The following is a 57183-nucleotide window of genomic DNA, read 5'->3' on the forward strand; positions in this document are numbered from 1 at the left end:
TCGCGTCCACCGGTGTCGTGTAAGCGGCGTACGCGCCCCAGAGCGCGAGCGCGAATCCGGCCGCGATCACGGCGAGTCGATGGCGAATCGAGAGTGCGATCAGACGTTCGATCATGCGCCCGCATTTCGTCGAGGGGCCGGCCGCCGGTCTCAGCGGGGTTGCTTCCCTGGAAGATACTTCTCGGGAGACGCCCTCAACCGGGCCTCGCAGCCCTTGCAGCAGAGCGGGACGGTCTGTCCGTCGATCGTGACCGAGACGGGTGGGCCCATCGAGCCGAGCGGCTTCCCCGAGACGGGGCAGACGCCCGGATCGGCGGCCTTCCGCGACTCGCCCGCTTTGCCTGCCGGGTCGTCGCGGGCGCCCCGGCTGGCGCCGAAGTAGCCTGCGGCGAGGCCGGGATTCAATCGGGTCTCGGCATCCAGCAGGAAGGCGCCCCGAGTCGCCACGCGTTGGCCCGGCTCGAGGCCGCTCGCCACCGGGTAGACGTCGCCGCAGCGCGGGCCGGCCACGATCTCGACGCTGTCGAACATGCCGGGCATCCCCTCGACGAACACGACCGCGCGATTGCCCGTATCGACCACGGCCGACTCGGGCACGGTGAGCACCTCGCCCCGCGGCCGGTAGGTGATGATCCGGGGGATCAGCGTCATGCCGCCGCAGGCCTCGCACGAGGCCCCGGACTTCTCGGCAGTGATGTTCGGATGCATCGGACACCACCAGCGGACGCGCTGATTGGCGAGCAGTGGCCGGCGCTGCAGCTCGTCGTTGCGATCGACGGGGCAACGTCCCCGATCGCTCGCCAGAACCTCAGCGTGCCGGGGGCAGGCGTAGACCGCCAGCAACTCCCCCTTGACGAGAGGCGGCAGGTCGGACGGCAGCGATCGGAACGGCTCGAGCTCGGCGACGGGCCGGCGCACCGTGGCGACGACTCGCGTGCCGGACGCAGGCATGCGGCCGGGCTCGTCCAGCCGGATCTCGGCGTTGGTGCGCGACTCGCGCGGGTCGACCGCCACCGCGATCACCTTGCCCTTCGCGGCCGGCTGCCGCGCACCGTCGTCGACCGTCACCTCCGCGGCCTGGCCGGCGACGACGAACGGCCGGTCGGATTCGAGCACGCGGCACCGGACCAGACCCTCGTCCCGGACGATTCCGCTCAGCGCGACTTCACGCGCCACCGGCCGGTACTCGACGAGGGCCGTCTGGATGCCGGCGAGCTGGATGCGGTAGGGGGAGAGCTGCATCCTCGCGAGGACGCCGGAGGGGAGGGGGGCCGCGTCGCCGACCTTGCGACGCACCAGCGCCATGTTGCAGATGTCGCACTTGCCTGGCCACGTCGAGACGACGGCCGGATCCATCGGGCAGAAATACTCCGAGTTCGGCGGCGCCGATCGGCTTGCGTCCCCGCCCCCGACGAGCCCGCTCATCCAGCGGTCGACGTAGTTGCGCAGGGTGTCCCACCGCCCGACCACGGCGAACGCGGCGGCCAGGATCAGGATGAAGCGAAGGCGTACCTGAAGCGTACGGACCGCCAGCAGGATCACCCTCGTGAATCGCTTCAGCCGCGAGGGCGATTCCATCATGGGGCTTTCGGTGATCGTTGCGGGGTCGTGGGTCATGGCTTCCCGGCGGCCTCGCCGGCGCGGTCCGCCGGCTTCATCCGCTCGTCGTGCTTCCAGATGTTGTCGTAGTCCTCACGGCGAAAGATCCACATCGGGTCGACGCCGACGGCGAGGAACCGGAGGATTTCCGGCTCGTCCGTGCCCTGATACGTCACGCGCACGGCGAACGCGCGGGCGTTGTCCGCGGGCACCTCGCCGAGGATCTCGTATCGGGCGAGCTTCTGGTCCGCCCGGCGCGTCTGGTCGACGACGTGGACCTCCGGCTTCGAGCTACCGGACTCCCTCGCCGAAAGCCCGTTGAGCCAACCGTCCATCACGCGGACGAGGTTCGCCCGCGCGGCTTCGGCCGAAGGGACGTAGCGCTCGTAGGGGTTCTTCGGCTCCCGATGGCAACCGGCGAGAAGGGCTACGAGGGCGACGCCGAGCAGGACGGCGCGAAGGCGTCCGCGAACGCGCGGGCCCCCGTCGACTACAAGCTCTCGCGGACGAGGCGGGCACGAAGCCCGCCCCGCGAGATCCAGGCCGTAAGCCTCAACGCCCGCGGGCCGGAGAACGCTTGACATTGGCTTTTGCCCTCGGCTCCTCGCCCATGCCCCCCTGCTTCACGTAGTCCTCGTCGCGGAAGATCCACATGGGCGAGCGTCCCACCGCGACGTACTCGAGCCGCTTCTCGGCCGGCGGCTTCTTCATCTTGAGGACGACACCGTATCGTTTTTCGGTCTCGGACGGAGAGGGGGCTTCCTCGAGAATCTGGTAGCTTTCGAGCTCCAGGCCGGACTCCCACTGGGAATCGACGAAATTGATGGGGCGTTCGCCCTTCATGAGCTGCGCCGGCTTACCTCCTTTTTGCCAGGCGGCGAGGGCGGCGTCGAGGTCGTCTCGCGCCGTGGCGGCGTTCGGAATATAGGCGCTCGTCGAGCTGCCGCAGCCGGGCGACAGGAGGAGCGAGAGGGCGGCCGCGACGGCCGCCCCGAGTTCGCGTCGAGAGATCATGAGGCCGCTCCCTTGATCAATACGCATCGGCGGAGATGACCTCGCCGCCGTTGCGCGTCCCGAGGGCCCTCCAGGTGTCCAGGCTCACCGAGTTCTTGACGAACTTGACCGAGCCGTCGCCGAGGAGCATGTTCACGCCGCCGGGATGGCGGCTCGACGGCGGTACCTGCATCGACATGTTCTGCATGCCGCTGTTGGGGAACCCCGCGCACGAATTCGTGTTCGGAGTCGAGACGTGGTTGTACGTGGTGCAGCACATGTCCGCCAGCGACCAGGAGATCCCCTGGACGCTGGTGAGCGGTGGCGAGCCCTTGGGCAACGCCGTGCAGACCTGGTAGGTATCCAGCATCGTCGGCTGGTTCGGCGAGATCAGCAGGTCCGTCTGGAAGTTCGGCGTCCCCTGGCCGCGGATCTTCTCGGCGCAGAAGGCCGTGTTGCTCGTACCGTCGGTCACGGCGGCGAGGCCCACCTTGCTGCCGTAGTAGAAAATCCCCTTCGGAACGGGGCTGTCGGTGCAGACCGAGCACGGGTTCGAGTCGCCGAGGTCGCACACGTAGGTCCCGATGTTGCCCAGGTAATTGATGCCGCCGTTCCAGCCGGCCACCGGCGGCTCGTCCGAAGGGCACAGGAACGCGTTGATCTGGATCTGGCAGCCCGTCAGGTTCTCACCGTTCGGTCCGGAATAGGCCGGCATGAAGGTCGAGACCACTCCATTCATGGCCGGCGTGGCCGGCGGCAAGGCGAAGTTGAGCGCGTTGAAGACGTTGCCTTGCTCAAGGAACTGCAAAAGTGAGGACTGAGGCGACCAGCGGGCATACGTCGCCGCGCCCGGAACGTTGAAATAGGCGGGCACCTTCCCCGAAGGAAGGACCTGGTAGCTGCTGAGGTAGTTGTGGCAGGCGAGCCCGATCTGCTTCATGTTGTTGATGCACTGGGCCCTGCGGGCCGCCTCGCGGGCCGACTGGACGGCCGGGAGTAAGAGGGCGATCAGGACCGCGATGATGGCGATCACCACGAGCAGCTCGATCAGGGTAAATCCTGAACGTCGCGCGTTCATTTGAGTTCGGTCTCCTGGCTAGGAAGAAGCGGAAGATGTCAAGGAATGGACGGAGCATGGCGGCCAGCCGAAACCGGCGCCGGCGCATGCCGGAATCACGGACCTGGGGCGCAAGCGGGGGGGACGAATTCGCGGGCATCAACCCGGTCGACCGCCGGGATCCGCGCAAGGATGTCAGGACGCCGCATCTACCGCGGCGCGGGACGACACGGCATGGAAAGGCGCGCCGGGGCGCATTGGGGAGGCGGGATCAGCGAGGCGGGCGCTCGATCGAAGGTCCTTCCCGCACGCCGCGGACGATTTCCTCCGCGGACGCGAGAAGCTGCCCGGGTCCGTTCGCGGCGGGCAGGGCGGGCCGCCGAGGAACCACGGCGTCTCCCGGACGGGACGGCACGATCGGCGCGGACATCGGCACGGGAACGGCGGGCTTGCCCGAACAGAAGGCCCCCGAACAGGGCTTCGGGCGAGCGGGGACCTGGCTGGGCAAGTCAACCACGCCCGCGAGGTCGAAGAGGTCCGCTCGGAGCGAGATCGGCCCCGGATCGGCATTCGCGACCACGTAATGAGAGCAGCCGGCCCTGGCGTGCGAGGTCCAGGCGCAGAGCACCAGCGCCAGGGCCATGGATGGACCCGCGGGACTACGGTAACCGCGCCGGGCGGGCCGCACGCTCATCCCGTTGGTGCCTCGCGACGGATTGGGAGACCAGGAAAGGAAGGCTGTTGCGAGACCTCGCTCCAGCTTCAACCAAAGAACTGTATCCGCATGCCGTCCTCCGTGCAAGGGATGAAAACCGGGCGGATCGTCCTCATCCCCGTCCTCCCGAGGGCCGATGAGTCTCCGCAATCGGCGGATCAGGGCGCGGTGCGGGCCTTCGAGTCTCCGACATGGTGGACACGCGAGGAGGCCGTCTGTACGATTTGGTTTAACGTTTTTTCAACATTCCGCCACCGCGGAGGCCGGCCCGAGGGAGGCCCTGAGATGTCCGGATGGCTCGCCCTCGCCGGCATGATCGTCGCCGCGGCCCCGCCGGCCGGGACGGATGAGACGTTCGAGCGTTCGGTCCGGCCCCTCCTGGTCGAGCGCTGCATCCGTTGCCACGGGGCCGAGAAGGCCTCCGGAGGGCTGCGGCTGGACTCACGCGCGGCGATCCTCAGGGGGGGCGACAGCGGGCCGGCCGCCGTCGAGGGGAAGCCCGAGGAGAGCCTGATCGTTCGGGCGGTCGAGCAGAAGGACGAGCTCCGAATGCCGCCGAAGGGGGCCCTCGCGGCCGCCGAGGTCGCGACGATCCGGGGGTGGATCGCCCGGGGCCTGGACTGGCCCAGCACCGGCGGCGAGGCGATGGCCAGGGCCGCAGAGCCCGCGACCTCCGGCGCGACGGCGGCCCGTGATTGGTGGTCGTTCCGGCCCGTCCAGGATCCGCCGCCGCCGGCCGTTAGGGACGCAGCCTGGCCGCGGTCCGAGATCGATCGCTTCCTGCTGGCGAAGCTCGAGAGCCGCGACCTGAGGCCGGCGCCCGCGACGGACCGGCGTACCCTGATCCGGAGGGCGACGTACGACCTCACGGGGTTGCCGCCGACCCCCGAGGAGGTGGACGCGTTCGTCCGCGACGACGCGCCCGACGCCTTCGCGCGGCTCGTCGATCGGCTGCTCGCATCGCCCGCCTACGGCGAGCGCTGGGGCCGGCACTGGCTCGACCTGGTCCGCTACGCCGACACCGCGGGCGAGAACTCGGATCACCCGACGCCCCACGCATGGCGGTATCGCAACTGGGTCATCGACGCCTTCAACCGCGACCTGCCCTACGACGAGTTCGTCCGCCTGCAGGTGGCCGGCGACCTGGTTGCCGCCGAGGGCCCGGCCGAACGGCATGCCGAGGGGGTCGTGGCCACCGGGTTCCTGGCGATCGCCCGCCGCTTCGGCCACGACATCGACCAGGACGTGCACCTGACGCACGAGGACGTGATCGACACGATGGGGAAGACCTTCCTCGGCCTGACGATCGCCTGCGCCCGCTGTCACGATCACAAGTATGATCCGATCGGTACGCGCGACTACTACGCCCTCTCCGGCATCCTCCAGAGCACCCGGTTCAGCTTCCCCGGCTGCGAGCCGAAGCAGCAGCCGCGGGACCTCGTGCCGATGCAGTCGGCCTCGGATTGGGACCGGACGATCCGGCCGCATCGCGAGGCGCTCGCCGCGGTCGAGGCGGACATGAAGCGCGTCGCCGATCGGGTCGCGGCCGCGTCCCGGGCGCTCTTCCCGCCCGGCGTGAGCGAGGCTGACCTCGTGGCCCGGGGCTCGATCCCGGATGGAGGAAGCCAGGCGTTCGGGGACTCGTCGGCCATCAAGATCGATCCGGTCGAGGTGGAGCCCGGGACGGTCCTCCGCCTGGTCGTCGCGCCAATCGGGAACCACGGGGCCGACTCGACGCGGGTCGAGCTCGAGGTCGCGCAGGCGGACGGCCCCGGACGATGGAGCCTCGCCGCGGACGTGCTCGACGACCTGCTCGCCGGCAACCCGCATGCGGACCGTCTCGGGCACGCGGGGGTCTGGTGGTTCCTCGACGGCCGGCCCGGTCGCGGGCCGCTGCCGGAGCCCGTCCGCGACCTCGACGGCAAGCTCGGCCTCAACGTCTGGCGGGACGGAGAGACGCCGTCGGTCTTCGTCAACGCCCGCGAGCTGCCGCTGCCGGTCTGGACGACCTTGCCGCCGCGATCCGTCTTCGTCCACCCCGCGCCCGATGGCCCGGTCGCGGTGGCCTGGGTCAGCCCGATCCGGGGACGCGTGCAGATCCGCGGCCGGATCGCCGACGCTCATCCCGGCGGCCCGGACGGCGTGGCCTGGTCGATCGATCGACTCGATGGCGACCGCCGCGAGGCCCTTCAATGCCTGGCCGGGCTCGCCAGTCGGCGAACCGAGCTGGCCCGGGCGAAGGCCGACCTGGAAGCCCGGGCGCCGAAGCCGCAGGTGGCCTATGCCGTGGCCGAGGGGACCGAGACGGACTCGCCGATCCACCTCCGCGGCGATCCCGAGAAGCGCGGGCCGGTCGTCGCCCGGCGATGGCTGGAGATCCTGGGCGGCCAGGCCGTGACGCCGGGCAAGGGGAGCGGACGCCGCGAGCTGGCCGGCTGGTTGGCCTCGGCGAGCAACCCGCTGGCGGCGCGGGTCATGGTCAACCGGATCTGGCAGCAGCACTTCGGCCGCGGGATCGTCGGGACGCCCAGCGACTTCGGCACCCGCGGCATGCCGCCCACGCATCCGGAGCTGCTCGACTGGCTGGCCTCGCGGTTCATCCGCGACGGCTGGTCCGTCAAGGCGATGCACCGGCGGATCATGCTCTCCTCGGCCTATCGGCAATCGAGCCTCGCGAGCCGGCCCGCCCTGGAGCTCGACCCGGAGAATCGGCTCTGGGGCCGCTTCAGCCGCCGCCGGCTCAGCGCCGAGGAGATCCGCGACAGCCTCCTGGTCGCGGGAGGCTCGCTCGACCTCACGCCCGGCGGGCCGCACCCGTTCCCGCCGGAAAGCTCGTGGTCGTTCACCCAGCACAACCCGTTCAACACCGATTACGACACCGACCGGCGGAGCGTCTACATGGTGTCACTGCGGAACCGTCGGCAGCCGTTCCTCGGCCTCTTCGACGGCGCCGATCCGAACGCGACGACCCCGGAGCGGCAGCGGACGACGGTCCCGACCCAGGCCCTCTTCTTCCTCAACGACCCGTTCTTCCACCGGCAGGCCGGCCGGCTCGCCGATCGGGCGATCGCCGCCGGGCCCGACGACGCGGGCCGGCTCGATGCGCTCTGCCGGATCGCTCTCCAGCGTGTCCCAGGTGATCGGGATCGCGCGACGGCCTCCGCCTTCCTGGCCCGCTATGCGGCCGAGCTGAAGGACCTCCCGCCGGCCGAGCGGACGAGGGAAGCGTGGTCGGCGCTGGCGCGGGCGGTGCTGGCCTCGAACGAATTCCTCTACCTGGACTAGACCGATGATGGATCCCTCGCCTCGCACTCATCGACGCGGCTTCGTCCGGTCCGCGGTGGCCGGGACGATCCTGATGCCGGGCCTGCTCCACGAGCTCCTCGCCGCCGAGGCCGCCGGCGACCCGCTGGCGCCGCGGCCGTCGCACTTCCCGGTGAAGGCGAAGGCGGTGATCTTCCTGTTCATGAGCGGGGGCGTCTCGCACGTCGATTCGTTCGACCCCAAGCCCCGGCTGGCGGCCGACCACGGCAAGAAGGTCACCTTCGACCACCCGGAGACCCGCAACCGGGCCGGGTACGAGTCGCTCTACCTGAAGCGGCCCGGCTGGGCCGGCTCGCCGCGGGGCAAGAGCGGGATCGAGGTGACGGACCTGTTTCCTTGCATCGGGGAGCAGGTCGACGACATCGCCCTGATCCGGTCGATGCACACGAGCCACTCGAACCACTACAACGCCACGCTCGGCATGCACACCGGCTCGTTCGCCTTCGCCCGGCCCAGCATCGGCTCGTGGCTGAGCTACGGGCTGGGGACGACGAACCGGAACCTGCCGTCGTTCCTGGTCCTCGCCCCCCAGATGCCCTACGCGGGGACCCAGGTCTGGGCCTCCGACTTCCTGCCGGCCGTCCACCAGGGGACGCGCGTGGTCCCCGGCGCGGAGCCGATCGCGGACCTCGCCCGCCGCGTGCCGACGAGCCGGCGGCAGGAGCTGGAGCTGGACGCGCTGCGAGCCCTCAACGAGGACCACCTCCGCGACCGGGCCGACGACTCGAACCTGTCGGCGCGGATCCGCTCGTTCGAGACCGCGTTCGGCATGCAGGCCGAGGTCCCCGGGGCGCTCGACCTGGCCGCGGAGTCGGACGCCACGCTCGATCTCTACGGCCTGAGGCGCGGCCAGACCGACGGCTTCGGCTGGCAGTGCCTGGCGGCTCGCCGCCTGGTGGAGCGGGGCGTCCGGTTCGTCGAGCTGATCCACACGGGCTCGAGCGGCAACTGGGACTCGCACGGGGACATGGCCGATCACGGCAAGCTCGCCCCGCAGGTGGACCGGCCGATCGCGGGCCTGATCCGGGACCTCAAGGCGCGGGGGCTGCTCGACTCCACGCTCGTCGTCTGGACCACGGAGTTCGGCCGCACGCCGTTCAACAACACCCCGTACAACCGCGGCCGTGAGCACCACAACTGGGCCTTCAGCTCCTGGCTGGCCGGCGCCGGCGTGAAGCGGGGGATCGTCCACGGCGCCACCGACGAGCACGGCATCCGCGTGGCCGAGAACCCGGTCCACGTCCACGACTTCCACGCCACGATCCTCCACCTGATGGGCCTGGATCACACCCGGCTCACCTACCGCCACGGCGGCCGCGATTATCGCCTGACGGACGTGCATGGGAACGTCGTGAAGGAGCTGCTCGCGTGACCGGGCGATGTATTCGCTCGTTGCGGCCGTTGCGGTTCCAGTTAGAATGGAGGAGTCAAGCCGGGGAGGATCGCATGTCATCGGTTCCTGAAACGACGACGCTCACGGCGGAGGAGATCCGGATCGCCAGAGAGTCCCTGAGCCGGCTCGACGGGATGCTCGAGGCCGGGCCGGGCGAGCTCAGGGTGTGCGATTCGGGCGTCCGGGGCGCAGGCGTGGAAGCTCCACTTCCGGCAAGGGCGGCCCGTGCGCTCCGAGAAATCCTGGCGGAGATGGCCCAGGGGCGGCCCGTCACGATGGTGCCGGTGCAGGAGGAAGTGACCACCCAGCAGGCGGCCACGCTGCTGAACGTTTCTCGGCCGTATGTCATCGGCCTGCTCGAGGCGGGGCAGATTCCCTATCGGCTGGTCGGCCAGCATCGGCACGTGCGGCTCGACGACCTGCTGGAGTATCGCCGCAAAGACGACGAGGCCCGCCGCCGCATCGCCGATGAGCTCGCGGCGGACGCCCAGGAGCTGGGCATGGGATACTGATGGTGATCGAGCCCGTCCCGACGGCCGTCATCGACGCCTGCGTCCTGTATTCCGCGCCGGTCCGCGACCTCATCGTGAGACTTGCACAGGCCGGGACGATCCACGCTCGCTGGACCGCGGAGATCCACGACGACCTGACACTCCCCGATCCGAACGATCGGCACGTGCTGGCCGCGGCCATCCGCGCCGGCGCCTCGAGGATCCTCACCTTCAACCTCGCGGACTTCCCATCCGGGGTCCTCGATGCATACGGCGTCAAGGCCCTCCATCCCGACCCCTTCCTGGCTCAACTCCTGGATGCAGTCCCCGACGAGTTCCTCGAGGCGATCCGGCTTCAGAGAGAAGCCCTGAAGAATCCACCGATGACCGAGGAGGAGTTCCTGGCCCGACTGGAGACGGCTGGCCTGCCTCGAACGGTGGCCCGACTTCGGCTCCATGGCCAGAAGCCGATCGGGTCATCCTGATCCACCAGCTATGGATGGGAAACCGGAAGAACGAACCGAGGCCCGACGACGGGAGGCCGCAAGCCACAAGCGAGTCCGATCCACTCGCCTCACTGCGCCGCCGACACCGACCCCATCGGGCTGCCCCGGATCGTCATGCCTTCGGGCAAGGGGCGGGCGGCGACGCTGAAGCCGCGGTCGGTGAGCTCGGCGCGGAGGGCGCGGTAGAGCGGGAAGCTGTCGGGGTACACCCAGAAGGTGACGACGGAGCGGCCCGGGCTGAGCCGGTTGACGGCCTGGCCATACGCGGAGATCGGGTTCCGGGTCGCCTCGTAGCTCTCGCCGCGATTCTCGTGGTCCGGGACGACCTCCCAGCCTTTGAGGTCGAACCGGATGCTCTGGCGCTCGATCAGCTCGTCGAGTCCCACGCCCGCCCGGCCCAGGACATAGGCCAGGGAGAAGGCGCCGACCGGGCCGACCTGCGACTGGATCAGGCCCGTCCGATCGGCCATCCGGATCCGGACCTGGGCGTCGGACTTGGCCAGCTCGAGGAGCCGCTCCAGGTTGATGAAGCTGATCCGATTGCGCCTCAGCTCGAAGTGGAACTCGTCGCCGGCGGCGGGCCGCGACACCGGGCTCTTGGTCAGGATCGACGTCGCCTTGGGACGCGGCAGCGAGCGCAAGGCCGTGACTTCCTTCTTGATCTTCTCGACGTCCGAGCGGATGAAGCCGCCGCGGGCGGCGACCTGGGTGATCCGGGTAGACGGATCCTTGATCCGGAGCGCGAGCTTCCGCGCATTCGCCGCGTCGAGCGCCGCCCGATTCACGGCCGACTCGAGCTGGCTCGCCGCGGCTTTCTCGCGGGCCTCGGCCCGGTCGCGGTCGCGGCCGGCGGCGTCGAGCGCGGCCTCCGCTCGGGCCACGGCGGCGATGTCCAGCTTCGGCGGCTCCGGCGGGGCAGGGGGGGCCGGCGCCGGCGGCATCGGCGGGGCCTCGGACTTCGCCGGCTCCTCCGCGACGGGCGGCACCACGACCACCTGCGGCGGGGGCTCCGCCGGGTCCGGCGTGGCGGCCTGGACGGGCACGCTCGCCGCGGGGTGGAAGCGGTCCCGCAGCCGAAGGTAGCCGGTCAGGCCCGCGACGACCGCGAGCAGGCTGGCCACGGTCGCCACGGGGCGGAGGCGGTCGTATCGCGACGGGACCATCGACGCCATCCTCTCCTCTCCCTCCGTCGTCTCATCTCAACCCATCGGGCCGGGATCACCAGGCCTGCGGTTCCATCAGCCTCGGGCCCTGGTCGCCTGTCACCTGGAGCGACATCGGCCAGCCCAGCCCGGAGAACAGGATCTGCTTCCGGGCCGACCAGAAGGTCTCCGAGCCTCCCCCCTCCACCAGGAACTTGACGCGAGGCAGCGGGCGGATCGTCGGGTCCGCGGCCGCCCGCTGGTTGGCGACGGCCAGGAGCTGCCGGACCAGCAGGCTGTCCTTCTTCCGATCCCGGAGCGAGCTCGCCGTGATCCGGTAGCCGCCGGGATGGATCAGGAGCCCGGTCGGCTCACAGGCCACCGTGATCTCGAACGGCACCTCGATCGTCTTCGACGGCCCGTCCGGGATCCGGCTCTTGATCGGCGGCATGAACTCGGGCGAGCCGTCCCCCTTCGCATCGCCGGGCGAGGAAGCCGGAGAACCCTGTTGCCCCGAATCCGAGCCGAAGACCAGCCCGCCGATCGACGGCGCCGCCGCGCCGCTCGTCGATGAGGGCGACGACGGCGAGGGGGAGCCGGAGCCCGTCAGCGAACCGAGCGAGACCCCCAGGCCCGATGGGGCCGAAGTTGGCCCGGCGCTTCCGCCCGGGCCTTTCGCCTTGGCGGACGCGGCGGCCAGTGCCCTGGCCAGCTCCGCGGCTCCGCCGTTCCCCGCCGCCGGTTGGCCCTGGTTCGCCAACGCCCCGGCCGCCCCGGCCGCGCCGGCCGACCCGCTCGCGGCCGGCGGCTTCCCGGATCCCGCCTGCCATTCGAGGCCCCCCGGTTCCTCGCCGGCCGCGGACGATCCGGCCGTCGGCGAACCCGCGATGGCCTCGCCGGTCGTCCGGCCTCGTCCCCGCCCCGCCAGGCTGCCCGCCCCGGTTCCGCCGGTCGGGCCGTCCAGGACCAGCGGCTCCGGCGCCGGGATCGGCGAGGACCCGGAAGGGGGAGCCACGCCAGGAGCCGCGGTGCCGCCGCTCGCCGCCCCGGACTCGTCCGCGGCCTCGAGGTCGGGCACGACCTTCCACCCCTTGGCGCGGAGATCCTCCTCGGAGCCGGTTCCGGTCCCGCCACCGAGCCGCGGGTCGATCCGGCCCTTCGAGCTTGACCCCCGTGACGCCGCGGTCCATTCCTTGACGGCGCCGCCGAGTCCCGGACGGCTGCCGTCCTCGGAGCCCTTGCCCGTGCCCTTCGTGCCGGTGCCGCCTCCCTTGCCGCCTCCGCCCACCTTCGGCCGCGGTCCCGGGAGCCCGGCGCCGGCGCCGGAGCCGGGGCCAGGACCTTCGCCCAGGCCCAATCCGCCGCCGTCGTTCTCGTTCGCGTCGGTCGGGTTCGATCCGGCTGAGGGCCGCGAGCCGCGTCCGCCCGGTCTCGGCCAGACGAAAGCCTCCGGCGAGTCATCCTCGGCGGCCCCGGCCTTTCCGCCGCGGCCGGCGATCCCTTCACGTCCGGCTCCCGCGCCGCCGTCGGGCCAGTTCAGGCCGCCGTCCTCCCCCGCGCTTGCGGAGCGTCCCCCCGCATCGGCCTGGGCCAGGCCGTTGCCGGCGGAGCCCGATCCCTTGCCCGAACCCTTGCGGTCCTTGCCGTCGGGCGCGGAGACGATGGGTTCGTCGAGGGGGATGGTGCCGTCCCAGGTCCGGAGGTCGTCGAAGTCGGGGACGTCGACCTTGAGGTCCTGATCGACGAGCTCGTAGCCGAAGGCCATCCCGAGCGGCTCGAGCCGGGCCCGGATCTCGTAGTACGGGCGGATGCCGTCGGGCCGGACCAGGAAGACGAAGTAGGGGACGACGGGCGCCCCGTCGGGCGAGTCCGAGCCCTGGACGCGGAGCAGCTCCCGGGCGATGGCCAGGATGACCGGGCTCGACCGGGGGGTGCCCATCGAGGCCAGGTCCAGCATCGAGAAGACCGGGCCGTTGGGCCGCACGGCCACCGTGCCGTTGACGCACTCCAGGACGATCGGCCGCCGCCAGCTCCCGTTTGGCCCCTTGTACGGGAGCACGGCGTAGGACCCCTTGCCGCTCTGCTTGGCGACCGCCGCCTTGAGCGCGTCGCGCTCGCGGGCCAGGACGTCGCGCTCGAAGGCCAGGTCGTCGACCTGCTGGTCGATCTTCTTGACCCGGTCGGCGATCGTCGACACCTGCTGGGTGACCAGCATCTCCCGCCGCTTCCAGCGGTCCGATTCCGCCAGGGCCCGCGCGCGGGCCTGCTCGGCGGCCTCCGCCTTGCGGTCGGCCTCCTTCGCCGCGGCCATCTCCCGGGCGGTTGCGCTCGCCAGCGCCGCGAGCTTCACCTTGGTGGGATCCTCGGGCAAAGGCGCGGGCGCCGGGCTCGGCGGCCGGACCGTGGGCCGATCCTCGGGCCTTGGCTTCGCCGCGACCGCCGGGGGAGGGCTCGCCGCCGGCGGCGTGACGATCGGGGCGGCCTTCGCGGTCTGGGCCACCCGCTCCGCCTCGATCCGCGCCCGCTCCCGGGCATTCCTGGCCGCGTCCCGATGGATCATCACCACCAGGTTGAGCGTCCCGGCCAGGCTCGCCAGGAAAAGCGCCACCAGCGCCCGCTCGGCCCAGACTGATCCTCCCGGCTGCCGCATGAACCCCGGCCTCCGCCTGGACTTTCCCCAGAACCCCTACATCACCGGAATGATGGGGATGCTGCGGGCGCAGCACCGCGCGTCATGCGCGGCGTGCCACTACCATCGGTCATGCGGGATGCAAGTCTTGAATCGGAGCGATGGATTGTCGGAGGATTGTCGTTGCAGTGCGATGACGCCCTGTCCAGATGGCTCAAGGACAAAGCGCCAAGAACCGAGCGATGAGGCCTTTCGGTCGGAGGTGGGGAATTGTTGTCCGCCCAGGACGTCGAATCAGAATTGAGCTATGCATATCTGCACATGGTCGCAAGCCGTGCGGGGTTCGGATGCGAAGTCTCCAACCGTCATCTGGATAATGCGGCCGCGGATGCCGTGGTTCGCGAAGATGGGCGGCGCCTCGATCCGGGCTCGTTACTCACCTCGTTCGATCTACATGTGCAGCTCAAGGCCACCGCAAGGCCGCCCATCTTCCAAGCAGGCTATTTTCCTCACAGGCTACCGCTCAAACAGTACAATAGGTTGAGGAGCATAAGAGTCTATTCGCCTCGCCTGCTCGTTGTCCTCCATCTGCACCCGGATCCGGCCCGATGGCTGGAGCACGGGGAGGAATCCGTCTCGCTGTGGGGAGTCGCGTACTGGATGAGCTTGAAGGGGGCGTCTGCGAGTGCGAATCGATCGTCGCAGACCGTCTATCTGCCCAGCCATCAGGTCCTTTCCGTCGATAGCCTCACGCGGCTGATGACGCGAGTGTCCCGGAGAGAGGAGATTGTCCATGAATCCCGCACCACTGGCGTCCGGCCGGGCGAGTCACGTCAGAGCGGACGCGATTGAGGGTTATGCCGAGAGCCTGGGATGGATCCGCGTCCTGGATGTGAACGGGCCGATCGCCGTCTATCATCGGCCGGGCTCTCCCCTACATCAGTTGATCATCCCGCTCGACGAGAGCTACGACGACTATGGTGAGACGGTCGCCGAAGCCGTTCGAAAGCTCGCGGCGTTCGAAGAGAGATCCCCCGCGGAGGTGCTGGAGCTCCTCCTCGATCGCTCGGCGAGTCGACGGCGGCTCGTGACACCCGGACTTCCATCGGTCCCGAATCGTGGGAGTTGACGTCCTGGACGCTCGAACAGTCGCCCCCATCGAATCCTCCCTGGCGTGGAGTTTCACTCGGGAGGCGGATTCATCGTCCGAAACTCGTTTGTCTCGAACCTTTCCGCCCCCGCGGCGTCTTCATGGATAGAGGTAACCGGTCTTGTCTCGCCAACCTCGGTTGTCGGGCGGGCGGGACTGCCTTATGATGGTGACTGTGCTCGTGGCGGGCACGATGATCGCCGGGGCGCCGGGGTCCTGTCGTGCGAGAGGGCGAGCGATCGCCCGATCGTGAAGGAGGGCCCGGGGACGTGCCCCGGAGGAAAGTCCGGACTCCACAGGGTGCGGTGGTGGGTAACGCCCACCGTCGGGGAGGCGTCATCGGCGCCGAGCCGATAGGGAAAGTGCCACAGAGAATAGACCGCCGGGGGCTCGTCGCGGCCGGCTCGTCCGGCCCGTGAGGGGGCCTCGGTAAGGGTGAAACGGTGAGGTAAGAGCTCACCAGCAGGGTGGGTGACCGCCCTGGCTTGGCAAACCCCACCAGGAGCAAGACCAAATAAGGGGGCAACGCGAATCGGCGAATTCGATGCGGCAGACCCGGGCGACCGGGCGAGCCAGGGCGGCTTCGCCTCTTGCGTACGGATCGACCCGATCCGTCATCGACTCCCGGGTAGGTCGCTCGAGGCGTCGGGAGACCGGCGTCCCAGAGAAATGATCATCCCCGGCAGGGCCCGAGCGGCTAGCCCGTGAAAGCCCGGCCGGGACAGAATCCGGCTTACGAATCCCGCCACGTGCCTCTCGTCAAACGAAAGAAGGCGGACGTCCTCACCGACGCCCGCCTTCTTTCGTTTCCACCCACTCGCGGGTACGATGCGAGGATGACCTACGATGTCGTCCTCGAATCGGTGGAGCCCGGTTTCCACGGCCCGGTCGTGGCGGCCCTGATGACCGCGAGCGTCCCGAGCCGGACGGTCTGGCGCGAGTCCGGGGGCTTCCGCAATGCCTCCAACGTCGGCCTCAAGCTGTCCCCCGCGAAGGCCGAGCGGCTGGCCACGTCCTGCCCGTCGGTCGTGGCCCGGGGCGTCACCGCGGAGGACGCTGAGCACCTCAAGGCCTACCTGGAGGCCGGCCACTATCCCGAGAAGGCCGGCTGGCCGCGCCCGGATCCGGGCCGGACCTGCTGCCTGGTCGCGATCCGCCCCGGGGAGGGCTAACCACAGAGGCACGGAGGCACCGAGAAGAGAAGACAAAGCAGGCCGACGTACGGACGGAAGGACGGAAAGTAGGGAAGGCTCGCACGGGGCGTGCTCCACGCATCCGCGATACGCTCGAGACGCCCGACCGCACTCATTTCGAGCGATGCGGCTCGCCGCGGGCCTCCGCGAGGTCGCGGCGGAGTTGCTCCACGAGGTCGGGATGCTCGGCCGCGACATTCCGGGTCTCGCCCGGATCGGCGTCGAGGTCGTAGAGCTGCGGCGCGGGGGCGTTCCCCGTCTCGGTCGCCGTGTTGGCGAGGATCCGGGCCCCGGAGGAAGCCGGGATGAACTTCCACCGGCCCCGCCGGACGGCCAGGCCGCCGGCCTGCTCGATCAGGGTCTCGCGGCCCTTCGCGTCCTCGCCGAGCAGGGCCCGGAGATGGTCGCGGGAATCGAGGGCCGTCGCGATCGTCCCCGCCCGGCCCACCAGCGCCGCGAAGCTGGCGACGAAGTCCACCTGGCAGACCAGCGCCGGCGACGTCCCGGGCTGGACGCGGCCCGGCCAGCGGACGATGAACGGCATCCGCGTCCCCCCCTCGAACTTGCTGTACTTGCCGCCGCGGAACGGGCCGGCCGGGCGATGGCCGCCCAGTTTTTCGACCGCCTGATCGCGATAGCCGTCGTCCACCACCGGGCCGTTGTCGCTGGTGAGGACCACCATCGTGGACGCCGCCAGGCCCGTGTCGTCGAGGGCCCGCAGCACCTCGCCCACGGTCCAGTCGAACTCGGCGATGGCGTCCCCCCGCGGGCCCATCCCGGACTTGCCCAGGAACCGGGCGGCCGGAAGTCTCGGGACGTGGACGTCGTGGGTGGCCAGGTAGAGGAAGAACGGCCGGTCCCGGTTGCGGCGGATGAACTCCACGGCCTGGGCGGTGAAGGTGTCCGCCATCGCCTCGTCCGTCCAGCGGGCCTTCTCGCCCCCCTTCATGAAGCCGATCCGGCTGACGCCGTCGACGATCGCCATGTCGTGCCCGTGGCTGGGGTGGAGGCGGAGCCGCTCCGGGTTCGCCCGGCCGGTGGGCTCGCCGGGGATGGCCGCGTCGTAGCGGACGACGATCGGGTCGGCCGGGTCGCGGTTCACGACCTCGTGATCCTTCACGTAGACGCATGGGACGCGGTCGCCGGTCGCGGCCATGACGAAGCACTCGTCGAACCCGATCTCGAGCGGCCCCGGCGCGATCCGGCCGTTCCAGTCGAGGTCCCCCGAGCCGAGCCCGAGGTGCCACTTGCCGACGGCCATCGTCCGGTAGCCGGCGTCCCGGAAGACGCTCGCCAGGGTCGTCCGGCCGGGCTCGATGATCAGCTTCGCGTCGCCCGGGAGCACGCCCGTACCTTGCCGCCGCCAGGGATACTCGCCCGTCATCAGCCCGTACCGCGACGGCGTGCACGTGGCCGAGGTCGCGTGCGCATCGGTGAACCGCAGCCCCTCGCGCGCCAGCCGATCGACGTGCGGCGTCAGCCCGGCCCGGGCGCCGTTGACGCTCACGTCGCCGTAGCCGAGGTCATCGGCGTAGATCAGGACGACGTTCGGCGGCGCGGCCGAGGCGGCCGAGGCGGGGATCCCAAGCGTGACGAACGCTACGATGATCCAGGGTCGCAAGGTCATGATCAGGTCCATACATCAAGAAGTTGGGGTCGTTCCGAGCCCCGTCCAGTATCGAGGATCCGGGACGGAGGAGGTAGCGTTCGCTTGCGAATGGTGACCGACTGCTCTAGGTTCGAATGGGAATACCCGGGGAGGCAGCGGATGCGATCACGGGCCGTTGGACCCAGCTTCGGGCCAGCCCGGCACAGGAGAATGCCATGAGATACGCACGCATCACCATCGACCCGGCCCAGATGGGCGGCGTCCCGTGCATCCGGCGGCTACGGATCCCCGTCGCCACACTCGTGAGCATGACCGCTGAGGGCATGAACCGGGACGAGATTCTTCGCTCTTATCCCGACCTCGAGCCCGACGACCTCCGCGAGGCGCTCCTGTTCGCGGCCGAGACGGTCAGGGAGCGTGAGCTCCCGCTGGTGACCGCGCCATGAGGTTCCTGGTGGACAATGCCCTCTCGCCGACGATCGCGGAGGCCCTCCGGGAGGCGGGGCACGACGCGATCCATGTCCGGGAGATCGGGCTTGCCGCGGCCGAGGATTCCGTCATCTTCGATCGCGCGGCGGATGAAAATCGGGTCGTGATCTCGGCCGATACGGATTGCGGGACGCTTCTGGCCCTTCGCGCCGAGAGCAAGCCATCGGTGATCCTCTTCCGCGGGGCCACGCCGCGACGTCCCGCCGACCAGGTCGCCCTGTTGCTCGCGAACCTTCCGGCGATCACGGCGGATCTCGACGGCGGAGCCGTCGCGATCATCGAACCCTCGCGGATCCGCCTCCGTCCCCTACCCTTCCAGCGAGGTGGTTAGACGAGGCGGCGGCAGACCAGCGAAGAGGCCGCCCCTCGACCGACCTCAGTTCGCCGCCGGCTATCGGAAAAACCATGTGGCGTCGGCTCCTCGCGGCAATGAAGGATGGAGGAAGTGGGATTCGAGCGCGGAGGGGGGACGGCGATGGGTTCGATGATGGCGGATGTCGGCGTGAGGAGCCTGGCCCGGGACGTGGAGCAGGTCTTCCGCGCCGGCACGGCCGCGGGGCTCTCGGAGCCGGAGCTGATCCGCCGATTCGCGGAGGACGGGAACGATGCGGCCTTCGCCGCGATCGTGGAGCGGCACGGGCCGATGGTCCTGGGCGTCTGCCGGCGGATCCTCGGATCCGTGGATGCGGACGACGCCTTTCAGGCCACCTTCCTGGTCCTCGTCCGCCGCCGTCGATCGCTCCGGGCCGCCGGTTCGCTCGGCCCCTGGCTGCACGGCGTGGCCTGGAAGGTGGCGACGCGACTGCGTGCGGACGCCGCCCGCCGGCGATTGCGGGATCCGCTCGCGGCGCGGACGGAAGCGGTCGACTTCCATCATTCGGAACGATCGGCCGAGCGTCTCGAGCTTCGGTCGATCCTCGACGAGGAGATCGGCCGGCTGCCCGAGAAATATCGCCGGCCGGTCATCCTCTGCGACCTGGAAGGACTGCCCCAGGACGCGGCGGCCCGCCGCCTTTGCTGGCCGGCCGGTGTGCTTCGCGGCCGGCTCGACCGGGCCCGGTTGAAGCTCCGCGGCCGGCTTGCTCGCCGCGGGGTTGCCCCGGTCGGAGCAGCCGTCGCGGGCTGGCTCGGTGCGACGGAAACGGCCGAAGCCGCGATCTCTCCCTCGCTTCGGGCCGCGACCGCGACGGCCGTGGCCCGGGACCTTGCCGTGGAGAGCGTGGCCCGGACCGTGGCGCCTTCGGCCGCGGCGCGGCTCGCCGGCGCGTTCGTGCGGCGGCAACGGCAGATGCGGATGATCGGGGCGGCAGGCGTCCTGGCCATCGCGGCGGTCGTCGGCTCCGCCGTCACCATCGCGGCCGGCGGGCACCCCCATCCGTCGGCACCGACCCCGCTCGCCGCAGAACCTGACAACGAGGAGACCCGGGACGTCGAGATCTCGGTCGTCGGCCCGGACGGCCGGTCGATCCCGGGTGCTCCCGTCAGCCTGCGGACCTATCCCGTGCTCACGTCCGAGGCCGTCCGCCGGGGCACGTTCGCGAGGCGGGAAGACGACGCGGCGATCGTGGATGCAGACCGCGAGGGCCGGCTGGCCGTCCGGATCCCGGCGCACGGCAACGCCCTGGACGTGACCGTCTCGATCCCCGGATACGGGCTCTACACCGCCGACTGGCTGACCCGGATCGTCGGCCAGGAGATGCCCAATCCGCTGAAGATCGAGCTGGAGAAGGCATGGACCGTCGGTGGTGTCGTTCTCGATCCGGAGGGCAAGCCGATCGAGGGGGCCCGGGTCGTCGTGGGCATCGCGGCGAGGCTCCAGCCGGGGGAGCGGATCACCCGCTACTCCAGGCCCGCCACGACGACCGATCGTGAAGGGCGCTGGCGGTATGACCGCGTCCCGGAGTCCGTAGCGGAGGTCACGGCGAGCATCGTGCTTCCGGGGCTCGCAGGTTCCATGGTGAAGCTCACCCGCGCGGCCGCCGCGGTCGAGGGAGATTCGCGGTCGGCGAACAGTGTGACGCTCCGCCGCGGCCAGGGTTTCGAGGGAAAGATCCGGGACGAGCGGGGCAGGCCGATCGTCGGTGCCCGGCTCCACGTGCGCCTCATGCCTGCAGCGAGGTTCCACGAGATCTCGACCGGGCCGGACGGGACGTTCCGGGTGGAAGGCTGCCTTCCGGGCACGACCGATCTCCTCGCCACGGCGCCGGGGCGAGCCATGGCTTCCCGGTCCGTGGCGGTGGGATCGCGGCCCGTCGCGCCGATCGAGCTGACCCTGATGCCGGCCCGACCGCTCCGGATCCGGATCCTCGATCACACCGGCAAGCCGGTTTCGAATGCCCTCATCGACCTGATCCGGATGGATGGCCGAATCCTGCCCCGAGACCTCGGCGGCGTGACCCTGCACACCGACGCGGACGGCGGCTGGGAATGGGCCGAGGCGCCCCGGGAGGAGATCTCGTTTTACCTCGCCCCGCCCGGGGAGGTGCAGCGGACAGTGCTCAAGGTCATGGCCCGCGACGAACGGCAGGAACTCCGGCTCCCGCCCCCGCTGGTGATCGCCGGGCGGGTGATTGACGCCGAGACGCGCCAGCCCGTGGAGCGATTCCGGTCCGTCCCGGGTCTCGCCTTCGACCGCAATCCGAAGGTGATCTGGGTCGACTGGCAGTCCACGCCGGGAGTTGGCGGCACCCTCGAATCTCGGCCGAGCCAGCGGGGCGACAACATCCGCCATCTCGTCCGGATCGAGGCCGACGGCTATGCGAGCCTGGAGTCGCGTGAGATCCGCAGCGACGAGGGACGCGTCTCGCTCGACCTCGCGCTGACGAAGGCCCGCGGCCTCATCGGCCGGGTTATCGCGCCGGACAACCGGCCGGCGGCGGGCGCCCGCATCGCGATCCTGAAGGGGACGACGGGGGTCGTGATCACGAATGGCGACTTCGAGGCGCAGCCGATGGCCTATCGGGTGGTGAACGCCGACTCGGAAGGCACGTTCCGCCTATCCCAGCCGAAGGAGGACTTCCGGCTGGCGATCGTCCACCCCTCGGGCCATGCCTGGATCGATTCGAAGAAGGACCACGACTGGGATCGCGTCCGACTGGTCCGCCTCGAGCCCTGGTCGCGGGTGGAAGGGACGTTCCGGGTGGGGGCGAAACCCGCCGCGCACGTCAAGCTGTCAATTGACATCGAAGAGGTCACGGACGGCAACCAGCTTCTGGCATTCCGACAGTCGGAGGCCACCACGGGCCCCGACGGCCGGTTCGTCTTCGAGCGCGTCTTCCCCGGGCGCTGGGCGATCGGCCGATGGCTCGAGCCACCGTCGGTCCGCGGAGCCCCGGGGGCTGCCTCGGCGGTTCAGGTCCCGGCGGACTTCCCGGCGGGCCAAACGGTGCACCTGGATCTGGGAGGCACCGGTCGGGCCGTCGTGGGCCGGCTCCGCATGGCCGATGGGCTGAACCAGAAGCACCCCTGGGAACACGCCTGGATCTCAGGAGGGACGCTGACCGAGGGGAAGGATTACGCCCCACCCAACTTCCGGGTTACGAGCGGCCCCGACGGGAGTTTCCGCATCGACGACCTGCCCCCGGGCAAGTATCGCCTCTTCGGGGGCTTTCATGGGATCGTCCCGGAGGCCGCTGGCCCGCAGGGACACGTCGTTTCCTGCCAGCTCGACTTCGAGGTCCCGCCGGACGGCCAGGAGCCGGCGGGGAATGCGGTTGACCTGGGGGTCCTGACGCTTGATGAACGATGACCGGCAACCGGAGGCGAGTGCGTTGTCGACGCTCCATTGTCGGGTTGGCCAGGGGACAGGCAGGGATGCCTGTCCTCCGAAATCTCCCCTGTCCTCCGAAATCTCCGACTCGCTGTGCTGCATACCCCGGGGGACAGACATTCCTGTCTATCCCGCAACCCGAGTTCTGAACGATGAGGAGGCGCTAGAGCCAATACCGTTCAACGAAGGGTAGGGGCACATGGGCTTCGGCAGAGTCTCAAACCGCGATGGTACGAGACCGAGGTCAACGTCACGTCGGCTCCGAGCTGAGCCTGGGTGGCCGTGGTGGAACACCACGGTGCGGCAAGCTGTCGCGCCCAACGGGCTTCGCCTGGAGGCCACGGCGGTCCCGTGGTGTTCCACCACGGCCACCCGGAGACACTCCTTGCCTGCCAGGATGTTCACGTTCCGCTTTCGCGATGCGAGACGAGACGAGCCTTCGTTGAACGGTATTGGCGCTAGAGCAGCCCCGCTTGTGAGCCATCCTCGGGCCGGGGAGGCCTGTCCACGTGATTGGTCGAGACCCGCAGCATCCCGAAGCGGGCGACCGCCGCGATGGCGTAATGGGGGAGCCTCGGTGCGGACGCGTCGCGACGGCAGAGGATGAACGGGGCCATCATCGGCTTGTTGTCGGAGTCGGTGCCGTGCCAGAACCCGAACAGGGCCTGGCCCGTCTCTCCGGGGACGATGGTCCGGAATGACATGTTGAACACGGCGATCATCGCCGGCGCATACTCGCCATGAGAGAGCGGCTCGGCCGTCAACGAGAACACGCTGTCGGAGATCGGCCCCGCCGAGATCGCGTAAGACTTGCAGAGCGCCGTGTTCGCGAGCGAATCGACCACCCGAAGCTTCCCGGAGTACCGCCCTCCCTGTGCCGATTCCTCCCAATCGAGGATGGCCGAGTGCCATTCGGGCAGCTTCACGGTCCGCTCCGAAGTCAACGCCATGAAGTAGGCCTGGCCGTACTCCCGAAAGTCCAGGCTCCTGGGGAGCCGCACCGGGGCCCGCTTCTTCGTCCGCCAACCCGGCTCGGCCATGTTGAACGGCTTGTCGTAATAGCCCTTGATGTCGCCGTAGAGCTCCCACGCCTCCTCGGACATCGTGTGCGCCCCGTCCTCGTCCGAGGACCGGTCCGGCTTGTCGAGCTTGTCGAGCTTGTAGACGCCGGCGACTCCCATGCGGAGCGGTTCACCGTCCGCCGAGCCCTTCTCCGAGACGTCCGTGTAGACGACGGGGAGATGGGCCAGCGTCCCTAGCTTCTGGTAGTAGTCCAGCTCGCGATAGACTCCCGGGACGAGGGCGACGCCGTCGATGCCCATCCGGACGTGGGCGATGATCGTCGAGTAGTCCTTGAGCTCGACGCGCCTCCCTCCCCGCTTCTCGTCGGGATAGGGGAGCTTCTCCAGGAAGGGCTGGTGCTGACCCTCGAGGACGAACACGGTCTCCCCGGCGAGCTCCTTGATGTTGACGCTCGGGTCCTGGAGGTGAAGTCGCTCCGCGAAGCGGTGGCGGGGGCCGCAGATCACGACGACGTCGAATTCATTCGTGAATCTCTCGTACTTCACGAACGGGTACTTGGCCTTGCAGTATGACTCTCGCCCCTCCAGATTCCAGACCACGGCGAAGTCCAGGCCGCCGCGGTCGATGAGCTCGAGGGTTTCCTCGTAGGCACAGGCATCATTGAAGTCGATTTGCTTGTAAAACCTCTCATGTTTCGCGAGATACCGGCGTATGAAGCTGGGGAGGACGTAGACGAGCAGCAGGTGCGACGCGGCGATCCGCAGCCTGGCCGACTGGTCCTCATGCCAGACCTTCTGCAAACCGTCGAGCGCGGCGCGGCCCTTCTCGAGCAGTTGGCGTCCCTCGTCGGTGAGCGTGTTCCGGCCGCTCGTCGACGTGATGTCGACCAGCTTCCGCTTGCCGTATCGCTCCGAGAGCCTCTTGAGGCAGTTCGACACGACGCTGGGCGAGTTGATGTCCAGCCGCGTGGCGATCTCGCGCAGGGACCCGGGCCTCAGTTGAAGCTCCTCCGCAACCCGGCAGAACAACTCCAGCTCATGAGCGAAATCCGAAAGCTCGCGTTCGACCGCCATCCATCGCCTCCGACACAGTCAGACGTCGTGTGCGCATCAGTCGTACAAGTTTAACATACTGTTCTAGCCGGCTCAGGCATGAAATGCTGAGCGTTCGCGCGCGGAGAGTCGGAGTTGAGGCGTTTGGCCTTCCGTAAAGAAACTTGGGCATGATGTCTGACGACCGGCCCTGGTCCGCCCTGGTGCCCCAGCCGTTGGTCAAGGAGGTCCCGCCATGGAATCCAGGTCGGTCAGGAGCGGGGCCTGGAACGACCGAATTTTCGGGGGCTCGCCCTGAATTGGCGGAGGCGAGGGCATGAGTGCGCGGGAATACGCCGCGTCCATCATGAATGTTAGATTCGAAATGTCATCTATTCATTGATATGAGGCGGGGGGGCGTGGGAAGCAGTCGACTCTGGCCTACTGGTTCTTCGAGAAGAACAGTTGATGTCCATTGAGCTTGAGAGACGAATTCGGAATCTTCGGATTTTCCTGCTTGACAGCGCCAGGAGGATTTACGATTATTCTCGTTAGATCAGTTGGCTTTCGGTGTTCTTCCGAGAACATCAGCCCGCCTTGACGCCTTCGACAACGCTCGTTTCGTACTCAGCGCCATTCTAACCGAGAGGGGTCTCCCATGGCGAAGCCGTTCGAATTCCGGCTCCAGGAGAATCGTCTGGCCACCCGCAGCCACGGCGGCGATACCGACCCGTCGATGCTGGACGGCCGCGAGCCGCAGAAGCCGATCGCGTACGACTACTATTGTGCCCGGTGCCACTGCATGAGCTGCTTCGACCGCAACCTAGTCTGCCAGACCTGCCAGTGGCATGTCGGCAGTTGAGGTATCCCAGGACGGCTCCCGGTTGAGCCCGCCCGTCGAAAACCCCACTCTCCTGGCCTCGAACCGAGCCATCAAATCCCGCGAGTCGACAGCGACGCCGGCCCATCCCACGGCCAGAGCCGTCGGCCCCCTCCTGCAAGTCCGCGACCCTCGCGTCCTCTGCTCCAGGTCGCCTCTTCCCGCCTGGCGCGAGTGTCATCCGTTTCGTGGAAATGATCGGGCCGCCCGCCGGTCCGGTGATCATCGCGCATTTCTCCGAGGAGAAATGCAAAACCGCTGCCGCCCGCGTCTGTGAAACGTGAGCCCAGCGGTTCGGCAGGGAGTTCGCGCCCACTCATACCCACGGCGGTTGGGGAACTACCGGGTATGGGCGGATTTCGTCCGGCGACACAAACGGCCAGTGGCCAGAGAGGTTACCGTGCGCGCCCTTAACAATGATTATAGCACCTCGAACGCGATTGGGAATCCCCGATCCTCCGGGCCGCCGCGAGGTCGGATCAGGAGCTATGCACAGGTTTGCCTGGCGATCTCGCTCCTCCACCTCTGGGCGGCCTACTGCGAGGTCATGCAGTGGCATTTCGTCATCCTGTCGGCCATGACGGAGGTTTGCTTCGCCCTGGCCTATGTCTCGATTTCCCGGGTCCACACCGACCCGGTCGGATCAGCCCTTGAGAATGCTCCGGGCGATTCGAGCGGCGAAGCCGGGGCAAGCCAGCTCTCGGGAACCTCGTCCCCGCCCCAGGGCCCGGGCGAGTCCGTCCCCTACACGGAGGACGAAATCAACGAGTGCGCCTACATCGCGGAGGGAAATCCGAACTTCGAGGATTGAGGATCGATCCGCGCGACCTTGAGCAGGCGAGACCCCGGGAGGGACCGACCCTCCCGGGGTCTTTTTCTTGCCGGGCCGAGTCCGGCCCCGCCGTCCCAACGGAGAGGATTGAAGGATCGGACCGCGTCGATTTCCGTGATTTTTCCGGGACGGTGAAACTGACGGGCTACTTTTCGGGACTGTATTAGGGTAGGAGCTGCGCGAGGCCGCGCGCTCATCGCACCCGGAGGAACCCCGACGCGGAGGCACCCGACGATGGCGACCACGGCCCAGGACGAGGCGAGGCGGCGGAATGCGCGGCTGTCCACCGGACCGAGGACGAAGGCGGGCAGGGCCCGGTCCCGGCGCAACGGGCTCCGGCCGGGGCAGCGGCCGAAGGGCACGCCGTTGCCGAGGGCGAACGGGCAGGACGCGGAGGGGCTCGAGCGGAGGACCGCGGAGTTCCTCAAGGACGCGGGCCTCGGCGGCAGCGATCGCGAGCGGGAGCTGCTGGCGACGGCCGCCGCGCTCTCCTGGAAGATCGAGCAGGCCGAGAAGGCGGAATCGGCCTTCCTGGCCAGGGCGGCGGGCCGGCCCGGAACGCGAACGAAGCCGAAGCAGGCCTCGGCGGAGGACACGGCCCGGTTCCGGGCGCTGGTGCAGTCGCTCGAGGCGTGGACCGGCTGGGTGGACGATCCGAGGCGGAGTGCCGCGGCGATCGTCGCCGAGCTCGAGACCATGGAGCAGGGCCGGTGCTGGCTCCGCGGCCAGTGGCAGTTCCTCCGCGACTGGATCTGGGCGGGGGGCGAGGTCTCGGCCGCCCAGCGGCACCAGCTCGTCCGGCTGCTCGGCGGCGACGCCTGGGATACCACGATCGACCCGCTGATCAACGCCGTCTTCCGGGCCTGCAATGCGCTCAACGACCAGGGCATGGCCGCCTGCGAGGAGTATTTCGCCGCCGCCCGGCAGGCGGCGCGGGGGGCCGAGGACTTCCTCATCGAGTCGCTCGCCTGGCGCGAGATCGGGCCGCCGCCGAAGTCGTCGAGTGCGGCCTGGGCGTTCCTGCTCCGCGTGATCGACGACGAGAAGGCGCGGCTCGAGGCCCTGGAGGAAACCGCGGCCGAGGCGGGTCGTGAGGAAGGCGAGACGCTCGCCGCGGAGGCCGCGCTCGAGGGCCCCCGGCGCGAGGTCGCGGCGATGAGCCGGGAGCTGATGGAGGTCCTCGACGAGCTCTGCCGGCTCCGCAAGGACTCGGCCCACGACCATGATTGCCATCCGACGGCCGGCCCGGGGCTCGGACGGAGCCTCGCCCTCCCGAAGGATGCGGGCCAGCCGGAGACGACCCGGCGGCCGGAGGACGATTTGCCGAATTCGGCGGGGGCGAACCTGCGCGAAAAGAGCCTCTGCGACCAATCGCCGCAAGGACTTGCGTCGAGTTCGCCGGAAACGCGGGACGACGAACGGACCCAATCCGCGGACGTCGTCCCGGCCGCGAATCTATCGCTCCGGCCCGCGGAGGGCACCCGCGGGGACGTGCTCGACCAGGGGGCGGATGACGACGTCGCGGACGACGAGGGATCCTCCTTCGGCCCAGACGCCCAGGGCGTCGCCGGCGGGGTTCCAGTAGCGATTGACGAGCGTGTGCCGGCCGTCAACCTCCACATCGACGATGTCGTGGCGGCAGACGAGGTCCAGCCGGATCGGCCGGTCGAGGCCGGCGACGGCCTCGAGGGATGGCCCGCCCGGCTGGGGGCCGCTGCTGGCGCTGTGGGTGGACGCGGAGTAACCCACGCGGCCGGCGGCGGGCGTGAGGCTGAGCTCGGTGCCGTCAGCCTTGCCGTCGCTCGCGCGGATCCGGACGCCGTAGCGGGTGGCCCCCTGGGGCGACAGGGTCATCGTCACCCGGACGTCATTGGGGATTCCCCGGAAGAGATGCTCGGCGCGGCCGGGCCCCGCCGGGAGGGTCAGGGCGAGATCCTCGGCCGGTCGGGGCAGCGGGGGGCCGGCCTCCGGGACCATCTCGGGGACGAAACGGGTTCCGAGCGAACCGTCGTCGTTCTGGACGAGGTCCCGCAGGACGAGGTTCCCGCCCCAGCCGTCGTCGCCGAGGAAGCCCGCCAGGATCCGCCGGCCGCCGGCGAAGGCCCCGGTCTTGGGGACGGACAGGTTGTCCAGTCGGCCCGGGAGCTGGCGGGTCCAGGGGCCATAAGGCGCCCGCGAGCGGAAGATCCCCTCGACCCCGCCGATGAAGTAATACCAGTCGTTCCAGCGGAACCAGTGGGGGCACATCTGCGGGACCACCGATTCGTCGGTGACGAGGAACGGCTCCGGGAGCTCGGTCCAGCGCCCGCCGTCGTCCGAGACCCAGTGCGCCAGGGCGATCTTGCGACCCCCCGCGACCAGGCGACTCCGCGAGCCGTCGAGCACGAGGGCCCCGTCCCGGACCGCGGCCGAGCCCTCGAGCTCGCCCGGGGGGAGCGTGCCGGCGCGGTCGGCGGTGCCGCCGCCCCGGAAGTCGAGCCAGACGACCGGCTTCACCGCGCCCGGCTCGTGGCGCCGGAGCGCCGCGATTTGATCGACCGTGAGCGCCGCGTCGTAGACGCGGGCGTCGGCGATCGCGCCTCGGAAGTGCGCCGTGGGATCGCCGCGACGGTCCAGGTGCCGGAGGCCGACCAGCACCTTCCCTCCGGCCTTCAGGGTCAGCGGCTCGTCGATCTGGTACTGGGCATAACGGATGCCGTTGCGCACCAGCGTGACCGTCTTCCCCTGACAAGCGATGGCCAGTTGGACCCATTCGCCGGGCTTCGCGGATTCCTCGGGGCTGGCGTGCTGGTCCCGCTGCGTCCGGAGGATGTTGTTGCTGCCGGCCATCCAGCGGCGGCGGGAAAGCTCGCCGAGCACGATCGAGTCGAACTGGCCGGCCTGGTCCCCGGCCCCTTCGACGGTCAGCACGCCGGCGCCCGCCTGATCCAGGTCGGCGGGGGAGACCCAGGCGACGAGCGTGCGGTCCTTCAATTCCGGCAGGCCGTTGCCGGAGGTCGGACCGGCCTTGAGCAGGTGGATCGTCCGCTTCGCCGGGTCGGGGTCGTTGAAGACCTCGCAGTCGCCCCCCGGCAGGTAGGGGTGCGTCGGATGCTTGAGGAAATCCCGTCCGTCGACGCTGATGGCGAGCTGGATGCCCCCCTTGCGTCCCTCGTAGTCGGGCGTCGGGTAGAACATCCAGAACTTGCCGTCGTGGAAGACGGTGTTGCCGGTGCCGTTCCAGGCCTCCCACGGTTCGGTGACGGGCGCGGGGGCGGGGTGATGCTCCCAGTGGACCAGGTCCCGGGTGCTGGCCTGGTGGATCTCGAGGCCGCCGTGGCCGCCGTCCCACTTGCTGTGCATGTTCCGCCGGAGGATCAGGTAGAAGAGGCGGAACGTGCCGTCATGGAAGAGGGGGAAGCAATCGCCGGCCTTGGAATCGTGGCCCCGGGGGCGGAAGTACTGCAACTGCGCCGGCATCGGCCCGAGGATCGCCCGTTCTCGCTCGCGGGCGAGGGCTGGGCCGCCGCTCAGGCCGACGATCTCGGCGTCGCTCAGCGGCCGGTGCCAGAGGGCGGCGTGATCGACGAGGCCGCGGAAGCCGGCCAGGATCTTCCCCCCCGGCAGGGCCCCCGCGGCGAGGAATCGCGGGGCGGTCGCGGGCCGGGTGGTGCCGATGGGGAACTCGAGATCGAGCAGGACGCCGTCGATCCAGAGCTCGAGGCGGGCTCCGGTGCCCCGGACGATCAGGTCGTGCCAGGCGGTCGGCCCCAGGGGCTCGACCGGGAAGATCACGCGCTGGACCCGGTTCCTGGCGTCGACGGCCAGCGCCGGGGGCTGCCCGTCGAGCAGGCCCTTCGGCAGCATGTGGTCTCGCGCGGGCGAGAATTCCCCGCCCTTGCCGCCCCAGAGGAACTCGACCACGCCGCGAGAACCCTTGATCGCGCGTGGACCCTCGGGGTTGCCGTACATCCAGCCGGCCGGCGTGGAGACGATCCCGCCGGCGTAGTTCATGTCGCGAGCAGGCAGGGTCGAGCCATCCACGCCGCGGAGGTAGAGGCTGACCGCGGCGTCTCCGCCGTAGCTGCCGAAGAGGGGCGAGCTCCAGGCCCCCGCCTCGTCGCGGAGGCGGACCAGGAGGGTGAACTCGGCCCCCGGCGGGTCGAGGGTCGGGCCGGCGATCTCGAGATAGCCCCCGTCTTCGAGCCGGGCGGCGAAGCCGTCGCCGCCGCGGGCGAGCGAGGCGGCGCGGTCGTCGCCCTCGAGCGCGACCCCGAACCGCACCGGGCCGTGGGCGACCAGCGGATTCGGCCGGCCGGGCTCCGCCGCGGCCCGGAGGTGCCAGGCCGCCTCGGCGTCGCGAAAGGCCGCGGCCGCCGCCGGGGGCGGGCCGTCGCTCGCCGCCGCGATCTGTCCCCAGCCCGTCGAGAGGACCAGCATGATCCCGAGGTGGAACAAGGCCGTGGCTGTGCAGGCAAGTCCGGTGAGGCCAGGCGAGCCTTCTGGTCCCCTCCCCCCCACGTGGGGGAGGGTTAGGGAGAGGGGGCGACCACTCTTGCCAGGCCGCGCGGCGTTGATGCAGAGCCGTTCCCTCCGTATCAGCCCGCCCTTGATCCTCGGCCCGCCCGTTCCCCCTCTCCCTGGCCCTCCCCCACCAGGGGGGAGGGGACCAGAATTGGCCTCCTCACCGCTGAGCAGAGCGAGGCCGGGTGAAGGAGAGCGCCGGCGTTCCGCTTCCCGCCTTACCAGGGGGGGCTTATGGGTCTCTCGGGACTGGCACAGAGCGTTCATCGTCATGCTCCCGGTGGATCAGCGTCCCGTCGGAGGTCATTCCTTCCGGCCGCGGACGCCGTGCCCGCCGGCCGTGATCGCGTAGGACTCGCCTCGATACGAGACGTGGTGCAGCGTGCCCTCGAAGCCGCGCGGCGACGTCGGCGCCCGCAGGGGGAAGCCGCTTGCTTCGCCGCCGAGGTCGGGACGGAAGCCGAAGAAGTCCCCGATGATCACGTCCGCGAAGGCGGCGCCGCAGCCCTCGTTGAAGTCCTGGCCGCCGCGGCGGGCGATCCGGACGACCGGCGACCGGCCCCGGCTGTCCGGGCCCACGAAGTCGTGCGACTGCGAGAACGGCCCCTCGTGCGTGACCTGCTCCGCGGCGCGGAGGAACTCGACCGCCTCGTCGTCGCGGCCGAACCGGCAGAAGACGGCCATGGTCAGCGCGGGCCAGCCGTCGTAGCTCCCCATCGGGCCGTGGTCGGGCCGGTCGGACTCCGCCGCGGCCGGATCCTTCAGGCTCATCGCGCGCATCCAGGTCTCGGTCCGGAGCTCGCGGTCCACGAAGCCGATCATCTCCGCCTTGACCTCTCCGGTCAGGTCGCGGTCGAGGGCGTGGCCGATCATGATGAAGTCGAAGCAATGACGGAGCGGGACCCGCCGGCCCGATCCGTCGACGGCGCTCCAGACCCCCTGGCCGGGCTCGTAGAGGGAGAGCACCGCGGGCAGGAGCCCCTCGGCCCTGGCCCGCAGCTCGCCGGCGCGGGCGTGATGGCCGGAAAGGTCCTGGTAGGCGGCGGCGCGGCGGAGCATGGCGACATTGGCGGCGTTGAGCGAGGGGACGCCCCGGACGTAGGTCGGCGAGCATTCCAGGAGGTTGTCCTTGCCGCCGTAGTCGGCCAGGGGGCTGCCCGCGGACAGTGGCCGCTTCTCGAAGGCGGTGGCGAGCTCGTCGAGGCGATCCAGGATCGTCCTGCCCGCGGCATCGGCCTTGAGGAAGGCGAGGTCGCCGGTCGTCGCCAGGTACGCGTCGAGGCAGCGGAAGATGCTCCAGTCGTTGGCGGCGTACCACGGCCCGGCCCCCTTGCCGGAGAGGCCGTCGACCGCGTAGCAGGCATCGCGGTCGAGCGCGAACCATCGGGCCAGTTGCTCGCGCATGACGGCGGGATCGAGCAGCGCCCAGGCGGTCGCCCACATGCCCGTGTCCCAGAAATAGGTCAGCGTGCTGCCCCATTCCGGGCCGACCGTGACGTAGCATCGGCGGCTGAACGGGAAGGTCGTGCGGCACATCAGGAGGGGCACGAGCGCCCCGTGATAGTAGACGCGGCGGATCCGCGGGTCGGCGGTGACCAGCGTCGGCAGGTGGCCGGAGAAATGGTCGTTGCCGGGCCGGAAGGCGGCCCGCCAGCGGTCCTCCCAGCGGGCTTTGGCGGCCTCGAAGGTGGCGTCGAAGTCCGCCGCCCATCGTCGGGCCAGGCCGGGGTCCGCGGCGACGGACACGACGAGCTCGAGGACCGATCGCCCGCCCGGCGCCAGCGTGATCGTCCACCGCGGAGGGTCCCCCTCCGGGGGCTGGACGGACGCGAAGGAGGCCCGGGTCGGACCGGCGGCCTCACCCTCGCCGGGGCGGGGCGTCGCCCAGGTCCGCCATCGCTCGGGCTCGTACGACCGCACGCGGCAGGTCGGGTCCAGGGCGATCTTCAGGGTGCGGGGGGCCTTGCCCGTGTTCTCCATCGTCAGCCGGATCAGGACGCCGGGCCGTTCGAACGCCATCCGCAGGGCGGACTCCATCGCCACGCCCTCCACGACGGTGCGGCGGCGGACCTCGTAGGGGAGCCATCGCGACTCCGACGCCGGGATGGGCCGTCCGTCCAGCAGGACCGACGCGGCCGTCCCCCCCTGCGAGGCCGGCGGGACCGTCAGGCAGGTGAAGCCCGTGAGGTTGTCCGTGGCCTTCACGCCCCCCGCGAAGTTGCAGACCGAGGGGAGATTCTCGAGCGACCCCGTCGGCATCCAGTCGCCGGCCAGCTCGTCGAGGGACGGCACGCCGGGCGGATCGGCGGCGGAGGCCGGATCGGCGGTCGCGATCAAAAGGAGAAAACACGCGGATATGAAGATGCGGTACATCCTGGTGTCCCCTGCGGGTGGCGTCGTCGCTCCGTTCGGGTCGGGCTGGCGGACGATTCAGGGCGGGCGTGGTCGGCGGGCGGGGCGAGTCCTCGGGGCGCAATCGTGGCACAACCGGAGGGCCGGTGACATGGGGTAGCGGGAATTCGCGGACGGGGCTCGGGCCCGGCCCGAGCCGTCCGGGTTTCGCCCGCCCTCAGAATGCGCTGCCGGCGACCAGGCGGATGTTGGCGTACGGGCTGAACTCGGCGGTCCGGATGATCCCCTTGACGTCCAGGGACTGCTCCCGGAACTCGTGGAAGGGGACCTCGTCGACGTCGATGTCGCCGAGCAGCTTGACCATCTCCTGGAAGAGGCGGGGGCTGTAGTCCTTGATCTCGGCGGGGACGGCGAACGACTCGATGACGAGCTCCTCGGCGACGGCGCGGACCACGTCGAGCAGCCGGGGGATCCCCGGGGTGAGGGTCAGGTCGATGACGTGCCCGTCGGTCGGCAGGGGGTACGCGGCGTCGACGATCAGGAGTTCGTCGGTGTGCCCCAGTTCGGCCAGGAGCGAGCAGATCGCCGGGTTGAGGATGCCGCCCTTCTTCATCACGCCCTTCCCTTCCGAAGCAGATCTCGGGGCCGGCGGGAGGCCGGCGGAGACGACCCGCGGCCCGGACGAGGCATCGAGGAGCGGCCACGCCCGGTCGTCGGTCACGTGCGCGGCCCGGTCGGCCGCATCGATCCAGCGCAGGGTGGCCCCGACGCCGCAGCCGGCAAAGCCGTGTTCCTGCTCGCGGGGCCTTCGAAGTATAACGGTTAGGCTGGCTTTGCTCCACCCCGGCAGCATCGCCGCGGAGAGCCGGAGAGTCGCCACCATGCGTGACCGCGATCCAGGGAGCCAGGTCGCCGCCCGGCCGCTCCTCGCGCTGGCCCTGGCCGCGATCGTCGCCGGCGGCCTCTCCTGCGGGGGAGACGGGGGGGCTGTCGGCCCGGCGGGCGGCACCGCGACGGGCACCCCGGGCCCGGGCGAGGGGCCGGGCCCGGCCCGGTCGATCGGCCTGATCTCGACGATCCACGACCCGAGGCTTCGCCCTCTGCTCGACGCCGCCGACCGCTGGCGACGCGAGCGGGGGCCGGCGCGGAAGGTCCTCGACCAGGTCTATCTCGTCCCCGACGTCCCCACCTTCCTGGAGGCGCTCGGGGACTGGGATGAGCATGCGTATTTCCCCATCCTGATCGATGACCCGGCCTGGACCCTGCCGTTCCTGCGTGCCTTCCGCCCCGCGCGGATCGTCCGGGTGCGGTCGCGCCGGCCCCGGCCGGCGATCGCCCCCTGGGTCGCGGCCCGGCTGGCGGTGGCCCGGAGCTGGTCGGATCGATCGGTGCCCGACGATCGGCTCGATGACCCGGCGAGCTTCCCCTCGCGACTCGGGCCGACGCCGCCGGGCCTGGTGCTCAGCGACGCCGGCAGCCCCATGCTGGCGGGCGCCGCGGCCCTGGCCGCCGGTCGCTTCGAGCCGCTGGTCCGGCTGGGGCCGATCCTCGTCGACGAGTCCGGTGGGCCCAGCCGGTTCGCCGACGTGCTCACCCTGCCGCAGGCGGTCCAGGTCGCCCGGGCGGTCGAGTCCGTGGCCGCGGCGGCGGCGGCCCCGCACGCGTCGATGGGCGATCGGTGCGACTTCCTCACCCTGGCGATGGACTGGCCCTATCGCTATCGCCACGACGCTGACGCCAGGCCCGTCCGGGGGGAGCATGCCCTCGACGACCTGATCGGCCGGGTGCTGGTCCCCGGCCAGGGGCCCGGTGCGGACCTCGACGCGTCGCGGACGCGATGGGCCTTCGTCGGCCGCCTGCTGGGCGGGCCCGAAGCGAGCGTCTATCGGGCCATGGGCTCGCTCTTCCTCCAGCCGTCCGGGACCATCCTCTGGAATACCTATCCGTCCGGCGGCCCGTGGGACGCCTATGCGATGAACCTGGCCGACGTGATCCTCGGGAGCTTCCGGCGGACGTCCCCCGAACCGCTCCATCGCGCCGGGACGGCGGCGAGCCTGGCGGCCTGGCACCGGGCGTTCGACCCCGCCAGCCGGTTCGGCCTGGTCCTGGTGAACTCGTCCGGCGGCCCCGACTTCTTCACCATCACGGGCGGGCCGGGCCGGCCGTCGGACGTACCCCGGGGCGTCCCCGCGGCGGTCGCCATGGTCCACAGCTTCTCGGCGGCCGACCCCATGGACCCGGGGACGATCGCCGGCCGATGGCTGGACCAGGGGGCGTTCCTCTACTACGGCTCGATGAACGAGCCGTACCTCCAGGCGTTCCGCCCCCCGACGCTGGTCGCCGGGCTGGCCGCCAGGGGGATGCCGCTGGTCGCGGCCCTGCGGCAGGGGGAGGACGAGGTCTATGGCCGCCCCTGGAGGCTCGCCTACCTGGGCGACCCCCTCTACCGCCTGCTCGCCGGATCCGAGGAATCGAGCCGCGTGCGGGTCACTCCGCCCGCCGATGAGCTCGCCCGCGACCATCCCGGCTGGATGGTCCGCGAGATCACCGCGAGGGATGTTTCGCTCGCCCCGGGCGGCGACGAGGAGGGCCGCCTGGAAGGGTGCCTGACGGCCGCCCTGGGCGCCCTCTGCGGCGGCGGAGGTCCCGGCGGCGAAGGCCAAGGCGAGGGCGAGGGCGGTGGCGATGCGGTGTGGCGATCCGCCCTGGTGTCCCTCGAGCGGTCGAAGCTGCCGCCGGGCCTGCGCCCGGCGCTCGACGAGCTGATGATCGATGCCGCCCTCCACGGCGGCGAACCCGGGCGGCTCCTCGACTGGCTCCTGAAGATCCCGCCCGGGGAGGCCGGGCCCAGGATCGAGCGGGCCGTGGAGACCGTGGCGACGGCCCGGGTCTTCGACGCGTCCGGCCGGGGCATGCTCGCCCCGGCCCTCGACGCCTGGGAATCGGTCCTCCGCCGTCGCTGGCCGGCCGGCGCGCGCTTCCCCGTCCAGCTCACCGAGCGGCTGGCCGCGATCGTGGAGGCCGGGCCGCCCGCCGATCGGGTCCGCTTTCGCGACCGCCTCTCCGGCCTCTGCCGGGAGTTCGCCGCCGAATCGTCCCGATCCTCGCTGGCCGAGGCGCTCGCCGAGCCGCTTCGGCGGGCTTCGGAGGCGAGTCTTCGGTGATGGCCGGGCCAATCATGACGGGGGGCTGGACAATCCGGGGGCCCGGGGAGACGATGTCGGCCCGCCGAGGGCCTTGTGAGCCATGGTCGAATCGACTCATCGACGAAGAGGTGGACCGCATGCGCAGCATTCTTAGGGCAATCTCTCGCACCCACGCCGGGTTCCTCCTGATCGGGCTGGTGGGCTTTCTGGCCGGGGTCTTCACCGCCCAGGGCGTCGGCCGGGCGTTCGCGAACGGGCAGGAGGGGGGGCATGAGAAGGGGAAGGCCGGCTGGTCCGACGTGAAGGCGCCGGTCCAGGAGGTCCTGCACTGCCCCCTGGCCTTCGCCGGCGTCCATCTGGAGAAGGCCGAGCCGACCAACGCCCAGGTCGCCTATCACTTCTGCAAGCCGCTCAACGACGACCTGAGCCAGTGCCTCCTGTACGACGGCACCGGCCCGGACGCGAAGCTGATCGGCGTGGAATACCTCGTCAGCGGCGCGACCTACGACGCGATGCCGGCCGAGGAGAAGGCCAACTGGCACGATCATCGCTTCGAGGTGGATTCGGGCCTGCTACGCAGCCTGATCCAGAAGGGGGATGAAGAGAAGCAGACGCTGGCCAAGGTGCGGACGCTCTACGGCAAGATCACCCACACCTGGTCCCGGGGCAAGGCCTACCCGGAGGGCCCGCCGCGACTCTTCTGGGCGGTCACCGGCGAGGCCCCGTTCCTGGCCCCGGCCGCGAGCTCCCTCCCCGCCGCGATGAGGCCGGCCGGTGCCTCGAAGTCGCCCTGAGCGTCCGCCGGCTCCGTCGCCGGGGATGCAACCCGCCGCCAAGTCTGCTTGCCCTGCCCGGTCCCTCACGCTAGGATGGGCCTATCTTGCCCAGGTACGCGGACGCCGACGGCCCTCCGCAACCCTGTGGCGCCGTAGCCAAGTGGTAAGGCAGAGGTCTGCAAAACCTCCATCCCGAGTTCGAATCTCGGCGGCGCCTCTCACCGTTCGGGGACGTTCAGCATCCCGTCTGGATTGTCCTGATCCGCCGGGATCTGTGCCGGATCGCCGGAAATGGCCCCGGCACTCGAAGCCGGAAGCCATGGCGACGACGACAGAGAATGCGTCCGTAATCCGACCACCTGCCCCGGATCTGCCGGAATGCCGTTTCCCCTCGTGGAAGGTCGTCGGGAAGGTCCTGGCCTTCCTGGTCCTTTCCGTGTCGTGGGTGTACAGGTGGGGACGCCTCAACCGGATTATACCCCAGCCCTGGCGGTCGATCCTGGGCCTGGTCGTCCTGGCAGCGATCGTCTCCACCCTCGTCCTGGTTCCGAAGCTTGCCACCTCGCGTCGAGTCCGGCACGACGTCTGACGCGGCCGGTCGTGACCATTCCCGGGCTCGTTCCCGACGAGTTGACAGGAGCTTAGGGATGCCCGTAAGCTTGTACAGCCATCGGATTCCGCGGATGGATCGATGCAGGTGCTTTCCCTGAAGACCATCGCAGAGCAACGGCATACATCATGAACGATGCAGAGTCGCGGGCCCTCGAGTCGGGCGGGACCAGCTCTACCGCAATCTATCGCATGGCCGTCCGGACGTTGAAGGAGTTCGGGCCCACCGGCGGCCTGCTCGTTGACGTCGGCTGCGGCAAGGCCCAACTCTGGCCCCACCTCGCGGACAGCTTCTCGGACTACATCGGAGCGGACGTCATCCGCTACCAGGGCTATCCCGACGCGCTGAAGTTCGTGAAGGTGGACCTCGACACCGGGGGAGTTCCGCTCCCTGCGGGGCACGCCGACACGGTCGCCTCGATTGAGACCATCGAACATCTGGAGAACCCGCGGGCCTTCTTCCGAGAGCTCGTACGGCTTGTCAGGCCGGGTGGGGTCGTGCTGGTCACGACGCCGAATCAGCTCAGCCTCGTCAGCCTCCTCTGCCTGCTGGGGCGGCACCACTACCGGTTCTTCAAGGAAGGGCCGGGGCTCTATCCCGCCCACATCACGGCCCTCCTGGAGCTCGACCTCATCCGGATCGCCCAGGAATGCGGGCTTGGTGACGTGAAAATCTACTATTCCAACGCGATCCAGATTCCACGCACGGTGCGCCGACTCCCGCGATTCTTCCGCGGCCGATGGTTCAGCGACAACCTTGCGATCATCGGACGCAAGCCGCCGTCGGCCTGAGCGGATGGTGCAGCGAACCTTCGAGGCATTTCGGATGGCCCACGCGACATCGCCCCCACCCCCCCCATTCTTCACCCTCACCTACCATCGCGACGTCAAGTGGGCGACCGGCTGCCTCCGGGCGGCGCGCACTTACCTTCGCGATGCCTTCGAATTCTTCCTGATGGAAGACGGGACCCTGACGGCCGACGACAAGGCGAGGCTGCGAGAGGAACTGGAGGGGGTACGTTTCCTTGAGCGGGAAGAACTCGATGACCGAGTCAGCCCTGCGCTCCGGGGCAAGCCCCACTGTCAGGCGTACCGGGCCAGGTTCGGGCAGGCGCTGAAATTGATCGACGTCGGCCTCCTGGCGGGCGGTCCGTTCGCCCAGTGCGACAGCGACATCCTGTTCATCCGCCCGACGGAGGGCATGGATCGTCGCGGGCTGGACGAGGGTATCGTTTCGATGCAGGATACCAACTCGGCCTACTCCGTCAGCTATCGCAACCGCCACTTTGGCGGTGGCCGGATTCGCCTGCCTCTGTCCTTCAACTCCGGCTTCATGTTCGTCGGCAAAGGGGCCTTCGATCTCGACTTCATCGAGTGGTTCCTGGGGCATGACATCTATCAGGCCACGGCCTGGGTCATCGAGCAGACGGCCTGGGCCGCCCTCGCGGGGCGCCACGGGGCACGCTACTTTGCTCCGGATCAGGTCGCATTTCCCCTGTTCAACCGCCCGTACAACCCGGCCCGCTGCGCGGTCCTCCACTTCGCCGGCCGGGCTCGCGTCCGGCTCGATGACCCCGATTTCCTCGAACAGATGAGGCGAGACGCGCTTCCCTATCAGGAGAGCGTCACTCGGCTCGAGACGATTCCGGTGACCAATGCGGGGCCCTGGCGTGACCTCTACGGCCGTATCTCTCGACGGCTCACCTCCCGCAACGAACTCTGAAAGCCGACGGGAAGCTCATCCCGGTCCTGCCCTCCTCGGAGTCCCTCCCGCCGTGCTGCCTCGCGCTCGATACTCCCGCGGGATGGTCCTCGAATGGCGGCTGGTGCTCCCGCTCCTCGCGGCTTCGGCCATGGCCCAACGACCCGAGCCGCAGACGACCTACGGATCCGTCGATGCCTCGACGATCGACGGCAAGGTCCTCTGCGGATACCAGGCCTGGTTCCGCTGCCCCGGCGATCGGGACGGCCGCGGCTGGTATCACTGGAGCCGCGACGGCCGGCGGATCGCGCCGGAGACGCTCACCTTCGAGATGTGGCCCGACATGGCCGCGTATGGCGAGGGCGAGCGCTACCCGGCCCCGGGCTTCACCCTGCCGGACGGCTCGCCCGCCACGCTCTTCAGCTCCGCGAATCCGACGACGATCCTCCGCCACTTCCGCTGGATGGCCGAGCACGAGATCGACGGCGCCCTGGTGCAGCACTTCCTGGTCGGCCTGCCCGGCGGCCCGATCGCGGAGCTCTACCCGACACGCCGGAAGGTCCTCGAGGAGATCGCCGGGGCGGCCGGCGCCACGGGGCGAACCTGGGCCATCGCGTACGACATCGCGGGGATGCCGCCGGAGACGATCTATGATGTGCTCACGTCCGACTGGAAGCGGTCGGTCGATTCGGGCCTCGTCGGCGGGCCGCGGTATCTCCGCCAGGACGGGAAGCCCGTCGTCCAGGTCTGGGGCTTCTACCGCAAGAGCCCGTCGAACCCCATGACCCCGGAACTGGCCCATCGGATCGTGGACTTCTTCAAGGTGGAGTGTCGGGGCAAGTACGCGGCCTACCTCATCGGCGGCGGCGACTGGGACTGGCGGCGGGACGAGGAGCAGCGGAAGGTCGTCCACCGGTTCGACGCCTACTCGCCCTGGAACGTGGGCAACTGGCGGCGGGACGAGAAGGGGGAGGCCCATGCCTCGACCGGCTGGTGGGACGAGGACCGCCGCGACTGCGAAGGCCACGGCGTCCGCTGGCTGCCGGTGGTCTACCCCGGCTTCGGCTGGGACAACCTCACGAGGAAGCCCCCGGGCACCTCGACGATCCCCCGCCGCCGAGGTGCCTTCTACTGGGAGCAGTTCCGCGACCTCCGCCGGCTGGGCGTCCGGTCGGTCGTCGTGGCGATGTTCGACGAGGTGGACGAGGGGACGGCGATCTTCAAGGTGACGAGCACGCCGCCCACGCAGGCCCATTTCCTGACCTTCGAGGGGCTGCCCTCGGACTGGTATCTGCGGCTCACCCGCGAGGGCGCGAGGCTCCTCCGCGGCGACCGCCCCGATAGCGAGGCGATCCCGATCCAGCCGTGAGAGGCCATCGTCGTTCCCGCTTGACTCGCGGCCCGGTCAACGGGCCGCGGGAGTCCCGCGTTTCGCGCCCCGATCCATGTCGAGAAAGGCGATGGCCGATGGGTTGCCGACCGGGACGTAGTGGCCGGTGAAGTCCAGGCCGCCGGTCCCGGGCCGGACCCTGAAGACGGCGACGTTGTCGCCCCGCTGGTTGCAGCAGTAGAGGAACCTGCCGGACGGGTCGATCGTGAAGCTCCGCGGGTAGCTGCCGCGGGTCCATTCCTCGCCGACGTAGTTCAGCATCCCCGCGGCGCCGATGGAGAAGATCGCGATGCTGTCGTGCAGCCGGTTGCCCACGTAGAGGAACTTGCCGTCGGCCGAGGCGACGATCCCGGAGCAGAAGTTGCTGCCGGCGAATTTGGGGGGGAGCGTGGAGATCGTCTGCCTGGGGGTCAGCCGGCCGGTCAGGATGTCGAACTCGAGGAGGACGACATTCGAGCCTTCTTCCTGGACGCAGTAGAGCCATGGGCTGGTTGGATGGAACTGGAAATGACGCGGGCCGTCCCCGGCCGGCAGGGCGATCGACGGCCGCTCCGCCGACGAGAGCGTCCCCTTCCGGTCGTCGAACGTCCAGACGAAGATCCGGTCGAGGCCGAGGTCGGTGTGGATCACGAAGCGTCCGGTGGGATCCGCCTGGATCATATGGGCATGCGTGCGGTCGTGGCCGCTGATGGCGAAGCTCCCCGGCGGGGCGTTCGCGGCCTTGCGGGGGCCGATCTCGCCGGCGTCCGTTTTCACGTCGGTCGCCTCGCCGAGCCGGCCGTCGTCCAGGATCGGGAGCACGGCGACCGACCCGCCGAAGTAGTTGGCCACCAGGACGAACTTGCCGGAGGGGTGGATGCTCACGAAGGTCGGCCCGGCGCCCCCCGAGCGGACGCCGTTGAGCATGCGGAGCGAGCCGTCGGCCGGTTCGATAGCGAAGGCGGAGACGGTCCCCTGCTTCGGCTCTCCCACGCGATCGGTCTCGTTGGCCGAGTAGAGACGCGTGCCGGCCGCGTTCAAGGCCAGGCAACTCGGGCTGGTGCCCAGCTCGAGGACGGAGGTTGGCGCCAGGGCGCCGGTCTCGCGATCGACGCGGAAGACGTGGATGCCGCGGCCGTTGCCCGGCGGCAGGTCCACCTGGGTGGGGAGGACGTCGCGGAGCGGCGAGCTGAACGTGCCGACGTAGGCGTACAGCGGCGGGCTCTGGTCGGGCGGCTCGGCCCGGAGCGGCCGGTCGGAAAGGTGTGCGGCGGCGGCCAGCGCGGCCCCGTTCCGGAGGAAAGAGCGGCGGGATCGGTCATGGGGTCTCATCGTGCGGGGTGCCTCGTCGGATCGGGGGGCGGGGGCGAATCCGCAGCGGAGCCGCCCGGGGCAGGTGGGGCCTGGCGTCTTGGCGGCCCGCGCGCGATTCTTCACCATCGCGGAGCGGGCCGTCAAGCCGTCGACGGCGAAGTGACGCGATCCGCGGCCCGATTGCTGCGGCGTGATCCGAAGAGGAGGACGCGATGCGACGTTCGTGGATCGTAGCGTGGGCGGCCCTGATCGGGGGCGGGACGATCGCGGCCCGGGCCGGCGATGTCTCCCCCGTCGTCCTGGACGTCTGGCCGGGGAAGGTCCCCGGCGATCACGCGTCGATCGGCCCCGAACGGACGCGGACCGCCGCCGACGCCCCGACTCCGGACGCCCGCTGGATCACGAACGTGACCCGGCCGACGATCTCCGTCTTCCGGCCCGAGCCCGGCAAGAACACCCGGGTCGCGATCATCGTCTGCCCGGGGGGCGGCTACTGGAACCTGGCGTGGGACAAGGAAGGCGAGGAGGTCGCGGAGTGGCTCCGATCCGCCGGGATCACGGGGATCGTCCTGAAATACCGCGTCCCGCGGCGGCCGGGCGAGCCCGAGGCCCTGCCGGCGCCCGGGCCGCTGCACGACGCGCAGCGTGCGATCAGCCTGGTGCGGAGTCGCGCCGGGGAGTGGGGGATCGACCCGGATCGGATCGGCATCGTCGGGTTCTCGGCCGGGGGGCACCTCGCGATCGCGACCGCGACCTCGTTCGATCGCCGCTCGTATGAGCCGGTCGACGAGCTGGACAAGGCGAGCTGCCGCCCCGACTTCGCCATCGCGGCCTACCCCGGCTACCTGCTGGCGCGGCGAGACGGCGACGAGCTTGCCCCGTACCTCCGGATTCCGAAGGGGACCTGCCCGATCTTCCTGGTCCATGCCACCGACGACGCCGAGCCGGGGGCCCAGCCGGAACAGAGCCTGTTCTTCTACCGGGCCCTTCGCCGCGCGGGCGTCCCCGTCGAGCTGCACGTCTACGGCCAGGGAGGGCACGGCTTCGGCGTCCGCAAGACCGGCCTGCCGGTCGCGACCTGGACGGACCGATGCCTGGACTGGCTGGCGCAGCGGGGGATCCTCAAGGCGCGGATGCCCGCCACGCCCGACGCCGGCCTCGAGACGCTGCCCGAGGGCGACCGCGGCATCGCCGCGAGGCATCGCGGCGACGTGGGGATCGAGTCCGATCCCGGCGTGCTCTTCCGCGACGACTTCGAGTCGGGCGGGCCCGGGGCGAGGTGGGACATGGCCTACCACAAGCCCAACCTTCGGATCACCACGGAGCCCGCGGACGCCTGCCACGGGGCGAGGGCGCTGGAGATGACCGTGCCGCGGCAGCCGGGCGAGGTGAGCAACGAGCTCGTGAAGCGATTCGAGGCGGGGCGGGACGTCCTCTTCCTCCGCTACTACGCGAAGTTCGACCCGGGCTTCGACGCGGTGGGATCGAGCCACAACGGGGCGATCCTGTCGGCGGTCGGCCCGGCGCTGCCCTACGCCACGCCGGGCGTGCGGGCCGACGGCCGCAACAAGTTTCTGGCCAGCCTCGAGGACTGGCGGGGCGAGCCCGAGACGAGGTCGCCCGGGCCGCTCAACGTGTACTGCTACCATCCCGCCCAGCGCGACGTCTGGGGAGACCATTTCTTCCCGACCGGTGTCGTGCTGCCGAACACCTCGATCCCCGGCGACTTCGGCCCGTCGTTCGTCCCCCGGCCCGACGTGACGCCGGAGCTCGGGCGATGGTATTGCTATGAGCTCATGCTCCGGGCCAATTCCCCGGGCCGTCGCGACGGCCGGATCGCCGCCTGGCTGGACGGCAAGCTCGTCGCGGATTTCCCCGGCCTGCGGCTCCGGGACGACGAGCGGCTGAAGATCAACCACGCGACGATCGTCCTGCACATCAAGGCCAGTCCGTCGCGGTCGAATCGGAAGTGGTATGACGACGTCGTGATCGCAACATCCTACATCGGCCCGCGGGTCGACCCCTGAGGGGAGGGTTCGGCCTGGCCGTCGGCCCTTCACGACCCTGCGCGGTGGAAGACGGTCGGCTCGACGGCCGGTCCGCCGAAGAGGCGGTTGTGGAGCATCTGCTCGAAGATCTCGAGATCGCCGAGGAGCGTGGTCGCGGGCTGGGCGTCTCCGTTGGCGGAGACGAGGTCGGGATAGGACTGGACGCGGGCGAGCCGGTCGGGCAGGGGGGGATGGGTGGCGTCGTGGGCGATGTCGTCGTGCGTCAGGATCTGGAGCCGCATCGCCGAGAGCGTCTCCGGCGGGAGCCGGAACCAGAAGGCCCGGAAGAAGGCGTAGAGGTTGGGGTACTCGGGATGGTTCGGGTCGTAGCAGTCGAGGACCTCGCGGAAGAGGGGCTGGACCAGGGCGACCTTGACGAGGGCGGAGGCCGCGGTGCTCCCCCCCGCGATGAGCGCGGCGGATCGGTCGGCGCGGTCTTCCTGGCCCCGGGCCACGGGCTCGATCAGCCAGGAGGCCTCGCGGAGGCAGAACCGCGCCCAGGCCGCGAGCGGGCCTCGGGACCGGCCGCCGTCCTGCTCGAGGGCGAGCCGCAGCCCCTCGACGAATCGGGCCGAGCGGGCCGCGCCGGTGGCGTCGCCCCGGGCGAGGTGGGCCAGCTCGTGGCCGAGCACGGCGCGGAGCTCCGCCTGGGTGAGGACCCGCAGCAGGGGGAGGCCGACGAGGAGGGCCCGCGACCGTCCCCAGGCGACGACGCCGCAGCATGGGAGGTAGGTCAGCCTGACCTGGCCGGGCGGCCGGACCCCCAGGCGACGGGCGACGGCGTCGATCGAGGTGAACAGCAGGGGGGCGTCGACGCGCCCCAGGACCGGCCCGAGGTCCGAGTCCGGATCCCGGGTCGCCACGGAGAACCAGGTCCCGCCCATGATCCGCACGATGTCCGCCCAGCCCGAGATCTCATTGCGGAGCCATCCGCCCAGGACGGGGAAGATGCCGCCGACGGCGAGCATGGCCATCGTGCCGGTCGCCGTGACCGTCCAGTACAGGTGCTCCAGGACGCGGAGGATCATCGCCCTCCAACGCAGCGAGACGGGGCCGACGGTCGCCCGGCCGGGGCCGTCGTCGTCGACGAGGGGAGGGCCCGCGCCGTGGGCACGGCCGTCGCCGCCATCATGCCTCGCGCGGGTGGCGCGAAACCGGGCCCGGCAGCCCGGGCAGGCGAGGATGAAGACGCCGTCGCGGTCCTCGTGGAGCAGCTCGAGGTCCGCCGCACAGTCCGGACAATGGAGGGCAGGCGTGGCCTCGACGCTGGCTCGACCCATCGACCGCCTCCGCGCCCTGTGCATGGTGGAAGACCACGAAGGCCCGCCGGACGGCAGGGCCCTCTCGCGGCCATCCCGTGCGAGGGGATCGAGCGGAGAAGGTCCCCGAAGTCATTCGTCGGCGAGGCCCGCACCCGACATCATCGAAGCCGCCGGCCGTCGCCGTCAAGAGGGCATGCAGGCGGCCGGCCGGCTTCGCGACCGGGGACGCGGTCAGGGCTTGCCGACGGCCTTGTCCGTCGCGCCCTTGACCTTGTCGCCGGCCTCCTTGAGCTTCTCGCCGACCTTCTCGAAGGCGTTGCTGGCCGAGTCCTTGATCCCCTTGGCGGCCTCGCCCGTCTTCTCCTTGAGATCCTTGGCGGTCTCGACGGTCTTCTCCTTCACGTCCTTGAGCTTCTCGCCGGCCTTGTCCACGGCCTTGCCGACGGCCGGACCGGCCTCGCCGATCTTCTCGCCGGTCTTCTGGATCACCGCGCCGGTCTTCTCGCCGACCTTGTCGATCGCGGCGCCGGCCGTGGCCGCCGCCCCTTCGGCCTTGCCGCCCGCGCCGGCGTCCTTGATCTTGTCGCCCAGGTGCTTCGAGCCGGACTCGAGCCCCTTGCCGGCGCTCTCGATCTTGTCGCCCGTCGCCTTCACGCCGGACTCCACCTGCTCGCCGCTGCATCCCCAGGTCGTGACCGCCAGCGGGAGGCCCAGGGCCAGACCCAGCCCCCATCGAACTTGTCGCTTCATTGTTCTCTCCTTGCTCGTCGTTCGAGCGTGCGACCGCCGGGCGACTCCCTCGACTTCCGTCCTCGACCGATGCCCGGCCCGGAGCCGTCCGACAGGGATCAGCTCCGCCGAGCGAGACCTCCAGGTCATTCGCACCGGTCCTCGAATTATAGGACTTTTTCTGCCGGCCACACCCCCCCGGCCGGCCATACCTGCATGGCCCGCACGCTCGACCGCGGCGAATTCCGGATAGGCCATTGACCTTGTGAGACAACTGTCTTAGGATACGCTTTGACGTGGGTAAAGCTTGCCCACGGTCCGACTCCCGCCGCCCACCGAATCCGATCCGACGCGATTTCGATCCCCCTGTCCAAAGCCGAGAAGACCTCCGATGGCCAAGCGTCCTCCAACGATCCCCGACTCCGAGCTGGACGTCCTTAAAGTCCTGTGGGACAAGGGGCAGGCCACCGTCCGCGAGGCGCTCGAGACGCTTCGGGCGGCCGGCCGCCAGTGGTCCTACGCCACGGTCGCGACGCTCCTCGATCGGCTCGAGACCAAGGGCCTGATCACCAGCGACCGGAGCGACCTCGCCTTCGTCTATCGCCCGGCAATCTCCTCGCAGGAGGTCCGCCAGAAGCGGCTGACCAACCTGGTGGACAAGCTCTATGAGGGCGAGCCCGGCCTCCTGGTCCTCCACCTGCTGAAGTCTCATCCGCTCGAGCCCGCCCAGGCCAACGAGGTCCGCGCGGTGCTCGACCAGATGGCCGTGAGCCCGACCAAGAAGAAGACCCGTTGATCCGTAGCCCGTTCGCGGACCGGGCGTCTCCCCGGCGCCGCCGGCCCGAGGTTGGATTCCGCCTGTCGATGCGGACAGGCCAGCGAGGGTGAGCCCACGCATACGACCCCGTCGCTCTTCCGCGCCCGTCGCGCGGCGGTCCCCTTCCCCCAGCGGACTGTCGGGGCGATGACGGGTACGGGTGAGGGCCCCATCGCCGCAGGGCTCAGCGGTAGGTTCCAGCCGCTTCCCGGGCGCGATATGATCGCCGTCCGACTCCCACCGGCTGAGGAGCAGAGATTGCGTTGATGTCATTTTGGCAGACACCCGGGAGGAGTCTCGGGGGTGCTGTCAATGTGGCAGTTGCTCGGGATCTTGTCGGACGGGCTCCGGTCCGGACGGGTATCCTCAAGTGATTTGAGGATCATAATTTACAGGAAATCACTGGGTGCGAGCGGCGAGTGGCATAGGGGTTGCTCTCCGTACGTTGCACGGTTGGGTTGCGGTTGTCGAGACTTGTTCGGGTAGCAGTCGTGGCTCCCGGCCCGCGGAGATCCGACAGGCGAGGGGGACCCGGGCCGTGGGGCGTGCCCCCGCGACTCCGTTCATCACCGCTCAACGTTGAGAAAGGAGACTGGTCGTGGCGGAAGGCGAGAAGATCATTGGCATCGACCTGGGGACCACCAACAGCGTGGTCGCGGTGATGGAAGGTGGCGACGTGACGGTGATCCCGAACCAGGAGGGGAGCCGGCTGACCCCCTCCGTGGTCGCGTTCACGTCGAAGGGTGAGATCCTGGTGGGCGATCCCGCCAAGCGGCAGGCGATCACCAATCCCGGCGGGACGGTCTACTCGATCAAGCGATTCATGGGTCGCCGGCATGACGAGGTCCGCGGCGAGGAGAAGATGGTGCCTTACCAGGTCGTTGGCGGGGCCAGCGACTTCGTGAAGGTCCAGGTCGGCGGCAAGGACTACACGCCGCCGGAGGTCTCCGCGCTGATCCTCCGCAAGCTCAAGGAGGCGGCGGAGAGCTACCTGGGGCACAAGGTCCGCAAGGCCGTGATCACGGTCCCGGCGTACTTCAACGACAGCCAGCGCCAGGCCACCAAGGACGCCGGCCAGATCGCCGGCCTGGAGGTCGCGCGGATCATCAACGAGCCGACGGCGGCCGCGCTCGCCTACGGGCTCGAGAAGAAGAAGAACGAGAAGATCGCGGTCTTCGACCTGGGCGGCGGGACGTTCGACATCTCGATCCTGGACGTCGCCGACGGCGTCTTCGAGGTCCTCTCCACCAACGGCGACACCCACCTGGGCGGCGACGACTGGGACGAGGCCCTCATCAACTACATCGCCGACGAGTTCAAGAAGGAGCAGTCGATCGACCTGCGGAAGGACCAGATGGCCCTCCAGCGCCTCAAGGAGGCCGCGGAGAAGGCCAAGAAGGACCTCTCGTTCCAGGCCCAGGCGGATATCAACCTGCCGTTCATCACGGCGGACGCCTCCGGCCCCAAGCACCTGACGATGACCATCACCCGGGCCCAGTTCGAGAAGCTGACCGACGGCCTCTTCGAGCGCTGCCGCGGGCCGGTCCTGAAGGCCCTCGACGATGCCAAGCTGAAGCCCAACCAGATCGACGAGGTCGTGATGGTCGGCGGCTCCACGCGGATGCCCCGCGTCAACCAGATCGTCAAGGACATCTTCGGCAAGGACCCGCACAAGGGGGTCAACCCGGACGAGGTCGTCGCCATCGGCGCGGCCATCCAGGGGGCGGTCCTCACCGGCGACGTCAAGGAAGTCCTGCTGCTGGACGTCACCCCGCTGTCGCTGGGCCTCGAGACGAAGGGGGGCGTGATGACCGTCCTGGTCCCCCGCAACACCACGATCCCGACCGAGAAGAAGGAGACCTTCACGACCGCCGAGGACAACCAGACCGCGGTGACGATCAAGGTCTACCAGGGCGAGCGGCCGATGGCCGGCGACAACCGGTCCCTCGGCGACTTCAACCTCGAAGGCATCCCGCCGGCTCGGATGGGCGTGCCCCAGATCGAGGTCACCTTCAACATCGACGCCAACGGCATCCTCAACGTCACGGCCCGGGACAAGGGGACCGGCAAGGAGCAGACGATCAAGATCGAGTCCTCCGGCGGCCTCTCCAAGGACGAGATCGAGCGGATGAAGCGCGACGCCGAGTCCCACGCCGGCGACGACAAGCGGAAGCGCGAGCTCGTCGAGGCCCGGAACACGGCCGAGCAGCGGGTCTACCAGCTCGAGAAGCTCCTCGAGGAGAACAAGGACAAGCTCGGCGACTCCGACAAGGCGGCCCTGAAGGCGGCGATGGACAAGGTGAACGAGGTCAAGAAGGGGGAGGACGCGGCGGCCATCAACCAGGCCGTCGATGAGCTCCAGCGGGCCAGCCAGGCCATGGCGGAGCACCTCTACGCCTCGTCCGCCGCGCCCGGCGCCGGCCCGGGAGGGGCGGCCGGTGGCCCCGGCCACGGCCCCGCCGAGGCGCCCAACGGCGGCGCCCGGCCGGACGACGTCATCGACGTCGAGTTCGAGGAGAAGAAGTGATCGCCTGAGGGCAAACGGGCGGCCGTCCCCCCGGGCGGCCGTCCCCTCCGCCGTCGACCGCCTCGACCGATCTCAACCCACGGACAGGTTCCTCCTCCGAGCGAGGGCCTGTCCGGTTCCTTGTCGCCCGTCTCTTCAGATCAGGAACATCCGGACCTCGCCCCGCGTCCCACATCCGATCGCCGCGGGGCGTCCCGCTCGGGGAAAGGCTGAGAACCATGGCATTCAAATTCGATCGACTCACCCTCAAGAGCCAGGAGGCCGTGCAGGCCGCCCAGTCGCTGGCCAGGGACCGCGGCCACCAGCGGATCGAGCCGATGCACCTGCTGGCGACCCTCCTCGATCCCGACCAGTCGGTGATCCGGGCGCTGCTCGCGCAGCTCGGCGTCAATCCCGCCCAGGTCCTCAAGGCCGCGGAGGAGGGGCTGGGCGCGCTCCCCCGGGTCACCGGCGGGGAGCAGTCCCTCGGCCCCGAGCTGGCCGCGGCCCTCGACGCCGCCCAGGCCGAGGCCGATCGGATGAAGGACCAGTACGTCTCGGTCGAGCACCTCCTCCTGGGCATCCTCAAGACCCGGAGCAAGGCGCACCAGCTCCTCGACGCCCTCGGCGTCACCGAGAAGGACGTCCTCCAGGCCCTCCAGAAGGTCCGCGGCGGGCAGGCCGTCACCGACCAGAACCCCGACGACAAGTACCAGGCCCTGGAGAAGTACGGCCGCGACCTCGTCGAGCTGGCGCGGAAGAGCAAGATGGATCCCGTCATCGGCCGCGACGCGGAGATCCGGCGGGTCATCCAGGTCCTCTCCCGGCGGACCAAGAACAACCCGGTCCTGATCGGCGAGCCGGGCGTCGGCAAGACGGCCATCGCCGAGGGCCTGGCGCAGCGGATCGTCTCCGGCGACGTCCCCGAGACGCTCCAGAACCGCAAGCTCATCGCCCTGGACATGGGCGCCCTCATCGCCGGCACCAAGTTCCGCGGCGAGTTCGAGGAGCGGCTCAAGGCCGTCCTCAAGGACGTCACCCAGTCCGAGGGGCGGATCATCCTCTTCATCGACGAGCTCCATCTCGTCGTGGGCGCGGGCAAGGCCGACGGGGCGATGGACGCCGCCAATTTGCTCAAGCCGGCCCTGGCCCGGGGCGAGCTCCGCTGCATCGGCGCCACCACGCTCGACGAGTACCGCGAGCACATCGAGAAGGACCCGGCCCTGGAGCGGCGGTTCCAGCCGATCTTCGTCGGCGAGCCGTCGATCGACGACACGATCGCCATCCTCCGCGGCATCAAGGAGCGGTACGAGGTCCACCACAAGGTGAAGATCAAGGACTCCGCCCTGGTCTCCGCCGCCAAGCTCTCGTCCCGCTACATCACCGACCGCTTCCTGCCCGACAAGGCCATCGACCTGGTCGACGAGGCGGCGAGCCGCCTCTCCATGGAGCTCCAGTCGGTCCCGACCGAGATCGACGTCCTCCAGCGCCGGCTGCTCCAGCTCCAGCTCGCCCAGCGGATGCTCCGGGAGGAGACCGAGGCCCACGCCGTGGAGCGGCTGGCCGAGGTCGAGGAGGATATCGCCCAGGTCGAGAAGCAGCTCCAGGACCTCCGCCGCCAGTGGGAGATGGAGAAATCCGGGCTCGGCGACGTCCAGAAGCTCCGCGAGCGGCTGGCGGAGACCCAGGCCGGCCTCAAGCGAGGGATGGACAACCTCCACGCCATGCAGCAGCGCGGCGAGCGGCCCGACGAGCGCCAGTATCAGGAGCTCGCCCGGCTCGACGCCGAGCGGCAGGACCTCGAGAAGAAGATCGCCCACGCCGAGGCCCAGGGGGACGGCCAGCCCAAGGAGGCCCGCCGGCTGCTCAAGAAGGAGGTCGACTCGGAGGAGATCGCCGAGGTCGTCAGCCAGTGGACCGGCGTCCCCGTGGCCCGGATGCTCACCACCGAGCGCGAGAAGCTCCTCAAGCTGGAGGACCAGATCCATCTCCGGATGGTCGACCAGAAGGACGCGGTCCACGCCGTGGCCGACGCCGTCCGCCGCAGCCGGGCCGGCCTCCAGGATCCGAACCGGCCGATCGGCTCGTTCCTCTTCCTGGGCCCCACCGGCGTCGGCAAGACCGAGCTGGCCAAGGCGCTGGCCGAGTTCCTCTTCGACACCGAGACCGCCATGGTCCGGATCGACATGAGCGAGTACGGCGAGCGACACAACGTCGCCCGGCTGATCGGCGCGCCGCCGGGCTACGTCGGCTACGAAGAGGGGGGCCGGCTCACCGAGGCGGTCCGCAGGCGGCCCTACACGGTGATCCTCCTCGACGAGATCGAGAAGGCCCACCGCGACGTCTTCAACGTCCTGCTCCAGGTCCTCGACGACGGCCGCCTGACCGACGGCCAGGGTCGCACGGTCGACTTCCGCAACGCCGTGGTCATCATGACGTCCAACCTGGGGAGCCAGGTCATCGCCGACCTTTCCGGGACCGGCGATGAGGCCACGATGCGGAAGGAGGTCCAGAACCTGCTCCGCGGCGCCTTCCTGCCGGAGTTCCTCAACCGGATCGACGAGACGATCATCTTCCACCCGCTGGGCCGGGCGGAGATCGAGCAGATCGTCGGGATCCAGCTCAGGCGGCTGGAGCACCAGCTCACGGAAGCCCAGTTGAGCCTGAAGGTCAGCGCGGAAGCCAAGAAGCGGCTGGCCGAGGAGGGCTTCGACCCGGCCTATGGTGCCCGGCCGCTCAAGCGCGTGATCCAGCAGCGGCTGGCGAATCCCCTCGCCACGGCGCTCCTGGAGCAGAAAGTCACCCCCGGAGACGTGGTCGAGATCGGGTGGGACGGCAAGGACTTTACCTTCCACCCGACCAGGGCCGAGGCCCCGGCGACGTCCTGAGCCGACCGTTCCAGGGGGCGGGTCGGAGCGGAACGAAAGCCCGCCCCCTTACGCTTGCGTCGTCGCGAAAACGGCCGGCATCCGCCCTGCTTCGATCCGATCAGAACGGCAGGGGCGGCGGCCCGGATGCCGACTTCGCGGTCGAACTCCGGCGGGAGCGGATCGGCGACTTCGATGCGGCCGCTTTCGAGGAACCGGAGGTGGGGAGCGGAGGGGGACCACCCAGCGAGACGGCGGGAGACGTCCCCGACGCGGTGGTTCGCCTGGCGGCGGCCGTCCCGGCCGGTCGGCTTGCCGCCGCCGCGCCGGTCGCGGCGCGACGGCGATTCGGGTTGTAGGCGCCCCGGGCCATGTAGGCGGGGGTCTCGCCGGCGGCGTTGCTTCGGAGCAGGGGATAGCTGGGTGGCTGGTGCCCCGCCATGTCCATCCGGCCGTAAGGATCCGCCGAGGAGCTGCGGGCCGCACTGCTCGGGGGAGCGATCGCCGAGCCCCCCTTGAGCTTCGACCGGGCTTCCTTCCGCTGACTCTCGATCTCGGCGCTCATGTCGAGGATCGAGCCGGTGACCTGGGCGCGAGCCGCGCGATTGACGGTCGTGGAGGCCGCGATCACCACCAGCATTAAGATGAGGTGCCGTTTCATGTCCGCTCCCGTTCCGCCGGACTGAAATCCAGTCGGGCTCACCGTGATCGAAGACAAGGCCGCGCGCAGGAGCGCCGCTTCAGGCTCCGGGCCAGGCTAGACTCCTTCATGATCCGTTCTCGTGCCGGATCCTTCAAGTCCTTCCCGCTCGTTCCGTTCCGAGGACGCATCCCCGGCGTGGACAATTCGCGACGCCCTCCGCGGGGTCGACGACTCAGGCCACCCGCGGATCGGCGGCAAAGCCCAGCGATGCAAGTTGATTGAGGATGCGGGCGTAGAGATCCGGGATCGGAGGACAGGTCGATTCCGGCGCGGGGGTCATCCAGTTCATCTGTCGCAGGTGGTCGGCGGGCCAGGCGGGCAGGGGGGAACCGAACGCCTCCGCCGATTGGGCCGAGACGAGGCCGTCGTTGGGCCCTTCCAGCTCCTGGAGGATGTCATGGAATCGGTGCAGGGGCCAGGTTACCTCTCCATCCGGCGGAATCCCGGCCACGCTGTGGCAGGGGAGGTCGGCCGGCGCCTCGTGCCGGCGATGGAATCGTCGGGCGGAGAGGCGGGTGATGTCGAGGAATCCGCGGGGATCCAGCCCCATCCGCTCGAGCAGCCGGTACACCCGCCCGACGCGGAGCTTGGCGAAATCCGCCAGGTGAGTCCCCAGGTGGGGCGTCCCGACCGTCGTCAGGCTCAGGACCCGGGATCGCCAGTGGGGCTCCTCGATCATCAGCCTGGCGTCGAGCCCCCCCATGCTGTGGCCGATGATGTGGAACGGCCCCTCGGGGAGTGCGGTGCGGATCCGGTAGCCGAGCCGCTGGGCGCGGAATTCCACGCCCGCGATGGGGTGGACTCGCGTCACGATCACCCGGTTCCCGGCGGCGCGGAGGGCGTCCGGGATGCCCCGGAAGTAGGTGGTGAGCGTGAGCGGACCGAGACCGATCCGGGAGAACCCGAAGAGGCCATGGGCCAGAACGATCGGCGCGCCGAGCCGTGGGATCATCGCGAGTGCACGGTAGGAGGCAGGAAGGGGCGGCGGACCATCGGCGCCTGGCCCGTGGGACCAACCTGGTGCGTCGACGGTGTGCTGTCCCTTGAAATCCGCGGAATTATACACCATGAACCGAGCCGCGGCTCACGCCGACGCCGGCCACCGGCCGGCGATCATGTCACGGTAGAGGGCTTCATACCGATCGACGACCACGCCGAGCGCGTACCGAGACTCGATCTCCGAGCGGGCGGCGAGGCCCATCCGCCTCGAGCCTTCCGGGTCCGAGAGGACCTCGACGAGCGCCTCCGCCCAGGCGTGGGGCGACGGCTCGGCGACGAGCCGGCCGGTGCGGCCGTCGGCGATCAGGTCCACGTTGCCGCCGATCCCGGAGGCGATGCAGGGGAGGCCCGTGGCCATCGCCTCCAGGAGGGAGTTGCTCATCCCCTCGGCCACGCTCGGCAGCACGAAGACGTCGGCCGCCCGGAGATAGTCGGCGGGATCCGCGACCGGGCCGGCCAACTGGACGCGCCCGGAGAGGCCGAGCTCCTCGGCCAGGCGCCGCAGGGCTTCCCGGTCCTCGCCGGGCCCCAGGAGGATCAGGCTGCCGGCGGTCCGTCGACTGGCCTCCGCCCACGCCTCCAGGAGCATCGGGAGGTTCTTCTGAGGATGCAGCCTGCCGGTGAACAGGACCCGAGGGCGAGGGAGCAGGCCCGCCTCGACGGCGCTCTCGCCGGCCCGGAAGTGATCGGCGTCCACGCCGCTCGCCGTCCGGACGAGATGCCCGGGCGGCACGCCGATCTCTCGCCACTGCCGCTCGATCTCCGCGGAGATGGCCGCGAACGCCGTGTTGCGGAGGATCAGGCGGCGGAGGAGCCCCGCCCCCCGGGTCCTCCTCAGCTCATCGGCCTCGCCGTAGTATCCCGCGCTGGCCGGCTGGACGAGCGTGGGGAGGCCGGGCAGGCGGACGCGACCAAGGCCCGTGGCCACGGCTTCCCAGAGGCCCTGATGGGTATGCACCAGGTCGATCTCGCCCCGGAGCCGTGTCAGGGCCCGGATCACCCCCCGGACGAAGCTGATCGCGAAGAGCGGCCCGCGGTCCCAGGTGCGGATCCAGCGGTGAATGTACAGGCCCCGGTATTCCTCATCGTCGATCGGATATCCCGGGACGCTTCGCGTGACGACGTGGACGGTATGCCCGCGGCGGACGAGCTCCGCACCCTGGGCCAGCGCTTGCCGTTCCGCGCCGCTGGCGAAGGGATGGAAATAGCTGACGACCAGGGCGATGCGGAGGGGTTTTTCCACGGTGGGGGACATGAGCCGAGCCCGCCGCCATTCCTCGACTCATTCAGTCCAGCGGCTCGTGGACGTTCCTGAGGTCCTTGAAATGGGGATACCTGCCGAGGATGGCGCAGGCCTTGTGGGCCTCGGACGCGGGGACGAGGATCACGTGGCCGGACTCGAACGGGAGCCCGCCGAAGGCGGGTGCGGCGCCCGTCGCGTCGCTCCGGGCGGCGACGCCGTCCTCGTTGAGGAGGCTGACGACCATGGCGGCCTCGGCCTCGTTGGACACCTCGCAGAGGCGGATCTCGGGGATTTCCTTGTCGGTCTGGTCCATGGCGGCGACTCCTTGCGCGATCCGGGAACCGGGCAGCCGCCGTGAAAAGGAAGAGGCACGCGGCCGCCCAGTTCTGGCTCGTCGTCGGGGATCAACGGGTGATGATCAGGCTCGGGATATCGCGGCCGATATCATCGCTGATCAGCCCGTTGCTGACGGTGATCTCGCTGACGGCGTAGCTCCTGCCGCTGGGCATGGTGACCCGGACCGACCAGTCGCCGTCGGGGACCTTGATCGCGAACCGCCCGTAGGCGTCGCTGTGGCCCTCGCGGTCCTGGTAGGCGTTGGACTTGCTCACCAGCGTGACCCGGACCCCTTCCTCGTACTCATTGTTGCTGCGGGCCTTGACGCGGCCGAAGAGGACGTTGCGTCGTTCCGCGGGGAGGCTCCTCGAGGCCGGGGAGGGGACGTAACGCTGGGATTCGCGACGGACCGTGTTGGAGCCGCCGGCCGGCGGCGCGGCCTCGAGCTCATCGCCATCCGCCGGGGCCACCGGGGCGAGGGTGTCATTGGCGGCACCCGGCGCCGGATTGGTGTTGGTCGGCTTCGTCCCGCCTCCGCCTCCGGCCTGGGGCTTGGCGGTGTTGGCAGGCGTGCTTCCCCCCGCGTTGCCGCCGGCCGGCGGCGTTGGGGTCGTCTTTCCGGCGGAGTCCTGGGGACGGGCGGGGGCCTGCGGCGGCGGCGGCGAGGTGTCGGATCGGCCCTGGGGGGACTTGGCGCTGGTCGGCTGGGCGCCGGCGTCGGTCGCGGGCAATTCGGGCACGTCCGAGCTCATCGGCTCGACTTCCGGCTCGCTCGTCAACGGTGCCCGTCGCTCGACCTGGCCGGTCTTGGGCGTGGTGGGCGTTGCCGGCGAGGCCGCGGGGGTCTTCTCGGCGGGGACGCGGCGAATCGGAGCGGCCGGGGCGACGGTCGTGGCGGCCTGATCGCCGCAGCAGGAGGTCGCGGCCGACGCGGCCAGGTAGCTGCTGGGGACCACCGCCGTATCCACGACGGTCCGCGGGGCATAGACCGTCGGGTAGAAGTAGGTCGTCGGGTAATAGGCGGTCGTCGGGACGTAGTACGCTCGGGTCGTCTCCACGAGCCGTCGGCCGAAGAGCCCCCGCCGACGGAACCGGGTCTCGTAGAAGGTCGGCTCCAGGTAGGTCGTGGGCGTGACGACCGTCGTCGGGGTGACGTAGGCGGTCGGTGTGGTGAACGCGGTCTCGGTCACGTAGGCCGTCGCGTACGTGGTGGGCAGCAGGTAGGACGTGGGGAGCACGTAGGAGCTGGGCGTGACGAAGGACGTGGGCAGGACCACCACGTCGGACGTCGGGATCCAGTCCGCGGTCTCCAGGTAGAGGACGTCATCCCCCCGGGCCGGGCCGCCGGCCATCGCCAGGATGAGGGAGAGGGTCGTGCCTACCGTCAGCCGCGAGACAATCGAACGCATGGCTCGTCTCCATCAAAACGCCCGCGGGACCCCGAAGAAGCCAGCATCATGCCGGGGCTCCGCGACCATCCAGCTTAGCAAATCGTACGGGGGGAACCAAGAATCCGCGCTCGGGGCTTGAGCTTTTCTCCCGCCCGCCAATCGGAGCTGGTCGGGTCCTGCGAGTTATGACGAATGTCCGGTGCATCGATGGCCGGGTGGAAGTGGCGGTCGTCCGATTTGCCTCCTCCGCCGGATTCTGAGAAAATGGCGAAGGAGGGGCTCGGACCCGCCGCGCGCGAGCGCCGGCGGTTGCCCTGCACCCAGGAGGCACCCACGATGACGAACGTCCGCGACGCCCTGGCCGTCCTCGACCGCGATTTCCTGGAGACGCGGTGCAAGATCCTCGAGGTCGCCGCGGCCCTCGATCGGATCGACCGCGCCCCCGCCCACCATCCCGAGCACCCGGATCCGCGCCTCGGCCAGATCCGCCAGGCCCTGGAAGCACTCCTCATGCCGGACGCCGACCGCGCCGAGACGATCCAGCTCATCTTCTCGCGGGAGTATGATCCGAAGTGGATGGAAGCGATGAAGATGGAGGCAGGGGACGAGGTGCGGTGAGTCGGGCAGTACGCCTTCGCCTGATCCCATGGCTTTCGAGAGTTCAGGTAAAATGTCCACCTACATCG

General features: G+C 70.0%; 47 protein-coding genes, 1 tRNA gene and 1 other RNA gene (2 of these 49 running past the window's edge). 27 read left to right on the forward strand and 22 right to left on the reverse strand.

Annotation, left to right across the window (positions count from 1 at the left end):
- The 3 genes in view from G6O54_RS09015 to G6O54_RS09025 are tightly spaced (at most 35 nt apart) and all read right to left on the reverse strand, a layout consistent with a single transcriptional unit that may run on beyond the window.
- Window positions 1–115: the beginning of an efflux RND transporter permease subunit gene (locus tag G6O54_RS09015; protein WP_165223502.1), read on the reverse strand. It extends 3791 nt beyond the left edge of the window; 115 of the gene's 3906 nt are visible here — the first part of the coding sequence; the start codon lies at window positions 113–115; its stop codon lies beyond the left edge, outside the window.
- A 35-nt stretch (window positions 116–150) separates the two neighbouring features.
- Window positions 151–1581 (reverse strand): heavy metal-binding domain-containing protein, encoded by a 1431-nt coding sequence (locus G6O54_RS09020; RefSeq protein ID WP_165223505.1) that lies wholly within the window; start codon window positions 1579–1581, stop codon window positions 151–153.
- Window positions 1582–1613: 32 nt separating this feature from the next.
- Complete coding sequence (locus tag G6O54_RS09025; protein WP_165223508.1) at window positions 1614–1937, reverse strand: hypothetical protein; 324 nt, start codon at window positions 1935–1937, stop codon at window positions 1614–1616.
- A gap of 69 nt (window positions 1938–2006) precedes the next feature.
- Here G6O54_RS09025 and G6O54_RS09030 point away from each other — a divergent pair, with 69 nt between their 5' ends.
- The gene (locus G6O54_RS09030; protein ID WP_165223511.1) at window positions 2007–2180 is read left to right on the forward strand and encodes a hypothetical protein; all 174 of its coding nucleotides are present in this window, start codon (window positions 2007–2009) and stop codon (window positions 2178–2180) included.
- Here the strand turns inward: G6O54_RS09030 and G6O54_RS09035 are convergent.
- The 3 genes from G6O54_RS09035 to G6O54_RS09045 all read right to left on the reverse strand — a co-directional run bounded on the left by G6O54_RS09035 (window position 2152) and on the right by G6O54_RS09045 (window position 4292).
- Complete coding sequence (locus G6O54_RS09035; protein ID WP_165223514.1) at window positions 2152–2613, reverse strand: hypothetical protein; 462 nt, start codon at window positions 2611–2613, stop codon at window positions 2152–2154. The genes G6O54_RS09030 and G6O54_RS09035 overlap by 29 nt on opposite strands.
- A 16-nt stretch (window positions 2614–2629) precedes the next feature.
- On the reverse strand, window positions 2630–3670 hold the full coding sequence (locus tag G6O54_RS09040) for a DUF1559 domain-containing protein (RefSeq protein WP_165223517.1): 1041 nt from the start codon (window positions 3668–3670) through the stop codon (window positions 2630–2632).
- Between the two features lie 250 nt (window positions 3671–3920).
- A complete protein-coding gene (locus tag G6O54_RS09045; RefSeq protein ID WP_165223520.1) occupies window positions 3921–4292 on the reverse strand; it encodes a hypothetical protein in 372 nt (123 codons plus the stop codon).
- A 357-nt stretch (window positions 4293–4649) separates the two neighbouring features.
- On the opposite strand from G6O54_RS09045, the gene G6O54_RS09050 reads away from it, so the two are divergent.
- The 4 genes from G6O54_RS09050 to G6O54_RS09065 all read left to right on the forward strand — a co-directional run bounded on the left by G6O54_RS09050 (window position 4650) and on the right by G6O54_RS09065 (window position 10057).
- Window positions 4650–7649: a PSD1 and planctomycete cytochrome C domain-containing protein gene (locus G6O54_RS09050; protein WP_205678716.1), complete on the forward strand. Its 3000-nt coding sequence runs from the start codon at window positions 4650–4652 to the stop codon at window positions 7647–7649.
- A gap of 7 nt (window positions 7650–7656) precedes the next feature.
- Window positions 7657–9060, forward strand: coding sequence for a DUF1501 domain-containing protein (locus G6O54_RS09055; protein ID WP_165223740.1), 1404 nt, complete (start codon window positions 7657–7659; stop codon window positions 9058–9060).
- Between the two features lie 74 nt (window positions 9061–9134).
- Entirely contained in the window at window positions 9135–9593 is a 459-nt protein-coding gene (locus G6O54_RS09060) for a helix-turn-helix domain-containing protein (RefSeq protein WP_165223522.1), read from the forward strand.
- 2 nt (window positions 9594–9595) lie between these two features.
- Complete coding sequence (locus G6O54_RS09065) at window positions 9596–10057, forward strand: VapC50 family PIN domain-containing toxin (RefSeq protein ID WP_205678717.1); 462 nt, start codon at window positions 9596–9598, stop codon at window positions 10055–10057.
- A gap of 89 nt (window positions 10058–10146) precedes the next feature.
- Here the strand turns inward: G6O54_RS09065 and G6O54_RS09070 are convergent, their stop codons facing one another.
- Window positions 10147–11250, reverse strand: coding sequence for a hypothetical protein (locus G6O54_RS09070; RefSeq protein ID WP_165223527.1), 1104 nt, complete (start codon window positions 11248–11250; stop codon window positions 10147–10149).
- Between the two features lie 46 nt (window positions 11251–11296).
- Window positions 11297–13870, reverse strand: coding sequence for a hypothetical protein (locus tag G6O54_RS09075; protein ID WP_165223530.1), 2574 nt, complete (start codon window positions 13868–13870; stop codon window positions 11297–11299).
- Between the two features lie 279 nt (window positions 13871–14149).
- Here G6O54_RS09075 and G6O54_RS38750 point away from each other — a divergent pair, with 279 nt between their 5' ends.
- From G6O54_RS38750 to G6O54_RS09095, 4 genes are all read left to right on the forward strand, one after another.
- Window positions 14150–14701 (forward strand): DUF4365 domain-containing protein, encoded by a 552-nt coding sequence (locus G6O54_RS38750; protein ID WP_369432131.1) that lies wholly within the window; start codon window positions 14150–14152, stop codon window positions 14699–14701.
- On the forward strand, window positions 14643–14978 hold the full coding sequence (locus G6O54_RS09085; protein WP_165223402.1) for a hypothetical protein: 336 nt from the start codon (window positions 14643–14645) through the stop codon (window positions 14976–14978). Before G6O54_RS38750 ends, G6O54_RS09085 begins: the two co-directional genes overlap by 59 nt.
- A 268-nt stretch (window positions 14979–15246) precedes the next feature.
- Window positions 15247–15742, forward strand: an RNA gene (gene rnpB / locus G6O54_RS09090) — RNase P RNA component class A.
- Between the two features lie 93 nt (window positions 15743–15835).
- Window positions 15836–16171 (forward strand): hypothetical protein, encoded by a 336-nt coding sequence (locus G6O54_RS09095; protein WP_165223536.1) that lies wholly within the window; start codon window positions 15836–15838, stop codon window positions 16169–16171.
- A 133-nt stretch (window positions 16172–16304) separates the two neighbouring features.
- Here G6O54_RS09095 and G6O54_RS09100 read toward each other — a convergent pair whose 3' ends face one another.
- Window positions 16305–17819, reverse strand: coding sequence for a sulfatase family protein (locus G6O54_RS09100; protein ID WP_165223539.1), 1515 nt, complete (start codon window positions 17817–17819; stop codon window positions 16305–16307).
- A 197-nt stretch (window positions 17820–18016) separates the two neighbouring features.
- Between G6O54_RS09100 and G6O54_RS09105 the strand changes: the two genes are divergently transcribed.
- From G6O54_RS09105 to G6O54_RS09115, 3 genes are all read left to right on the forward strand, one after another.
- On the forward strand, window positions 18017–18247 hold the full coding sequence (locus G6O54_RS09105) for a DUF433 domain-containing protein (RefSeq protein ID WP_165223542.1): 231 nt from the start codon (window positions 18017–18019) through the stop codon (window positions 18245–18247).
- On the forward strand, window positions 18244–18621 hold the full coding sequence (locus G6O54_RS09110) for a DUF5615 family PIN-like protein (protein ID WP_165223545.1): 378 nt from the start codon (window positions 18244–18246) through the stop codon (window positions 18619–18621). Before G6O54_RS09105 ends, G6O54_RS09110 begins: the two co-directional genes overlap by 4 nt.
- 144 nt (window positions 18622–18765) lie before the next feature.
- The gene (locus G6O54_RS09115; protein ID WP_165223548.1) at window positions 18766–22038 is read left to right on the forward strand and encodes a sigma-70 family RNA polymerase sigma factor; all 3273 of its coding nucleotides are present in this window, start codon (window positions 18766–18768) and stop codon (window positions 22036–22038) included.
- Between the two features lie 479 nt (window positions 22039–22517).
- On the opposite strand, the gene G6O54_RS09120 is transcribed toward G6O54_RS09115, so the two are convergent.
- Window positions 22518–24155: a LysR family transcriptional regulator gene (locus G6O54_RS09120; RefSeq protein WP_165223551.1), complete on the reverse strand. Its 1638-nt coding sequence runs from the start codon at window positions 24153–24155 to the stop codon at window positions 22518–22520.
- 616 nt (window positions 24156–24771) lie between these two features.
- On the opposite strand from G6O54_RS09120, the gene G6O54_RS09125 reads away from it, so the two are divergent.
- Entirely contained in the window at window positions 24772–24975 is a 204-nt protein-coding gene (locus G6O54_RS09125; RefSeq protein ID WP_165223555.1) for a hypothetical protein, read from the forward strand.
- Between the two features lie 418 nt (window positions 24976–25393).
- Window positions 25394–25804 carry a hypothetical protein gene (locus tag G6O54_RS09130; protein WP_165223558.1) on the forward strand — a complete coding sequence of 137 codons (411 nt, stop codon included), beginning with the start codon at window positions 25394–25396 and terminating at the stop codon, window positions 25802–25804.
- Here the strand turns inward: G6O54_RS09130 and G6O54_RS09135 are convergent.
- The 4 genes from G6O54_RS09135 to rbsD form a co-directional block, all read right to left on the reverse strand.
- A complete protein-coding gene (locus tag G6O54_RS09135; RefSeq protein ID WP_165223561.1) occupies window positions 25768–26781 on the reverse strand; it encodes a hypothetical protein in 1014 nt (337 codons plus the stop codon). The genes G6O54_RS09130 and G6O54_RS09135 overlap by 37 nt on opposite strands.
- 499 nt (window positions 26782–27280) lie before the next feature.
- On the reverse strand, window positions 27281–30244 hold the full coding sequence (locus tag G6O54_RS09140) for a LamG-like jellyroll fold domain-containing protein (protein ID WP_165223564.1): 2964 nt from the start codon (window positions 30242–30244) through the stop codon (window positions 27281–27283).
- Between the two features lie 387 nt (window positions 30245–30631).
- The gene (locus G6O54_RS09145) at window positions 30632–32701 is read right to left on the reverse strand and encodes a glucosidase family protein (protein ID WP_165223567.1); all 2070 of its coding nucleotides are present in this window, start codon (window positions 32699–32701) and stop codon (window positions 30632–30634) included.
- Window positions 32702–32897: 196 nt separating this feature from the next.
- A complete protein-coding gene (gene rbsD, locus G6O54_RS37800; protein WP_250846787.1) occupies window positions 32898–33563 on the reverse strand; it encodes a D-ribose pyranase in 666 nt (221 codons plus the stop codon).
- Between rbsD and G6O54_RS09155 the strand changes: the two genes are divergently transcribed.
- The 7 genes from G6O54_RS09155 to G6O54_RS09185 all read left to right on the forward strand — a co-directional run bounded on the left by G6O54_RS09155 (window position 33562) and on the right by G6O54_RS09185 (window position 40282).
- Complete coding sequence (locus G6O54_RS09155; RefSeq protein WP_165223569.1) at window positions 33562–35844, forward strand: hypothetical protein; 2283 nt, start codon at window positions 33562–33564, stop codon at window positions 35842–35844. The genes rbsD and G6O54_RS09155 overlap by 2 nt on opposite strands.
- Window positions 35845–35963: 119 nt before the next feature.
- Window positions 35964–36620: a DUF1264 domain-containing protein gene (locus tag G6O54_RS09160; RefSeq protein WP_165223572.1), complete on the forward strand. Its 657-nt coding sequence runs from the start codon at window positions 35964–35966 to the stop codon at window positions 36618–36620.
- Window positions 36621–36748: 128 nt separating this feature from the next.
- A tRNA-Cys gene (locus G6O54_RS09165) sits at window positions 36749–36819 on the forward strand.
- Between the two features lie 102 nt (window positions 36820–36921).
- Entirely contained in the window at window positions 36922–37191 is a 270-nt protein-coding gene (locus tag G6O54_RS09170; protein WP_165223575.1) for a hypothetical protein, read from the forward strand.
- A 149-nt stretch (window positions 37192–37340) separates the two neighbouring features.
- A complete protein-coding gene (locus G6O54_RS09175; protein ID WP_165223578.1) occupies window positions 37341–38003 on the forward strand; it encodes a class I SAM-dependent methyltransferase in 663 nt (220 codons plus the stop codon).
- Between the two features lie 34 nt (window positions 38004–38037).
- On the forward strand, window positions 38038–38934 hold the full coding sequence (locus G6O54_RS09180; RefSeq protein WP_165223581.1) for an NUDIX hydrolase: 897 nt from the start codon (window positions 38038–38040) through the stop codon (window positions 38932–38934).
- Window positions 38935–38986: 52 nt separating this feature from the next.
- Entirely contained in the window at window positions 38987–40282 is a 1296-nt protein-coding gene (locus tag G6O54_RS09185) for a glycoside hydrolase family 99 protein (protein WP_165223583.1), read from the forward strand.
- 36 nt (window positions 40283–40318) lie between these two features.
- On the opposite strand, the gene G6O54_RS09190 is transcribed toward G6O54_RS09185, so the two are convergent.
- Window positions 40319–41614, reverse strand: a complete 1296-nt coding sequence (locus G6O54_RS09190; protein ID WP_165223585.1) for a lactonase family protein — start codon at window positions 41612–41614, stop codon at window positions 40319–40321.
- A gap of 194 nt (window positions 41615–41808) precedes the next feature.
- Between G6O54_RS09190 and G6O54_RS09195 the strand changes: the two genes are divergently transcribed.
- The gene (locus G6O54_RS09195) at window positions 41809–43623 is read left to right on the forward strand and encodes an alpha/beta hydrolase (RefSeq protein WP_165223589.1); all 1815 of its coding nucleotides are present in this window, start codon (window positions 41809–41811) and stop codon (window positions 43621–43623) included.
- 29 nt (window positions 43624–43652) lie between these two features.
- Here the strand turns inward: G6O54_RS09195 and G6O54_RS09200 are convergent, their stop codons facing one another.
- Together G6O54_RS09200 and G6O54_RS09205 are read right to left on the reverse strand one after the other, a co-directional pair.
- The gene (locus G6O54_RS09200; RefSeq protein ID WP_165223608.1) at window positions 43653–44924 is read right to left on the reverse strand and encodes a M48 family metallopeptidase; all 1272 of its coding nucleotides are present in this window, start codon (window positions 44922–44924) and stop codon (window positions 43653–43655) included.
- A gap of 213 nt (window positions 44925–45137) precedes the next feature.
- Window positions 45138–45656: a hypothetical protein gene (locus G6O54_RS09205; RefSeq protein WP_165223612.1), complete on the reverse strand. Its 519-nt coding sequence runs from the start codon at window positions 45654–45656 to the stop codon at window positions 45138–45140.
- Between the two features lie 370 nt (window positions 45657–46026).
- Between G6O54_RS09205 and G6O54_RS09210 the strand changes: the two genes are divergently transcribed.
- The 3 genes from G6O54_RS09210 to clpB all read left to right on the forward strand — a co-directional run bounded on the left by G6O54_RS09210 (window position 46027) and on the right by clpB (window position 51846).
- On the forward strand, window positions 46027–46431 hold the full coding sequence (locus G6O54_RS09210) for a BlaI/MecI/CopY family transcriptional regulator (RefSeq protein WP_165223616.1): 405 nt from the start codon (window positions 46027–46029) through the stop codon (window positions 46429–46431).
- Window positions 46432–47050: 619 nt separating this feature from the next.
- Window positions 47051–48979, forward strand: a complete 1929-nt coding sequence (gene dnaK / locus G6O54_RS09215; RefSeq protein WP_165223637.1) for a molecular chaperone DnaK — start codon at window positions 47051–47053, stop codon at window positions 48977–48979.
- Between the two features lie 218 nt (window positions 48980–49197).
- Entirely contained in the window at window positions 49198–51846 is a 2649-nt protein-coding gene (gene clpB / locus G6O54_RS09220; RefSeq protein ID WP_165223640.1) for an ATP-dependent chaperone ClpB, read from the forward strand.
- 100 nt (window positions 51847–51946) lie between these two features.
- On the opposite strand, the gene G6O54_RS09225 is transcribed toward clpB, so the two are convergent.
- The 5 genes from G6O54_RS09225 to G6O54_RS09245 form a co-directional block, all read right to left on the reverse strand.
- Window positions 51947–52486: a hypothetical protein gene (locus G6O54_RS09225; protein WP_165223643.1), complete on the reverse strand. Its 540-nt coding sequence runs from the start codon at window positions 52484–52486 to the stop codon at window positions 51947–51949.
- A 214-nt stretch (window positions 52487–52700) separates the two neighbouring features.
- On the reverse strand, window positions 52701–53480 hold the full coding sequence (locus G6O54_RS09230; protein ID WP_165223646.1) for a lipase family alpha/beta hydrolase: 780 nt from the start codon (window positions 53478–53480) through the stop codon (window positions 52701–52703).
- Between the two features lie 132 nt (window positions 53481–53612).
- Window positions 53613–54782, reverse strand: coding sequence for a glycosyltransferase family 4 protein (locus tag G6O54_RS09235; protein ID WP_165223649.1), 1170 nt, complete (start codon window positions 54780–54782; stop codon window positions 53613–53615).
- 31 nt (window positions 54783–54813) lie between these two features.
- The gene (locus tag G6O54_RS09240) at window positions 54814–55083 is read right to left on the reverse strand and encodes a hypothetical protein (protein ID WP_165223652.1); all 270 of its coding nucleotides are present in this window, start codon (window positions 55081–55083) and stop codon (window positions 54814–54816) included.
- Between the two features lie 91 nt (window positions 55084–55174).
- Entirely contained in the window at window positions 55175–56515 is a 1341-nt protein-coding gene (locus G6O54_RS09245) for a hypothetical protein (protein WP_165223655.1), read from the reverse strand.
- Between the two features lie 318 nt (window positions 56516–56833).
- Here G6O54_RS09245 and G6O54_RS09250 point away from each other — a divergent pair, with 318 nt between their 5' ends.
- The gene (locus tag G6O54_RS09250; RefSeq protein WP_165223658.1) at window positions 56834–57115 is read left to right on the forward strand and encodes a hypothetical protein; all 282 of its coding nucleotides are present in this window, start codon (window positions 56834–56836) and stop codon (window positions 57113–57115) included.
- A 52-nt stretch (window positions 57116–57167) separates the two neighbouring features.
- Window positions 57168–57183, forward strand: partial view of a TatD family hydrolase gene (locus G6O54_RS09255; RefSeq protein ID WP_165223661.1) — the beginning only. The gene runs 818 nt beyond the window's last position; the window shows 16 of its 834 coding nt (coding positions 1–16); it begins with the start codon at window positions 57168–57170; its stop codon lies off the right edge, out of view.

Source organism: Aquisphaera insulae (assembly GCF_011064615.1).
Classification (GTDB): Bacteria; Planctomycetota; Planctomycetia; order Isosphaerales; family Isosphaeraceae; genus Aquisphaera; species Aquisphaera insulae.

Bases quoted from the DNA above. Each gene is read 5' to 3' on its own strand.
- rbsD (WP_250846787.1), bottom strand. From the start codon at position 33,563: ATGGTGGCGACTCTCCGGCTCTCCGCGGCGATGCTGCCGGGGTGGAGC.
- G6O54_RS09100 (WP_165223539.1), bottom strand. From the start codon at position 17,819: ATGACCTTGCGACCCTGGATCATCGTAGCGTTCGTCACGCTTGGGATC.
- G6O54_RS09135 (WP_165223561.1), bottom strand. From the start codon at position 26,781: ATGAGGAAGTCCTCGGCCCCCCGCGCCGCCTGCCGGGCGGCGGCGAAA.
- G6O54_RS09235 (WP_165223649.1), bottom strand. From the start codon at position 54,782: ATGTCCCCCACCGTGGAAAAACCCCTCCGCATCGCCCTGGTCGTCAGC.
- G6O54_RS09195 (WP_165223589.1), top strand. From the start codon at position 41,809: ATGCGACGTTCGTGGATCGTAGCGTGGGCGGCCCTGATCGGGGGCGGG.
- G6O54_RS09095 (WP_165223536.1), top strand. From the start codon at position 15,836: ATGACCTACGATGTCGTCCTCGAATCGGTGGAGCCCGGTTTCCACGGC.
- G6O54_RS09250 (WP_165223658.1), top strand. From the start codon at position 56,834: ATGACGAACGTCCGCGACGCCCTGGCCGTCCTCGACCGCGATTTCCTG.
- G6O54_RS09040 (WP_165223517.1), bottom strand. From the start codon at position 3,670: ATGAACGCGCGACGTTCAGGATTTACCCTGATCGAGCTGCTCGTGGTG.
- G6O54_RS09060 (WP_165223522.1), top strand. From the start codon at position 9,135: ATGTCATCGGTTCCTGAAACGACGACGCTCACGGCGGAGGAGATCCGG.
- G6O54_RS09075 (WP_165223530.1), bottom strand. From the start codon at position 13,870: ATGCGGCAGCCGGGAGGATCAGTCTGGGCCGAGCGGGCGCTGGTGGCG.
- G6O54_RS09030 (WP_165223511.1), top strand. From the start codon at position 2,007: ATGGCAACCGGCGAGAAGGGCTACGAGGGCGACGCCGAGCAGGACGGC.
- G6O54_RS09115 (WP_165223548.1), top strand. From the start codon at position 18,766: ATGGGTTCGATGATGGCGGATGTCGGCGTGAGGAGCCTGGCCCGGGAC.
- G6O54_RS09170 (WP_165223575.1), top strand. From the start codon at position 36,922: ATGGCGACGACGACAGAGAATGCGTCCGTAATCCGACCACCTGCCCCG.
- G6O54_RS09155 (WP_165223569.1), top strand. From the start codon at position 33,562: ATGCGTGACCGCGATCCAGGGAGCCAGGTCGCCGCCCGGCCGCTCCTC.
- G6O54_RS09205 (WP_165223612.1), bottom strand. From the start codon at position 45,656: ATGAAGCGACAAGTTCGATGGGGGCTGGGTCTGGCCCTGGGCCTCCCG.
- G6O54_RS09190 (WP_165223585.1), bottom strand. From the start codon at position 41,614: ATGAGACCCCATGACCGATCCCGCCGCTCTTTCCTCCGGAACGGGGCC.
- G6O54_RS09110 (WP_165223545.1), top strand. From the start codon at position 18,244: ATGAGGTTCCTGGTGGACAATGCCCTCTCGCCGACGATCGCGGAGGCC.
- G6O54_RS09070 (WP_165223527.1), bottom strand. From the start codon at position 11,250: ATGGCGTCGATGGTCCCGTCGCGATACGACCGCCTCCGCCCCGTGGCG.
- G6O54_RS09225 (WP_165223643.1), bottom strand. From the start codon at position 52,486: ATGAAACGGCACCTCATCTTAATGCTGGTGGTGATCGCGGCCTCCACG.
- G6O54_RS09240 (WP_165223652.1), bottom strand. From the start codon at position 55,083: ATGGACCAGACCGACAAGGAAATCCCCGAGATCCGCCTCTGCGAGGTG.
- G6O54_RS09245 (WP_165223655.1), bottom strand. From the start codon at position 56,515: ATGCGTTCGATTGTCTCGCGGCTGACGGTAGGCACGACCCTCTCCCTC.
- G6O54_RS09035 (WP_165223514.1), bottom strand. From the start codon at position 2,613: ATGATCTCTCGACGCGAACTCGGGGCGGCCGTCGCGGCCGCCCTCTCG.
- G6O54_RS09180 (WP_165223581.1), top strand. From the start codon at position 38,038: ATGGCCCACGCGACATCGCCCCCACCCCCCCCATTCTTCACCCTCACC.
- G6O54_RS09140 (WP_165223564.1), bottom strand. From the start codon at position 30,244: ATGCTGGTCCTCTCGACGGGCTGGGGACAGATCGCGGCGGCGAGCGAC.
- G6O54_RS09020 (WP_165223505.1), bottom strand. From the start codon at position 1,581: ATGATGGAATCGCCCTCGCGGCTGAAGCGATTCACGAGGGTGATCCTG.
- G6O54_RS09160 (WP_165223572.1), top strand. From the start codon at position 35,964: ATGCGCAGCATTCTTAGGGCAATCTCTCGCACCCACGCCGGGTTCCTC.
- G6O54_RS09210 (WP_165223616.1), top strand. From the start codon at position 46,027: ATGGCCAAGCGTCCTCCAACGATCCCCGACTCCGAGCTGGACGTCCTT.
- G6O54_RS09105 (WP_165223542.1), top strand. From the start codon at position 18,017: ATGAGATACGCACGCATCACCATCGACCCGGCCCAGATGGGCGGCGTC.
- G6O54_RS09045 (WP_165223520.1), bottom strand. From the start codon at position 4,292: ATGGCCCTGGCGCTGGTGCTCTGCGCCTGGACCTCGCACGCCAGGGCC.
- G6O54_RS09200 (WP_165223608.1), bottom strand. From the start codon at position 44,924: ATGGGTCGAGCCAGCGTCGAGGCCACGCCTGCCCTCCATTGTCCGGAC.
- G6O54_RS09120 (WP_165223551.1), bottom strand. From the start codon at position 24,155: ATGGCGGTCGAACGCGAGCTTTCGGATTTCGCTCATGAGCTGGAGTTG.
- G6O54_RS09125 (WP_165223555.1), top strand. From the start codon at position 24,772: ATGGCGAAGCCGTTCGAATTCCGGCTCCAGGAGAATCGTCTGGCCACC.
- G6O54_RS09050 (WP_205678716.1), top strand. From the start codon at position 4,650: ATGTCCGGATGGCTCGCCCTCGCCGGCATGATCGTCGCCGCGGCCCCG.
- clpB (WP_165223640.1), top strand. From the start codon at position 49,198: ATGGCATTCAAATTCGATCGACTCACCCTCAAGAGCCAGGAGGCCGTG.
- G6O54_RS09055 (WP_165223740.1), top strand. From the start codon at position 7,657: ATGGATCCCTCGCCTCGCACTCATCGACGCGGCTTCGTCCGGTCCGCG.
- G6O54_RS09230 (WP_165223646.1), bottom strand. From the start codon at position 53,480: ATGATCCCACGGCTCGGCGCGCCGATCGTTCTGGCCCATGGCCTCTTC.
- G6O54_RS09175 (WP_165223578.1), top strand. From the start codon at position 37,341: ATGAACGATGCAGAGTCGCGGGCCCTCGAGTCGGGCGGGACCAGCTCT.
- G6O54_RS09145 (WP_165223567.1), bottom strand. From the start codon at position 32,701: ATGTACCGCATCTTCATATCCGCGTGTTTTCTCCTTTTGATCGCGACC.
- G6O54_RS09085 (WP_165223402.1), top strand. From the start codon at position 14,643: ATGAATCCCGCACCACTGGCGTCCGGCCGGGCGAGTCACGTCAGAGCG.